Origin of the sequence: Lysobacter sp., from assembly GCF_035655815.1 — a bacterium.
Lineage (GTDB): Bacteria > Pseudomonadota > Gammaproteobacteria > Xanthomonadales > Xanthomonadaceae > Lysobacter_J.
The window spans coordinates 1-54947 of sequence record NZ_DASRTS010000023.1; the positions used below are offsets into that span (position 1 = coordinate 1).

The 54947-nt window shown below is 68.0% G+C and carries 55 protein-coding genes (1 of these 55 running past the window's edge); 34 read left to right on the forward strand and 21 right to left on the reverse strand.

Annotated elements, in window-relative coordinates; genetic code table 11:
• The 5 genes from VFE83_RS05460 to VFE83_RS05480 form a co-directional block, all read left to right on the forward strand.
• Positions 1–331, forward strand: a 331-nt coding sequence (locus VFE83_RS05460) for an SPOR domain-containing protein (RefSeq protein WP_324903877.1), incomplete at its 5' end; no start/stop codon positions are given.
• Positions 332–344: 13 nt separating this feature from the next.
• The gene (locus tag VFE83_RS05465) at positions 345–1118 is read left to right on the forward strand and encodes a CvpA family protein (RefSeq protein ID WP_324903878.1); all 774 of its coding nucleotides are present in this window, start codon (positions 345–347) and stop codon (positions 1116–1118) included.
• Positions 1119–1169: 51 nt separating this feature from the next.
• Complete coding sequence (gene purF / locus VFE83_RS05470) at positions 1170–2636, forward strand: amidophosphoribosyltransferase (protein WP_324903879.1); 1467 nt, start codon at positions 1170–1172, stop codon at positions 2634–2636.
• A gap of 1 nt (position 2637) precedes the next feature.
• Entirely contained in the window at positions 2638–2994 is a 357-nt protein-coding gene (locus VFE83_RS05475) for a ribonuclease E inhibitor RraB (protein WP_324903880.1), read from the forward strand.
• Positions 2995–2999: 5 nt separating this feature from the next.
• Positions 3000–3806 (forward strand): ferritin-like domain-containing protein, encoded by an 807-nt coding sequence (locus VFE83_RS05480; RefSeq protein WP_324903881.1) that lies wholly within the window; start codon positions 3000–3002, stop codon positions 3804–3806.
• Here the strand turns inward: VFE83_RS05480 and VFE83_RS05485 are convergent.
• Positions 3803–4387: a hypothetical protein gene (locus tag VFE83_RS05485; protein WP_324903882.1), complete on the reverse strand. Its 585-nt coding sequence runs from the start codon at positions 4385–4387 to the stop codon at positions 3803–3805. The genes VFE83_RS05480 and VFE83_RS05485 overlap by 4 nt on opposite strands.
• Positions 4388–4413: 26 nt before the next feature.
• On the reverse strand, positions 4414–5151 hold the full coding sequence (gene lpxH / locus VFE83_RS05490) for a UDP-2,3-diacylglucosamine diphosphatase (RefSeq protein ID WP_324903883.1): 738 nt from the start codon (positions 5149–5151) through the stop codon (positions 4414–4416).
• A 256-nt stretch (positions 5152–5407) separates the two neighbouring features.
• Here lpxH and gltX point away from each other — a divergent pair, with 256 nt between their 5' ends.
• The 4 genes from gltX (at position 5408) to VFE83_RS05510 (ending at position 9792) form a co-directional block, all read left to right on the forward strand.
• Positions 5408–6814, forward strand: coding sequence for a glutamate--tRNA ligase (gltX, locus tag VFE83_RS05495; RefSeq protein ID WP_324903884.1), 1407 nt, complete (start codon positions 5408–5410; stop codon positions 6812–6814).
• Positions 6815–6845: 31 nt separating this feature from the next.
• Complete coding sequence (locus tag VFE83_RS05500; RefSeq protein ID WP_324903885.1) at positions 6846–7346, forward strand: transcriptional repressor; 501 nt, start codon at positions 6846–6848, stop codon at positions 7344–7346.
• Between the two features lie 242 nt (positions 7347–7588).
• Positions 7589–8071 (forward strand): hypothetical protein, encoded by a 483-nt coding sequence (locus VFE83_RS05505; RefSeq protein ID WP_324903886.1) that lies wholly within the window; start codon positions 7589–7591, stop codon positions 8069–8071.
• A gap of 56 nt (positions 8072–8127) precedes the next feature.
• Positions 8128–9792 (forward strand): WG repeat-containing protein, encoded by a 1665-nt coding sequence (locus VFE83_RS05510; RefSeq protein ID WP_324903887.1) that lies wholly within the window; start codon positions 8128–8130, stop codon positions 9790–9792.
• 55 nt (positions 9793–9847) lie between these two features.
• On the opposite strand, the gene VFE83_RS05515 is transcribed toward VFE83_RS05510, so the two are convergent.
• From VFE83_RS05515 to VFE83_RS05525, 3 genes are all read right to left on the reverse strand, one after another.
• Positions 9848–11077 (reverse strand): MFS transporter, encoded by a 1230-nt coding sequence (locus VFE83_RS05515; RefSeq protein ID WP_324903888.1) that lies wholly within the window; start codon positions 11075–11077, stop codon positions 9848–9850.
• Positions 11074–11520, reverse strand: coding sequence for a MarR family winged helix-turn-helix transcriptional regulator (locus VFE83_RS05520; RefSeq protein WP_324903889.1), 447 nt, complete (start codon positions 11518–11520; stop codon positions 11074–11076). Before VFE83_RS05520 ends, VFE83_RS05515 begins: the two co-directional genes overlap by 4 nt.
• Positions 11521–11596: 76 nt before the next feature.
• Positions 11597–13765 (reverse strand): TonB-dependent receptor domain-containing protein, encoded by a 2169-nt coding sequence (locus VFE83_RS05525; protein WP_324903890.1) that lies wholly within the window; start codon positions 13763–13765, stop codon positions 11597–11599.
• Between the two features lie 100 nt (positions 13766–13865).
• Here VFE83_RS05525 and VFE83_RS05530 point away from each other — a divergent pair, with 100 nt between their 5' ends.
• Entirely contained in the window at positions 13866–14276 is a 411-nt protein-coding gene (locus VFE83_RS05530; RefSeq protein ID WP_414674694.1) for a MerC domain-containing protein, read from the forward strand.
• A 232-nt stretch (positions 14277–14508) separates the two neighbouring features.
• Positions 14509–14703 carry a 30S ribosomal protein THX gene (locus VFE83_RS05535; RefSeq protein WP_324903894.1) on the forward strand — a complete coding sequence of 65 codons (195 nt, stop codon included), beginning with the start codon at positions 14509–14511 and terminating at the stop codon, positions 14701–14703.
• Between the two features lie 155 nt (positions 14704–14858).
• Here the strand turns inward: VFE83_RS05535 and VFE83_RS05540 are convergent, their stop codons facing one another.
• Together VFE83_RS05540 and hutI are read right to left on the reverse strand one after the other, a co-directional pair.
• On the reverse strand, positions 14859–16070 hold the full coding sequence (locus VFE83_RS05540; protein WP_324903896.1) for a dipeptidase: 1212 nt from the start codon (positions 16068–16070) through the stop codon (positions 14859–14861).
• A gap of 49 nt (positions 16071–16119) precedes the next feature.
• The gene (gene hutI, locus VFE83_RS05545) at positions 16120–17346 is read right to left on the reverse strand and encodes an imidazolonepropionase (protein WP_324903898.1); all 1227 of its coding nucleotides are present in this window, start codon (positions 17344–17346) and stop codon (positions 16120–16122) included.
• 95 nt (positions 17347–17441) lie between these two features.
• Between hutI and VFE83_RS05550 the strand changes: the two genes are divergently transcribed.
• On the forward strand, positions 17442–18791 hold the full coding sequence (locus tag VFE83_RS05550; protein ID WP_324903900.1) for a formimidoylglutamate deiminase: 1350 nt from the start codon (positions 17442–17444) through the stop codon (positions 18789–18791).
• A 13-nt stretch (positions 18792–18804) separates the two neighbouring features.
• Here the strand turns inward: VFE83_RS05550 and VFE83_RS05555 are convergent, their stop codons facing one another.
• Both VFE83_RS05555 and VFE83_RS05560 read right to left on the reverse strand, forming a co-directional pair.
• Entirely contained in the window at positions 18805–19293 is a 489-nt protein-coding gene (locus VFE83_RS05555; RefSeq protein ID WP_324904147.1) for a methylated-DNA--[protein]-cysteine S-methyltransferase, read from the reverse strand.
• 8 nt (positions 19294–19301) lie between these two features.
• Positions 19302–20855 (reverse strand): DNA-3-methyladenine glycosylase 2 family protein, encoded by a 1554-nt coding sequence (locus VFE83_RS05560; protein WP_324903902.1) that lies wholly within the window; start codon positions 20853–20855, stop codon positions 19302–19304.
• A 3-nt stretch (positions 20856–20858) separates the two neighbouring features.
• Between VFE83_RS05560 and VFE83_RS05565 the strand changes: the two genes are divergently transcribed.
• A complete protein-coding gene (locus tag VFE83_RS05565; protein WP_324903904.1) occupies positions 20859–21359 on the forward strand; it encodes a protease inhibitor I42 family protein in 501 nt (166 codons plus the stop codon).
• Positions 21360–21433: 74 nt separating this feature from the next.
• Here the strand turns inward: VFE83_RS05565 and VFE83_RS05570 are convergent, their stop codons facing one another.
• The gene (locus tag VFE83_RS05570) at positions 21434–22696 is read right to left on the reverse strand and encodes an ectonucleotide pyrophosphatase/phosphodiesterase (protein WP_324903905.1); all 1263 of its coding nucleotides are present in this window, start codon (positions 22694–22696) and stop codon (positions 21434–21436) included.
• Positions 22697–22799: 103 nt separating this feature from the next.
• On the opposite strand from VFE83_RS05570, the gene VFE83_RS05575 reads away from it, so the two are divergent.
• The 3 genes from VFE83_RS05575 to VFE83_RS05585 all read left to right on the forward strand — a co-directional run bounded on the left by VFE83_RS05575 (position 22800) and on the right by VFE83_RS05585 (position 24267).
• Positions 22800–23345: a DUF4440 domain-containing protein gene (locus VFE83_RS05575; protein WP_324903907.1), complete on the forward strand. Its 546-nt coding sequence runs from the start codon at positions 22800–22802 to the stop codon at positions 23343–23345.
• A 98-nt stretch (positions 23346–23443) separates the two neighbouring features.
• Positions 23444–23794, forward strand: coding sequence for a hypothetical protein (locus tag VFE83_RS05580; RefSeq protein WP_324903909.1), 351 nt, complete (start codon positions 23444–23446; stop codon positions 23792–23794).
• Positions 23794–24267 (forward strand): hypothetical protein, encoded by a 474-nt coding sequence (locus VFE83_RS05585; protein ID WP_324903911.1) that lies wholly within the window; start codon positions 23794–23796, stop codon positions 24265–24267. The genes VFE83_RS05580 and VFE83_RS05585 overlap by 1 nt, the downstream gene beginning before the upstream one ends.
• A 14-nt stretch (positions 24268–24281) precedes the next feature.
• Here the strand turns inward: VFE83_RS05585 and VFE83_RS05590 are convergent, their stop codons facing one another.
• On the reverse strand, positions 24282–24869 hold the full coding sequence (locus tag VFE83_RS05590; protein WP_324903913.1) for a TetR/AcrR family transcriptional regulator: 588 nt from the start codon (positions 24867–24869) through the stop codon (positions 24282–24284).
• Between the two features lie 161 nt (positions 24870–25030).
• On the opposite strand from VFE83_RS05590, the gene hutU reads away from it, so the two are divergent.
• From hutU to VFE83_RS05620, 6 genes are all read left to right on the forward strand, one after another.
• Positions 25031–26695: a urocanate hydratase gene (hutU, locus tag VFE83_RS05595; RefSeq protein WP_324903915.1), complete on the forward strand. Its 1665-nt coding sequence runs from the start codon at positions 25031–25033 to the stop codon at positions 26693–26695.
• 136 nt (positions 26696–26831) lie between these two features.
• Positions 26832–27557 carry a hypothetical protein gene (locus VFE83_RS05600; protein ID WP_324903917.1) on the forward strand — a complete coding sequence of 242 codons (726 nt, stop codon included), beginning with the start codon at positions 26832–26834 and terminating at the stop codon, positions 27555–27557.
• 192 nt (positions 27558–27749) lie between these two features.
• Positions 27750–28910, forward strand: a complete 1161-nt coding sequence (locus VFE83_RS05605; protein WP_324903918.1) for an AAA family ATPase — start codon at positions 27750–27752, stop codon at positions 28908–28910.
• 85 nt (positions 28911–28995) lie between these two features.
• Positions 28996–30444 carry an MATE family efflux transporter gene (locus VFE83_RS05610; RefSeq protein ID WP_324903920.1) on the forward strand — a complete coding sequence of 483 codons (1449 nt, stop codon included), beginning with the start codon at positions 28996–28998 and terminating at the stop codon, positions 30442–30444.
• 37 nt (positions 30445–30481) lie between these two features.
• Positions 30482–31159 (forward strand): GNAT family N-acetyltransferase, encoded by a 678-nt coding sequence (locus VFE83_RS05615; protein ID WP_324903922.1) that lies wholly within the window; start codon positions 30482–30484, stop codon positions 31157–31159.
• Between the two features lie 613 nt (positions 31160–31772).
• A complete protein-coding gene (locus tag VFE83_RS05620) occupies positions 31773–32312 on the forward strand; it encodes a hypothetical protein (protein WP_324903924.1) in 540 nt (179 codons plus the stop codon).
• Positions 32313–32321: 9 nt separating this feature from the next.
• On the opposite strand, the gene VFE83_RS05625 is transcribed toward VFE83_RS05620, so the two are convergent.
• Complete coding sequence (locus VFE83_RS05625) at positions 32322–33134, reverse strand: helix-turn-helix transcriptional regulator (protein ID WP_324903926.1); 813 nt, start codon at positions 33132–33134, stop codon at positions 32322–32324.
• A 157-nt stretch (positions 33135–33291) separates the two neighbouring features.
• Between VFE83_RS05625 and VFE83_RS05630 the strand changes: the two genes are divergently transcribed.
• The 7 genes from VFE83_RS05630 to VFE83_RS05660 all read left to right on the forward strand — a co-directional run bounded on the left by VFE83_RS05630 (position 33292) and on the right by VFE83_RS05660 (position 41440).
• On the forward strand, positions 33292–34257 hold the full coding sequence (locus VFE83_RS05630; protein WP_324903928.1) for an alpha/beta fold hydrolase: 966 nt from the start codon (positions 33292–33294) through the stop codon (positions 34255–34257).
• A 138-nt stretch (positions 34258–34395) separates the two neighbouring features.
• Positions 34396–36048: a PQQ-dependent sugar dehydrogenase gene (locus VFE83_RS05635; RefSeq protein ID WP_324903930.1), complete on the forward strand. Its 1653-nt coding sequence runs from the start codon at positions 34396–34398 to the stop codon at positions 36046–36048.
• A 291-nt stretch (positions 36049–36339) separates the two neighbouring features.
• Positions 36340–38100: a DUF885 domain-containing protein gene (locus VFE83_RS05640; protein WP_324903932.1), complete on the forward strand. Its 1761-nt coding sequence runs from the start codon at positions 36340–36342 to the stop codon at positions 38098–38100.
• 125 nt (positions 38101–38225) lie between these two features.
• Positions 38226–38432 (forward strand): hypothetical protein, encoded by a 207-nt coding sequence (locus tag VFE83_RS05645; RefSeq protein ID WP_324903934.1) that lies wholly within the window; start codon positions 38226–38228, stop codon positions 38430–38432.
• A 131-nt stretch (positions 38433–38563) separates the two neighbouring features.
• Entirely contained in the window at positions 38564–39730 is a 1167-nt protein-coding gene (locus VFE83_RS05650) for a hypothetical protein (protein WP_324903936.1), read from the forward strand.
• A gap of 78 nt (positions 39731–39808) precedes the next feature.
• On the forward strand, positions 39809–40231 hold the full coding sequence (locus VFE83_RS05655; protein WP_324903938.1) for a GFA family protein: 423 nt from the start codon (positions 39809–39811) through the stop codon (positions 40229–40231).
• Positions 40232–40291: 60 nt separating this feature from the next.
• A complete protein-coding gene (locus tag VFE83_RS05660) occupies positions 40292–41440 on the forward strand; it encodes a hypothetical protein (protein WP_324903940.1) in 1149 nt (382 codons plus the stop codon).
• On the opposite strand, the gene VFE83_RS05665 is transcribed toward VFE83_RS05660, so the two are convergent.
• The 3 genes from VFE83_RS05665 to VFE83_RS05675 are packed head-to-tail and all read right to left on the reverse strand — an operon-like array spanning position 41437 to position 42587.
• Complete coding sequence (locus VFE83_RS05665; RefSeq protein ID WP_324903942.1) at positions 41437–41658, reverse strand: RNA-binding S4 domain-containing protein; 222 nt, start codon at positions 41656–41658, stop codon at positions 41437–41439. The two genes, VFE83_RS05660 and VFE83_RS05665, sit on opposite strands and share 4 nt — an antisense overlap.
• Before the next feature lie 24 nt (positions 41659–41682).
• Positions 41683–41997 (reverse strand): GIY-YIG nuclease family protein, encoded by a 315-nt coding sequence (locus VFE83_RS05670; RefSeq protein ID WP_324903944.1) that lies wholly within the window; start codon positions 41995–41997, stop codon positions 41683–41685.
• Positions 41994–42587 (reverse strand): hypothetical protein, encoded by a 594-nt coding sequence (locus VFE83_RS05675; protein WP_324903946.1) that lies wholly within the window; start codon positions 42585–42587, stop codon positions 41994–41996. The genes VFE83_RS05670 and VFE83_RS05675 overlap by 4 nt, the downstream gene beginning before the upstream one ends.
• 93 nt (positions 42588–42680) lie before the next feature.
• Between VFE83_RS05675 and dbpA the strand changes: the two genes are divergently transcribed.
• Entirely contained in the window at positions 42681–44084 is a 1404-nt protein-coding gene (gene dbpA, locus VFE83_RS05680) for an ATP-dependent RNA helicase DbpA (protein WP_324903949.1), read from the forward strand.
• Positions 44085–44523: 439 nt separating this feature from the next.
• Here dbpA and VFE83_RS05685 read toward each other — a convergent pair whose 3' ends face one another.
• The 4 genes from VFE83_RS05685 to VFE83_RS05700 all read right to left on the reverse strand — a co-directional run bounded on the left by VFE83_RS05685 (position 44524) and on the right by VFE83_RS05700 (position 48065).
• Complete coding sequence (locus VFE83_RS05685) at positions 44524–44919, reverse strand: DoxX family protein (protein ID WP_324903951.1); 396 nt, start codon at positions 44917–44919, stop codon at positions 44524–44526.
• Between the two features lie 69 nt (positions 44920–44988).
• Positions 44989–45750, reverse strand: coding sequence for a general secretion pathway protein GspB (locus VFE83_RS05690; protein ID WP_324903953.1), 762 nt, complete (start codon positions 45748–45750; stop codon positions 44989–44991).
• A gap of 4 nt (positions 45751–45754) precedes the next feature.
• Positions 45755–47059: an AAA family ATPase gene (locus VFE83_RS05695; RefSeq protein WP_324903955.1), complete on the reverse strand. Its 1305-nt coding sequence runs from the start codon at positions 47057–47059 to the stop codon at positions 45755–45757.
• A 64-nt stretch (positions 47060–47123) separates the two neighbouring features.
• Positions 47124–48065, reverse strand: a complete 942-nt coding sequence (locus tag VFE83_RS05700; protein WP_324903957.1) for a DMT family transporter — start codon at positions 48063–48065, stop codon at positions 47124–47126.
• A 286-nt stretch (positions 48066–48351) separates the two neighbouring features.
• Between VFE83_RS05700 and VFE83_RS05705 the strand changes: the two genes are divergently transcribed.
• Together VFE83_RS05705 and VFE83_RS05710 are read left to right on the forward strand one after the other, a co-directional pair.
• Positions 48352–50802: a TonB-dependent receptor gene (locus VFE83_RS05705; RefSeq protein WP_324903959.1), complete on the forward strand. Its 2451-nt coding sequence runs from the start codon at positions 48352–48354 to the stop codon at positions 50800–50802.
• Between the two features lie 278 nt (positions 50803–51080).
• A complete protein-coding gene (locus tag VFE83_RS05710) occupies positions 51081–51542 on the forward strand; it encodes a TfoX/Sxy family protein (RefSeq protein ID WP_324903962.1) in 462 nt (153 codons plus the stop codon).
• Positions 51543–51550: 8 nt separating this feature from the next.
• Here the strand turns inward: VFE83_RS05710 and VFE83_RS05715 are convergent, their stop codons facing one another.
• Positions 51551–52297 carry a hypothetical protein gene (locus tag VFE83_RS05715; protein ID WP_324903964.1) on the reverse strand — a complete coding sequence of 249 codons (747 nt, stop codon included), beginning with the start codon at positions 52295–52297 and terminating at the stop codon, positions 51551–51553.
• 317 nt (positions 52298–52614) lie between these two features.
• On the opposite strand from VFE83_RS05715, the gene VFE83_RS05720 reads away from it, so the two are divergent.
• Both VFE83_RS05720 and VFE83_RS05725 read left to right on the forward strand, forming a co-directional pair.
• On the forward strand, positions 52615–53205 hold the full coding sequence (locus VFE83_RS05720; protein WP_324903966.1) for a YceI family protein: 591 nt from the start codon (positions 52615–52617) through the stop codon (positions 53203–53205).
• 131 nt (positions 53206–53336) lie between these two features.
• Entirely contained in the window at positions 53337–53705 is a 369-nt protein-coding gene (locus VFE83_RS05725) for a DUF1428 domain-containing protein (RefSeq protein WP_324903968.1), read from the forward strand.
• Between the two features lie 6 nt (positions 53706–53711).
• Here the strand turns inward: VFE83_RS05725 and VFE83_RS05730 are convergent, their stop codons facing one another.
• On the reverse strand, positions 53712–54947 hold the 3' portion of the coding sequence (locus VFE83_RS05730) for an RNA polymerase sigma factor (protein WP_324903970.1). 45 nt of this gene lie beyond the right edge of the window; the window shows 1236 of its 1281 coding nt (coding positions 46–1281); the start codon falls outside the window, past its right edge — the gene reads right to left on this strand; it ends in the stop codon at positions 53712–53714.

The window sequence follows — 54947 nt, forward strand, 5'->3', positions numbered from 1 at the left end:
GGCCGAAAAGCCGGTAGAGAAACCGCCGGCCAAGCCGGCTGCCGCGCCCACCCAGGTCGCGACGCGCACCGCGCCGACCGCACCGGCGGCCTCGGGCACCGGATTCGCCGTTCAGCTGGGCGCGTTCGGCAGTGCCGCCGAGGCGGGGAAGCTGCGCGATCGTGCGCGCTCCGCCGGATTCAGCGCTTTCGTCGAACAGGTGCGGACCGACAAGGGCACGCTGAACCGCGTCCGCGTGGGGCCTGTCGCCAGCCGCAGCGAAGCCGACCAGCTCAAGGCGCAGGTGGCGGCGAAGCTCGGCGTGAGCGGCATCGTCCGGCCGCATCCGTAGGAATGCCCGCGCCATGACCGGCCTGGACTGGCTGCTGCTGACGATCGTCGCCGTATCGGCCCTGCTCGGGCTGATGCGCGGGTTCGTCGCCGTGGTGCTGTCGCTGCTGGCCTGGGCATTGGCGGGTGTGGCCGCGTACTGGTTTGGCGGCGACGCCGCCGTGATGCTGTCCGACGACAGCACGCCCAGCGCCGGCTGGCTCGCAGGAGGCTACGTGCTGAGTTTCGCCGGCGTCATGGTCGCGGTGACGGTGCTGAGCTGGCTGGTCCGGCGGGTACTGCAGTCGATCGGCCTGTCCGGTCTCGACCGCGCGCTGGGCCTGGCCTTCGGATTGCTGCGCGGCATGCTGTTCGCGTGCGTGCTGGTGCTGCTGATGGGCTTCACCTCGATGCCGCGCGAGCCGCAATGGCGCAGCTCGCAGACGATGCCGGTGTTCGAGCCGGGCGCGCGCTGGCTGCGCAGCCTGCTGCCGGCCGCGATGGCGCGGCAGGTGGATTTCGACGCGGGCGGCCCCATCTCGGATGAGGCCCTGCGCGGCCAGGAAAGCCGGCTGCAGCCCCTGATCGAGCACGGCGCGGCGGCGCAGGGTTCGGGCGAACTGCTGCGGGCACTGGGCAGTGCAAAGGACGGCGACATCGCCAAGCTCGTGTCGGGTGCGCAGGGCAAGGCACCGGAGAACCCGCATGCGCTGCCCGAGCCGGTGCACGACCCGGCCGACATCGACGCAGCGCCGGTCCGGCACGATCCGGCTGCCGTGGATGGCCCGGCGGCGCGCCGAACCCCCTAGCCACCGGGCGGTTTTCCGGTCCGTAATTTCTTTTCAGCAGGACAACGACCCATGTGCGGCATTCTCGGTATCGTCGGCCACAACGACGTCGCGGCGCAGCTCTACGACGGCCTGACGGTGCTGCAGCATCGCGGTCAGGACGCAGCCGGCATCGCCACGGCCAACGGCAGCAAGCTGCGCGTGCACAAGGGCAACGGCCTGGTCAGCGACGTCTTCGACGAGCAGTCGATGGCGCTGCTTGAAGGTCGTGTCGGCATCGCCCATTGCCGCTATCCCACCGCGGGCAGCGAAGGTTCCGATGAGGCGCAGCCGTTCTACGTGAACTCGCCGTTCGGCATCGCGCTGGCGCACAACGGCAACCTCATCAACACCGACGCGCTGCGTCGCGAGGTGTTCGAGCAGGACCGCCGCAACGTCAACACCGAGTCGGACTCGGAAGTGCTGCTCAACGTGTTCGCGCACGAGCTGGACACGCAGAAGGCACTGAATCCCGAGGCCGCGTTCCGCGCCATCGAGGGCGTCCATCGTCGTTGCGTCGGTGGTTTCGCCGTGGTCGCGACGGTGCTGGGCCTCGGCCTGGTGGCCTTCCGCGATCCCAACGGCATCCGTCCCCTGGTGCTGGGCAAGCGCACCAGCGGCGGGCAGGAGGAATATGCGGTGGCGTCCGAATCCGTCGCGCTGGACCTGCTCGGCTTCGAGCGCGTGCGCGACGTGCGCCCGGGCGAGGGCATCGTGGTCACGCCGCGCGGCGAGCTGTTCACGCGCCAGTGCGCCGAGCCGCGCGAGCACACGCCGTGCATCTTCGAATACGTGTACTTCGCGCGTCCGGACTCGATGATGGACGAGGTGTCGGTGCACAAGGCGCGCATGCGCATGGGCCAGAAGCTGGGCGAGAAGATCCTGCGCCTGCGTCCTGACCATGACATCGACACCGTCATCCCGATTCCCGACACGTCGCGCGACGCCGCGCTGGAAATCTCCAACGTGCTCGGCGTGAAGTACCGCGAGGGCTTCATCAAGAACCGCTACGTCGGCCGCACCTTCATCATGCCGGGGCAGGGCGAGCGCGCGAAGTCGGTGCGTCGCAAACTCAACCCGATCCCGCTGGAATTCCGCAACCGCGTGGTGCTGCTGGTCGACGACTCCATCGTGCGCGGCACCACGTCCAAGCAGATCGTGCAGATGGCCCGCGATGCGGGTGCTCGCAAGGTGTACCTGGCTTCCGCCGCGCCTGCGGTGCGCTTCCCCAACGTGTACGGCATCGACATGCCGTCGGCCGAGGAACTGGTCGCGCACGGCCGCACCGACGAGGAAGTGCAGAAGCTGCTCGGCTGCGACTGGCTGATCTACCAGGATCTCGCCGATCTGGAGGAGGCCGTGTCCGGCCCGAAGCACCGCATCGACCATTTCGATTCGTCGTGCTTCAACGGCGAGTACGTCACCGGCATCGAGCCCGGTTACTTCGAGCGCATCCAGCAGTTGCGCTCGGACGAGGCGAAGAAGACGCGGAGGGCGTGACATGCGCGAACTGCAGCGCGCGATGATCCCGGACGACGAGAACGGGGAAGTGCTCAAGCGCATGCTCGACGATGGCGACGACCTGTCGCTGGAGCGGCCCGTCGAGTTCTTCCATGTGTTCCCGGACGAGGCGGCCGCCACTGCGTTCGCCTCGGCGGCCGCGGAACGCCCATTCGTTTCGGTCGATGAACCGGAAGTCGACGAGGACGACGTGTGGGAAGTGTGCGTCGTGCGCATCATGGCGCCGTCGCATTCGGCCATCACCGCACTCGAGCGCGAACTGGGCGAACTGGCCGAAACGCACGGCGGTTTCGCGGACGGATGGGGCTGTTCGCCGGCGGATCGCGAAACCCACTGAACGCCATGCCGGGCTCGCTTTTCGACGCCGCGCGCGCGTGCCTGGACGCCGCTTCACCCGAAGCGAAAGTGACAGCGACCTTTGCTGCGGCGGAGGCCTTCGCGCGAGGCGACCTGTCGATCACCGACGACGCGCCGGGGCCTGTTCCCATCCGCATGCCGGGTCGCCCGGAGCGCCCGTTGCTGGTGCATCCGCGCGATCTGCCGCGACGCGGCTTCGGCAGCGTCGAAGGGCGTGCGGCCTTCATCCATGCCATCGCGCACATCGAGTTCAACGCGATCGACCTGGCGTGGGATGCCGCCTACCGCTTCCGCGGATTGCCGCGCGAGTTCTACGTCGACTGGGTCAACGTCGCGCACGACGAAGCGCGCCATTTCGTGATGCTGCGCGAAAGGCTGCGCGAGCACGGCCACGACTACGGCGACTTCGACGCGCACAACGGCCTGTGGGAAATGGCCGAAAAGACCGCCCACGACGGCCTGGCACGCATGGCGCTGGTGCCGCGCGTGCTGGAGGCGCGCGGGCTGGATGTCACGCCCGGAATGATCGTGAAGCTGCGCTCGCTGGGCGATGAGGCCACCGCGGACATCCTGGAGGTGATCCTGCGCGAGGAAGTGGCGCACGTCGCCGCGGGTTCGCGCTGGTTCCGCTGGTACTGCGAACGCGAAGGCGTCGACCCGCTGCCGCGTTTCCGCGAGTTGCTGGCCGAGTACGCGCGCGCCGTCCTGTACGGCCCGTTCAACCACGAGGCACGCAGCGCGGCAGGCTTTGGCGAGGACGAACTGGCGGCGCTGGAGCGCCTGGCCGGTTAGGGCGTTCCAGCGCTGCGATCGCCGTCTCCGCAGCCGGCGTCAGCGTCGCCGTCGTCGTGGAGCAGCACCAGGTCCACCACGTTCGGGGCCGCCGCGTAGGCGGTGTAGCCGTCCGCGTCAGTGAGGCTTTCATGGCGGTGCGGTGGTTGTGTGCAGAACACGATCGCGTAGGGGTGGTTCTGCACCGGCTCGCCAGTGTATTCGTCGACCACGCGGAACTGTTCGCCGAACGGGCCTTCGCCGACGCGCTCGCGCAGGAACCAGCCGGTCGGTGCAGCCGCGTCGAGTGCGAACACGTCGGTACGTCCTTCTGCGTCGGTGACACCCTGGTACACGTCCTTGGCATCGGTGACGAAGGGCAAGTCGACCACGGTGTTGGACAAGGCGTAGGGACGATTCTCCGCGCGCGCGCCGGTCCTGGTGTCGCGCAGCACGAAGCGGTAGCGGTAGGGGCCGCTGCCGATCACGCGCGCATTGTCGAAATCGTCGGTCTGCTCGGCCGCGTGCAGCGGGAATTCCGTTCGGGCCGGCTGCGCGGCGACAGGCGGGCGGGTTGTGCAGCCGCCCAGCGCCAGCGCCACAAGCACGAATGCGCCCGCCCGCCGGATCATGGCGCCAGCGCCCGCAGTTCGAACCCGTCCGCGTCTACGCGCAGCACCGAGCCCTGGTCGTACCAGTCGCCCAGCACGATGCGTTCCCGGGTGCGTCCGTCGACGTCGAGTTCGTGCACCGCGGGGCGATGGGTGTGTCCATGGATGATGCGATCCAGGCCGTAGCGGCTGAAGGTGCCTTCGACCGTCGCCGGCGAGACATCGGTGATGGATTCCATCATGCCCTGCTGTTTCAGGCCGCTCTGGTGCGCCTTGCTGGCGGCGCGCGCCTGTTGCGCGAACGCGGTGCGCGCCTGCAGCGGTTGCGAGAGGAACTGCGCCTGCCACCTCGGATCGCGCGTCTGTGCGCGGAACTGCTGATACGCCACATCGTCAGTGCACAGCAGGTCGCCGTGCATGATCAGCGTGGGCGTCCCGTAGAGCATCACCACCGCCGGATCGGGCAGGATGGTCATGCGCGCCCGGTTGGCGAATTCCTGGCCCAGCAGGAAATCGCGATTGCCGCGGATGAAATACACGGGCACGCCGCTGGTCTGCAGCGCGCTCAACTCGCGCGCGACGTATTCGCCGGCCTCGGACGGGTCGTCGTCGCCAACCCAGGCCTCGAACAGGTCGCCCAGGATGTACAGCGCGTCGCTGCGACGGGCCTCGGAGCGGACGAACTGGCCGAACAGCTCGGTGATCTGCGGCCGTTCGGCGTCGAGGTGGAGGTCGGAGATGAAGAGCGTGGTCATGGCGGGATTGTAGGGCGCCTCTTCGCCTTTCTCCTCCGGGGTCCGCTGTGCTCTCTCCCTTGAGGGGCTTTCCTCGCTCCTTCATGGAACTGTTCTCCCTCTTTGGAAAAGGAGGGCTGGGGAGGATTCGCTCCTGCGCCGGGGTGTAATCCCCCTCGATCCCCCTTTTCCAAAAGGGGGGAGGAAGAGCAGGGACGCGGGTGCTCACCCTGCCAACCCGGTAAAATCCCGCCTTTCACCTGCCAGCCGCCTTCCAATGACCTGCCGCACCCGCTTCGCCCCCAGTCCCACCGGCTACCTGCACATCGGCGGCGCGCGCACCGCGCTGTATTGCTGGCTGGAGGCGCGTCGTCGCGGCGGGCAGTTCATCCTGCGCATCGAGGACACCGACCGCGAGCGCAGCACGCAGGCGGCCATCGACGCGATCCTGCAGGCGATGGAATGGCTGGGCCTGGATTACGACGAAGGCCCGATCTACCAGACCCATCGTCTGGAGCGCTACCGCGCCGTCGCCGAGCAGATGGTCGCCGCGGGTACCGCGTACTACGCCTACGAGACCAAGGACGAGCTGGAAGCCATGCGCGAGAAGGCGATGGCCGCCGGCGAGAAGCCGCGCTACAACGGCGCTTATCGCGATCGCAACGAGGCGTACCGCGACGATCCGAACCGCGTCATCCGCTTCAAGAACCCGCTCGACGGCGTGGTGGCGTGGGAGGACAAGGTGAAGGGGCGCATCGAGATCGCCAACAGCGAACTCGACGACCTGGTGATCTTCCGTTCCGACGGCTATCCCACCTACAACTTCGCCGTGGTCGTCGACGACCTGGACATGGGCATCACCGACGTGGTGCGTGGCGACGACCACGTCAACAACACGCCGCGCCAGATCAACATCTATCGCGCGCTGGGCGCGCAGGTACCGCATTTCGCGCACCTTCCGATGATCCTCGATCCCGAGGGCGCCAAGCTCTCCAAGCGCACCGGCGCGGCCGACGTCATGCAGTACCGCGACATGGGCTACCTGCCGCACGCCCTGCTGAATTATCTGGTGCGCCTGGGCTGGTCGCATGGCGACCAGGAGATCTTCTCCATCGCCGAAATGACGCAGCTGTTCGACCTGAAGGACGTGAACGCCAAGGCTTCGCGCCTGGATCCGGCCAAGCTCGGCTGGTTGAACCAGCAGTACCTCAAGGGCGACGATCCGGCCGAAGTGGCCGAGCACCTGGAATGGCATCTGCAGGCGCAGGGCTACGACCTGTCGCAGGGCCCGAAACCGGCGGACATCGTCGTCGCACTGCGCGACCGCGTGCAGACGCTGAAGGAAATGGCCGAGCGTTCGGCGGTGTGGTTCCACCCGCTGACGCAGTACGACGATGCGGCGGTCGCCAAGCACCTGACTGCGGCTGCACGTGCGCCGCTCACGGATGCGCGCGAGCGCCTGGCGCAACTGCCGGAGTGGAGCGCGGATTCGGTGTCGCAGGCGCTGCACGCCACGGCGGAGGCGCTGGGCGTCGGCATGGGCAAGGTGGCGCAGCCTATGCGCGTGGCCATCACCGGCACCCAGGTCAGCCCGGACATCTCGCACACGGTCTACCTGGCCGGGCAGGCCGAAGCGCTGGCCCGCATCGACGCCGCCCTTGCAAAACTGCCGGCTGGGGCCTAAATCGGGGTAACCCGGCCACGGGAAATCCGCGATGAGCCAAGACCACGCCTGCACCGACCCCTCGCACCACGTCCACGATGGCGACGCCTTCGTGCAGGAGGTGGAGCGCGCGTGCGAACAGCGTGGCCTGCGGCTCACGCCGATCCGTGCGCACGCGCTGCGGCTGATCGCCGACGCAGGACGCCCCGTGAAGGCGTACGAGCTGCTCGACCAGATGAAGGCCACGCACGATGCCGCGGCGCCACCGACGGTGTATCGCGCGCTCGACTTTCTGCTGGAACACGGCTTCATCCACAAGCTCGCGTCGATCAACGCCTTCGTGGGCTGCCATCATCCCGGCGCGGCGCAGCACGCCGTGCCGTTCCTCATCTGCGATCGCTGCCAGTCCGCGACCGAGCTGGAAGACGAAGCGATCGTGGAGACGCTCGACCGTCGCGCTCGCGAGCTGGGCTTCACCCCGCAGGCCCAAACGCTGGAAGTGCACGGCCTATGCGCGCAATGCGCGACGGCGGAGAAGACCGCCAGATCGTGAGGCCATGAGGCCGCATCGTCGCGGCTCATCAAGTGGCCGAAAGACCTTGCGCCTTGTGAGTGCCGGAACGGGTCCATGTAGGACCTTTCCGATACCCGGCGATGGGCGCAAACCCCATCATGTGCAGTCGGCCCGCCGCGCCCCTCGGGGCTGCGTCCCAGCCCGGCCTTGGTCGTAACGCCGCGGCCGGCGTACGAATCGGGTCTCCTCCCACTCCCTGCACAAGACGAAAAAGACCGGCGATGGATCAACTGGAAACCCTGATCGACCTGCTCACCTGTGGCGACCTCGAACCGGACGAAGTGCGCGAGCGCGCCGCGAATGTCCGCAACGCGGCGGAAGACCCCAACCTGGACTGGCTGGACGAGCCCAGCGACGACGAACTGATGCAGGTGGCCGTGCAATTCCAGCTGACGGATTTCCTCGCGGAAGGCGATAAGGTCGACGAGCTTCACGAGTTCATCGCGGAAACGTTTGAGCCGCCGTTCCCCGAGTATCCGCATCCACCGGGCACGCGGGATTTCTCCCCCGACGACTACTTCCGCTGGCTGGACGACTATCTCGCCACGCGTGGCCCCGGCTACGAGTTGCTGCTCTGGGGCAACCAGTACGACGAAAACCTGTACGCCATCGTGGTGCGCCGCGCGGACACCGATCGCATCCTCGAACTCGCGGCCGGCCTATCGCTGGTGGTGGAGCGCTCCACGTCCCGTTCGATGACCTGATCCATCGGCGCCGCCTGCGTGCCGCGTCCGTCCGCCTCGATCGGAGCCCGAATTTCATGACGAACCTTCTCGCCGGCCGGCGCCTGTCCTGGGCGCTCGGCTTCATCCTAGTTGTGGCGGCCGTGATGCTGCTGCTCTGCCTTCCTTTCGCGACGTCCCGGGCGACCGGGGTCACGCGTGCGCAAACGCCGCAGGTGTTCGGCGTGTGCCTGCAGGGCGTCTGTGGCGTACTGGACTCGCACGGCAAGGTGGTGCGCGCATTCGACAGCAAGTACCGCAGCCTGTTCGCGACCGGCGAAGGCGACCTGCTGCTTGCCCGTAGCGAGCGCACCTGGAGCCTGGTGACCGCCGGTGGCGAGACGCGGCTGCCCGTGATCGGCGACCAGCTCTATCCATTGAAGAACGGCCTGTTCGCATTCTCGCGCGACGAAAAGATGGGCCTGCTGGACGCGGGCGCCAGGGAAATCCAGCCACCGCGCTTCGATATGGTCGAGCCGTTCCGCAATGGCGCGGCGCTCGCCTACTACGTCGGCGACCGGATGGGCGTGCTGGACGTGAAGGGGAATCAGGTGACCGGAGCGGTGTACAGCTACGTGGTGTCCGACGGCAACTCCCCGCGCTGGATCATGGCCCAGCGTGACCGCCCATGGCTCATCGACCTGGAGCAGCGGACGGAGCGACCGGCGGAGTTCCACACGATCCTGGACGAGGCGGACGGCATCATTCTGGTCAAAGACGGCGACCATGCCCGCGGACTGATCGACGCGAACGGCAAATGGTTGGTGGAGCCGCGATACGACTGGGTCAAGCTTCCCTCGTCGGGGCGCATCGCGTTCGACGACGACGAGTCCGACCTGTGTGGCTATCTGGACGGCGACGGCAAGGAACTCATTCCCGCGCAATTTGCCGAGTGCCAGCCCTTCGGAACTCGCGGGGCGTTTGTCGTGCCGGCCAATGCGGAGGAATACTGGCTGATCGACCGCGCGGGCAACTTGCAGGACGTCGCCTACGACAAGGTGCACGAGGCGGGACTGTTCGATCAGCGGTACGGGGGGCGGTTTCCCGACCTCGCCTCCGTCGGTCGCCTAGACCAAGACGGGCACAATGTCGTGTTCGGCTTGTTCGATCTGAAGGCCGGGCGCGAACTGCTCGCGCCGAAATACGGTGACATCGCTGCCATCGGCGCGGATCTGTTCCGCTTCTATCCGGCGAATGAGCAGTATTGGGCGTACTACCGTGGCGACACCAATCGCGCACCACCCGAGGGTCTGCTCGACCGCAGTGGCAAGGTGCTGATCGAACCCAGCGAATTTTCCGGCTTTCGGCTGGATGAGTCGGGGCGGTTCGTCCTGGCACGCAAGGAAGACCCGGACCAAGCCCGCAGGGACAGCACCGCGCTGTTCGATCTGCAGGGGCGGCAACTCGTCGCCGCCTACTGGCATGTCCTCGAGGTCGACTTGCGCCGCGGCCTGATCCTCGCCTACGACCTCCACGCTGAAGGTCGGTCCGGCAAGACCCTGCGTGCGGTCTTCGACCTGCAGGGCGAACCGCGTTTCATGGTGCGGCCCGACCTGTGTTACGCCGACGAACTGGTGGACGCCCAAGGCGTGCGGATCTGGCCGCCGAAGGGCGAGTCCGACCCGTGCCATCGCAGCATCCGGTATCCGCTTCCCGAATCGGCGCCTCGGTCAAAGGCGAGCCTGCCCGGAACTGCCGGGTGATTGCCCGGTGACATTCTGGCGAGCGGTTCACTGACCGCGGTGTCGGTTGCGACCATCACGCCATGGCCGGCTTCAGTGCCGGCCGGGCTTCGCGGATCGGCAGGTTCGCCACCGCTGCGGCGAGCGCCAGCACCATGTCGGCGTACCACATCCAGCTGAAATCGCCAAAGCGTTCCAGCACCACGCCGCCGATCCACGCGCCGAAGAAGCCGCCCAGCTGGTGCGACAGCAATGTCAGGCCGAACAGGGTGCCCAGATAGCGCGGTCCGAACAGCTTTCCGACCAGTCCCGCCGTGGGTGGCACCGTGGCCAGCCACGTCAGGCCCAGGCCTGCGGAGAAGATGAAGAACGTCAGCGGCGTGGGTGGCGAGACCAGATAGATCGCGATCATCGCCGCGCGGCTGGCGTACATCGCCGCGAGCAGGTACTTCATGCGGTAGCGCTGGCCCAGCCAGCCCGCGGCCAGGCTTCCACCGACGTTGAACAGCCCGATCAGTGCCAGCGACACGGCCGACACGCTGGCCGGCAGGCCGCATAACGCGATCTCGCCCGGCAGATGGGTCACCAGGAAGGCGATGTGCACACCGCAGGTAAAGAAGCCGACATGCAGCATCCAGTAGCTGCGGTCGCGCACCGCGACGCGCAGCTGTTCGCGCAGGGTCAGGCCCGCAGCGGCTGCGGAAGAGGCGTGTGATGTGGCCGCATCCTCCCTGCGCCGCAGCGGCCAGGCCAGCGGCAGGGTCATCAGCGCGGACACTGCCAGCGTCCACATCGCGGCGGCCCAGCCTGCGGCGCTGATCACCGCCTGGGTCAGCGGCGCGAACACGAACTGTCCGAACGAGCCGCCCGCGTTGATGACGCCGGCCGCCATCGAACGCTTCCCGGCTGGCATGTGTTGCGCGGTGGCGCCGATCAGGATCGAGAAACTGCCTGCACCGGCGCCGGCTGCGGTCAGCACGCCCAGCGTCAACAGCAGTCCCCACGACGAGGGCAGGGCGGGCGCCATCAGCAGGCCGACGGCCAGCAGGATGCCGCCGGCCACCAGCACGCGTGCCGGACCACGCTGGTCGGCAATCGCACCGAACACCGGCTGCACCGCACCCCACACGAACTGGCCGACCGCCAGCGCGAAGCTGATCTGCGCCACGCTCATGCCGGTGCTGTGGCCGATGGGTGCGACGAACAGCCCCATCGACTGGCGCACGCCCATGGTGATCATCAGCATCGCGGTGGCCGCCAGCACCAGCGGCCAGTAGCGGGTGGACGGGTGCTGGACGCTGCTCATGCTTCGGCTCCGGATTCGAGTTGCGCCATCGCGCGGTCCAACTGCGCATGTAGCGCGTCGACACGCGCGCGCCCGAGGCTCGCGTCGATGTGGTCCTGCGCCTTGCGCCACAACGGTTGCGCGCGCGCCAGCAGGCGCTTGCCGTTCGCGGTCACGTGTATGAGGCGCTGCCGGGCGTCGTCCTCGCTGCTGTGCAGTTCGATCCAGCCGGTCGCGACCAACGGCTTCAGGTCGCGGCTGAGGGTGGTGCGATCCATTCCGATCTCCCGTGCGAGTGCGCCGACGGTCTGTGGCGTGCGCGAGGCGCGGCGCAGGATCGAGTACTGGTTGAGGTTGATGTCCACCGCGGCGAGTTCGCGGTCGTAGCGCTGTGTCATCAGGCGCGCGAGCTTGCGCACGCGAAAGCAGGTGCAGACGCTGGCAGGAAGGTCGTGGTTCGGCATAAAGGTGTATATACACCTATTTGGGGAAAAAGAAAGCGCCGGCCGCACGGGCCGGCGCCGATCGGGGGGAAGGAGGTCAGAAGAAGGCGCGGACGCCGAATGCCACGCCGCGGCCGGGCAGGGGCGCCAGATCCTTCAGGAACGAGGTATGCGCGCGGGCTTCCTCGTCGAGCAGGTTGCTGCCGTCCAGGAAGATCTCCCACGCGTTGCCACCGGCGGTGTCGGCATGCCAGGCGACGTGCGCGTCGACCAGCGTGTAACCCGGCGTTTCGCTTTCGAACTCGGCCACGTCGTCCTGGCGCGCATACCGCACTGCGCCGAGCGACGCACGCCACTGGCCCAGTTCCCAACGCACTTCACCGCCCACGCGGCTCGGCGCGATGCGCGGCAGGTTGCCGCCGCGGGTCAGGTCGACGGTGTAGTCGTGCGTGTGGTCGCCGTGCGGAACGGAGAAGCTCAGCTCGCGCGTGCCACTGCCGTCGAGTTTGCCGCGCACGACGTCGCCGAACACGCGCAGGTCCCAGCGTCCGCTGTCGTTGTCGGCGAAGTTCCAGCCGAACTCCGCCTCGGCGCCGTTGAACTTCGCATCGTCCTGCGTCCACACGCGCACCGGGCCGTCGTGTTCCTCCACGCCGGTGTCGGCCAGGTAGATGAAATCGTCGTACTGCACGTGATACAGCGAGGCGCCCAGCTTGAAGGGACCGCCGTGCCAGTGCAGGCCCAGCTCGGCGCGATTGGCGGTTTCCAGGTCCAGGTCGGGCGAGCCCAGTTCGATGCTCGCGGTCGCGACGTGCAGGCCGTTGGAATACAGCTCTTCGGCGGTCGGCGCGCGCTGTGCGCGATCGAGGCCAAAGGACAGGTGGAAGGCCTCGTTGAGGTCCCACTTGAGCGCGGCCGACAGGCTGGTGGTGTCGAAGTCGCGGTCCGGACCGATCGCCACCGCGTCGTCGACGTCGATCTTGTTGCGGTCGAAACGCGCGCCGAGTTCCGTCTTCACCGGGCCGAAGGTGCGCTCGCCGATCCAGAACACGCCGGCGTCGCGGCCCTTGGACGGCGGCACGAAGGCCTCATCGCCGATCGCCTCGAAGTCACGCTGGCCCCACTGCACGCCGACCGCGCCATCCCAGCCCAGCAGCGGCTGGTGGACCAGTTCGACGCGGGCTTCGGTGCTGGTGTTGTCGAAGATCGTGCCCGTTTCCTCGCCTTCGTACTCGGTATGCGTGTATTCGGTGTGCGCGACCTTCGCGCGCAGCGACTTGAACACGCCCAGGTCGTCCAGCCCGCCGCGCACTTCATAGCGGTGCTGTTCCATCGCGATGGTGACCGGGCCTTCCTCGCCTTCCTCGGCTTCGGGCTCCTCACCCTCGTGTTCGTGATCCTCACCGTGCGCGTGGGTGTGACCGGGCACGCCGTAGCGCGTGTCGAACAGGCTGGCGCCCACGCCAAGGAAGCCGCGCTCGCCGATCCAGCTCATGCCCAGCGCGCCGGCATCGGTGCGCACGAAGCTGTTGGGCAGCGTGCCTTTCTCCGCCGGGTCGGGCGTCTCGCCTTCTTCGGCCATCAGCGCATCGCTTTCGGGATACCCGGGAATGTCGTAATCGCCGGTCTCGCGGTGCAGGCCGTCGATGTGGAAGACGAAGTTGCCCGACGACGACGTACCGTCCAGGCGGAACATGCCGGTCTTCTCGTCGTTGACCGTGTTGCCGCGCAGTTCGGCGCGGCCCTGCAGCGGTTGTTCGGTCACAGCCTCGGGAATGCGGCCGTCCACCACGTTGACGGCACCGCCGATGGCGCCGCTGCCGTAGAGCAGGGTCGCCGGGCCCTTCAGCACTTCGATCTGGTCGGCCAGGAACGGCTCGATGCTGACCGCGTGGTCGACGCTGACGGTGGAGACGTCGCCGGAACCCAGGCCGTCGCTCAGCACCTGCACGCGCGCACCGTCGAAGCCGCGGATGATCGGGCGGCCGACGCCGGGGCCGAAGTAGGACGACTGCACGCCCGGCAGCTTGCCGACGGTTTCGCCGAGCGAGTTGGCCTTCGCCTCGTCGAGTCGCTGGCCGGCCAGAACTTCGACCGGGCGGACGAGATCCTCGGCCGTGCCGACCAGCGGCGTGGCCTTCACCTCGACGCCGGCGAGGTCCTTGGGCTGGTGGCTGTCGTGGGCGGACGTCTGCTGGTCGTCTGCCTGGGCCGCGAGGGGGAGGGCGGCCGCCAGGGCCAGGACTAGGGGAAGGCGACGGAGCATGAGGCGCTTTGACATCGGTTCGGTTAAAGTGGGCGGCGGAATTGCTGCAATGTTATATTATAACGACGAGGGTGCCGCCACCCTCCCGAAAGTCATGTCCATGCCCCCCAACCGCCCCCGCCGCCTGCTCGACCGCATCGGTGCCTTCGGCTCGCTGCTGTGTGCGGTGCATTGCGCGCTGCTGCCGCTGGCGATCGCGATCCTGCCGTCACTGGGCGTGGCGAGCTGGCTGGGCGCGGAATTCGAGGAGGCGTTCGTGATCTTCGCGACCGGCCTCGGGCTGTTCAGCACGCTCTCGGGATACCGGCGCCACCACGCCCTGCAGGCGCTTTCACTGGTCCTGCCCGGACTGCTGGTCCTGTGGATCGGCGTCCTGTACCGGCCGCTGCACGAAAGCGTGATCCCCCACGCCATCGCCATGACCTTCGGCGGCACGCTGGTCGGGCTGGGCCATCTGGCGAACCTGCGCCTCAACCACGGACACGTGCACGACGCGACCTGCGTGCATTGATCCCACTGCTGCGCATTGGGATCAATCCCAGGATTTGCTTCGCAAATCCCGGGCCCCGGCTCTGTCCCCCAATCCCCGCCCTGCCGGGCGCCCCCTTACTAAGGGGGCTGTGTTCCAGGCAGGTTTGGGAGGCGGCCCGTGATAGACTGCGCGACCTCGCGCGCTATGCGACCGCGTATTCTCGTAACCCCCGCACCCCGGTGCGGATTTGACAGTTTTTCAGGAGCACACCATGGGTAAGGGCGACCGCAAGACCGCCAAGGGCAAGCGCTACAACTCCAGCTACGGCAATGCCCGCGGCAAGTCCGCCGTGACCAAGGCCGCCGGCACCGCCGCCGCGCCGGTCGCGAAGAAGGCGACCAAGACCGTGGCCAAAGCCCCGGCCGCCAAGAAGGTCGCGGTGAAGAAGGCCGCCACCAAGGAATAAGCGCTTTGCGCGTTCCAGCAAAGAGCCCCGCCTTGGCGGGGCTTTTGTTTTTTGTCTTGTGGCCGGTAGGGCTCTGCTCCCTCCCCTGCATGCAGGGGAGGGTTTAGGGAGGGGCCCTCACCCCGACCCTCTCCCATGGGAGAGGGGCCCAATACTCAGCGCTTCGCCGCCTTCTCCACCTGCGACCACACCCGCAGCAGGTTGCCGCCCAGGATCTTGCGGATGTCGGCATCGGAATGGCCGCGCTTCTGCAGGCCTTCGACCAGGTTCGGGTAGTCGGCGACCGAGCGCAGCTCCACCGGCAGGTTGCCGCTGACGCCGTCGAAGTCGGAGCCGATGCCGACGTGGTCCGCACCGATCAGTTTCACCGCGTAGTCGATCTGGTCCAGCACCGCATCGATGTGGGTGACCGGCATCGGGTGCGCGTCCTTCCATGCCTTCTCGAACGCTTCCTCCGACTTCGGCGGCTTGCCGGCCGCGACCAGCGCCACGCTCTCGCGCTTGAACGCCGCCGATGCATCGAAGTACGCCTGCAGGTCCGCGGCCGCCTTCGGATTGACGAAGCCGGCGCCGAACACCAGCTGCACCACGCCACCTTCGGCGGCCACGGCCTTGGCCAGTTCGTCGCTGATGTTGCGCTCGAACCCCGGCGTGAAGTGACGCATGCCCGAATGGCTGGCGATCACCGGCACGTCGGTGATGCGCAGCACGTCGCGTACGGAATCGTCCGACAGGTGCGACACGTCGACCATGATGCCCAGCCGGTTCATCTCGGCCACGACCTGCTCGCCGAACGGGCTCAGTCCGCCCCACTTCTTCTCCACCGCATACGACGAATCGCTGATGCGGTTGTTCGCGCTGTGGGCGAGGGTGATGTAGCGCACCCCACGCTGCTGGAAAGCCGCAAGCTGCTTGAGGTCGTCGCCGATCGGCGCGCCGTTCTCCATGCCCAGCGTCAGCAGCACGCGGCCGCCCTTGCGCAGTTTTTCCACGTCGCCCGGCGAGCGCAGCAGTGCGAACTTGTCCGGATGGCGCGCGGTCATCGCCTCGACGGCGTCGATCTGCGTGTGCGCGGTCTGCCACGCGGTGCCGGCCGCATCCTCGTCGGGCGAGGTGTAGATCGACATGAAGGCGACATCGAGTCCGCCCTGCCGCGCGCGCGGGTAGTCGAATTCCTTGCCCGGCGTTTCGAGGCCCAGGTCGTCCCAGTGCGAGAGCAGCTCGCCGGGCGCGTCGATGTGCGTGTCGACGATGATCGCGTCCTGCGCAAGCTTCCGCGCGGCTTCGCTCGCGGCCAGTGCGGGTGCAGCGGCCAGCGACAGCGCCACTCCGATGGCCAGCGCGCTGGAGACATAAGGAACTCGCATGCTTTCTCCCCTTGGTGAAAAGACGTATCGCAACGTGACGTTCGGATGCTCAGGTGACGCGATGGCCGCCCGCGTGCACCGAGTGCGCGAGGCGGCCGCCGAGCCAGTAACACAGCTCGGACGGGTGGTGAATGTTCCATTGCACGAAGTCCGCGCGTGCGCCCACGCGCAGCACGCCGCGGTCGTGCAGGCCCAGTGCGCGCGCGGCATTGACGGTCGCGCCACGCAGTGCTTCCTCCGGCGTCAGGCGGAAGTGCGTGCACGCCAGTTGCATCGCGTAGCGCAACGACTGCAGCGGCGACGTGCCGGGATTGCAGTCCGTGGCCACGGCCATCGGCACCCCGTGTTCGCGGAATGCGTCCAGCGGCGGCAGCCTGGTTTCGCGCAATACATGGAAGGCGCCGGGCAACAGCACGGCGACGGTGCCGCGCTCGGCCATGGCTTTCACGCTTTCGACGCTGGTGTGTTCGACGTGATCCGCGGACAGTCCATCGTAGGCCGCGGCCAGCGCGCCGCCGCCCAGGTCGCTGAGCTGGTCCGCGTGCAGCTTGACGGGCAGGTCGAGCGCGCGCGCCGCCTCGAACAGGCGCCGGGTCTGCCCGGGCGTGAAGCCGATGCCCTCGCAGAACGCATCCACCGCGTCGACCAGGCCTTCCACGTGCAGGCGCGGCAGCCACTCGATCACCGCGTCGATGTAGTCGTCGGGCCGACCGGCGTATTCGGGCGGCAATGCGTGCGCGGCAAGATAGGTGGTCTGCACCGAGATGCCCAGTTGCCCCAGCCGGCGCGCGACGCGCAGCATCTTGCGTTCGTTGTCGAAGTCCAGGCCATAGCCGGACTTGATCTCCACCGTCGTGACGCCGTCGGCGATCAGTGAATGCGCGCGCGGCAACGCCTGGCGGAGCAGTTCGCCTTCGTCGGCCGCACGAGTGGCGCGCACGGTCGAGAGGATGCCGCCACCGGCGCGCGCGATGTCCTCGTAGCTGGCACCCTGCAGGCGCACCTCGAACTCGCGCGCGCGGTCGCCCGCGAACACCAGGTGCGTGTGGCAGTCCACCAGCCCGGGCGTGATCCAGCCGCCGGTCTCGACGACCTCGCGGGCCAGACGTTGTGGCGCCACAGGCAGGTCGGCGCGGGCACCGACGAAGGTGAGCACTCCATCCTTCCAGGCCAGCGCCGCGTCGTGGATCTCCGCATAGCCCTGCGGGGCATCGAGGGTGGCCAGGCTGGCGCCGAGGATCAGTCCGTCCCAGGCCGGATGCGCGTTGGATGTCATGGCCCGATTCTAGCGGGCCCGAAGGCCGGTCCCGCCACCGGGTCGCACATGGCGATCACGTCGCCATGATCGGCGTTGCGGGAGACAATGCGCCGATGAAGACCCTCGATGCTGCAATGCTGTGGACTCCCGCCGGCTGGCGGGCCGATGCCGGATTCGATATCGACGACCACGGACGCATCGGCACGTTGAGGACCGCCGAGCCCACCGCCAGCGCCAGCTGGATCGTGCCGGGCATCGCGAACCTGCACTCGCATGCGTTCCAGCGTGCGATGGCGGGCATGGCCGAACGCCAGACCCATCCCGAGGACTCCTTCTGGACGTGGCGCGAGACGATGTACCGCTTCGCCGCGCGCTTCACGCCCGAGTTGCTGCAGGCCGTCGCCACGCAGCTTTACGCCGAGATGCTGGAAGCCGGCTACACCACCGTGTGCGAGTTCCATTACCTGCACCACGCGCCGGATGGGCGCCCGTACGACGATCCGGCGGCGATGTCGCGCGCGCTGGTCGCCGCGGCGCAGGAAGCGGGCATCCGCCTCACGCTGCTGCCGGTGCTGTACATGACCGGTGGGTTCGACGGCCGCGCACTGGGCGAGCGCCAGCGGCGCTTTGGCCACGACGTGGAGGCCTACCTGCGCTTGCTGGACACGCTGTGCGAGGAAGTCGGTCCCGGTCTGCACGTGGGCTGCGCGCTGCACAGCCTGCGCGCGGTTCCGCCGGACGCGATGCGGCAGGTGCTGCAGTCGCTGCCGCCGGCGATGCCGGTGCACATCCACATCGCCGAGCAGATCGGCGAGGTACAGGACTGCGTGGCGATCCGCAACGCGCGCCCGGTCGAATGGCTGTTGCACAACGCACAGGTCGACGCGCGCTGGACGCTGGTGCACGCCACGCACCTGACCGCCGACGAAGTCCGCGGGATTGCCGCCAGCGGCGCGACGGTGGCGATCTGCCCGACCACCGAAGCCAACCTCGGCGACGGCCTGTTCCCGCTGCGAGACTTCATCGGCGCCGGCGGGCAGTGGGGCGTCGGCTCGGATTCGCACATCTCGGTGTCGCCGGTGGAAGAACTGCGCTGGCTGGAATACGGGCAGCGCCTGGTCACGCGCCATCGCAACATCGCCGTACGAGCGCAGTCGCCCAGCGTCGGCGAAACGCTGCTGCACGACGTCGCACGCAGTGCGCGGCGTTCCAGCGGCCACGCGATCGGCACGTTCGCACCGGGCGAATACGCCGACGCGGTCGTGCTGGACACCGATGCGCCCGCCCTGTTTGGCCTAACCCAGGACGATGCGGTAGACCGCTGGATCTTCAGCGGCAATCGCAACCTGGTGCGCGACGTGCATGTCGGTGGCCGCCAGGTGGTTCAGGACGGACAGCACCTGCAGCGCGCCTCGATCGCGGCGCGCTATCGCGCGGCGATGGCGAAGCTGATGGCGGAGTAGCTCCGCAGGCGCGCTAGCCGAACAGGTCGGCCGCCCGCGGCAAGGCGCCTTCCATCCGCAGCAGGAATTCCTTGGTCGGCAGGCCGCCGCCGAACCCGGTGAGGCTGCCGTCGCTGCCGATCACGCGATGACAGGGCAACACGATGGGCAGCGGATTGCGGCCGTTGGCGGCACCCACCGCGCGCACCGCCGAAGGCCGGCCGACCTGGTTGGCGAGCTGCGCGTAGGTGATCGTCCGGCCGTACGGAATCGACGCCAGCGTGTGCCAGACGTCCATCTGGAACGGCGTGCCGCGCGGCGCCAGCGGCAGGTCGAACTCGTGGCGCTTGCCGGCGAAATACTCATGGAGCTGGTGCGCCGTCACGCGGATGGCGTCGCATTCGCCGGCCTGCCACTGTTCGCACTGCGCCATCGGATGACGTGGATTCTCGAATTCGATCAGGTGCAGGCCCGCGTCACTGCCGGCCAGCAGCAGCGCGCCGACCGGACTGTCGATGCTCATGTAACGGATCACGCGGTCGCCTCCCGTGAGGCGGCCGCGCGACGCGGCTTGCGTGTGCCGGGCTTCGGCGCGGATGTGGCCGCGGGCAGCGGCGTGGTGTCGCGCCACAGGTGGATCACGGCATAGCCGCGCCACGGGCTCCAGGCCTGCGCGCGCTGCGCCAGCGCCTTGGCCGAAAGCCGGGTCCCGTCGGCCGGCACCATCTTCTGCAGCACCAGGTCTTCGGCCGGGAAGGCGTCGGGATGGCCGAGCGCACGCAGCGCGATGTACTGCGCGGTCCACGGGCCGATGCCGGGCAGCGCCACCCAGCGCGCGGTGAAGTCGTCGAGCGTGCGTTCGGCGCGGAAATCCACGCGGCCGTCGAGCAGCGCCCGCGCCACGTTGCGCACCGTCTCGGCGCGCGCGCGGATCAGGCCGATCGACACCAGGTCGGCATCGACCAGGGCCTCCGGCGTCGGAAACAGATGCTCAAGGCCCGGCGCGAGCGGCTGCGGCAACTTCTGCCCGAAGCGTTGCGCCAGCCGCGACGCCAGCGTTCGCGCGGCCGCCACGCTGACCTGCTGGCCGATGATCGCGCGCACTGCGATCTCGAACCCGTCCCAGCCGCTGGGCAGGCGCAGGCCGGGGCGCTGCGCTACCAGGGGCGCCAGCCGTGGATCCACCGACAGCGCTTCGGCGACGGCATGCGGATCGGCGTCGAGGTCGAACATGCGACGCAGGCGCTGGACGATTTCCAGCAGCCGCGCGGGCGGTGCGCCGTGCAGTTCCAGGCGCAGCGCGTGTTCGCCGCCGGGCCATTCGCTCACGCGCAGCCAGCCGGGGTTTTCGATGGGGCCGATCACGCGCGCGTAGCTGTGTTCGTCCACCACTTCGACGCCCGGCAGCGCGCGCCCACGCAGGAAGTCGAGCATCGACGCGAAGTCGTACGGCGGGCGGTAACCCAGCCGCAGCGTCAGTGCCTGTGCGCCGTCCGGCGCCGTTTCGCGCTGCTTGCGCAGATCGCGCGGGGCCATGCGGTACGCGGTGCGGAACGCGTCGTTGAAACGCCGCAGACTGCCGAAACCCGAGGCCAGCGCGACCTCGGTGATGGGGAGCGTGGTTTCGGTCAGCAACTGCTTGGCGAACAGCAGACGCCGCGTCCCGTGCACGCCGATCGGTGCCACGCCGATGCGATCCACGAACAACCGCCGCAACTGGCGTTCGCCCAGGCCGACGCGCTGCGCCAGCTCGGTCAGCGGGTGATCGGCCAGCACGCCGTCGTCGATGAGTTTGAGCGCGCGCGCCACGGCCGCATCGCCGCGCCGCCAGCTGCCGTCGTCGGGCGAGAGCTCCGGACGGCAGCGCAGGCATGGGCGGAAACCTGCAGCCTCGGCCGCCGCGGCGTGACGGTAGTACAGGACCTTCTTCGCCGGCATGGCCGGACAGACCGGCCGGCAATAGATGCGAGTGCTCGGCACGGCGACGAAGAACAGCCCGTCGAAGCGTGCGTCGCGGGTCTTGCGGGCCTGTTCGCACAACTGCCACGGGGGCAGTGCGTCGGAATGGAGATGTTCGGCGGACATGCGGTGAGGCTAGCACCGGACCTCGGTCGCGACTCGCCGGATTCGGACATCAATGTGAGGCCGCCCGTGGTGCCTATACTCGCCTCGTTCAGGCGCGAGGACGGCTCGATGAACCGGTGGCTGGCATGTGTGGCGGCAATCCTGCTCTCGGCGTGCGCTTCGGCGCCAAGCGGGACGCGCGAGCGCGAGCTCACGACAGCCGATGCGAGCTCGGTCGTTCCGGTCCAGGTCGGCGACGTGCTGGTCGTCCGGCTGGCGGCCAACGTGAGCACCGGTTTTGCGTGGGCGTGGGACGAACCCGCGGCGGCCGGCGTGCTGGTGCAGGCTGGCGAGCCGGCGATGTCGGGCGTGGATGCCACGGGTGTGGGCAGCGGCGGCACTCAGACGTGGCGCTTCCGCATCGCGAAACCCGGGAACGCACAGCTTCGCTTGGAATATCGGCGGCCGTGGGAGCAGGGCACACCGCCGGCGCAGACCGTCAGCTGGCAGATCCAGGCGCGCTGATCAGCACTGTGCGGCGGCTTTCGTAGGAGCCAGCCTGCTGGCGACCCCGCGCCGCGTCGCGATCACGCGCGCTCCTACGGCACGGACACCGGACGCAGCGCCGGCAACAGCGGCGTCACGTCGCCATCGTTCGGCGCCGGCTGCACACCCAGCAATCGCGCCAGCAGCGGATACACGTCGACGTTGTCGAATGCGGGCAGGCGCGCACCGGGCACGAACGACGGCCCGCGTGCGATGAACAGCGCACGCATCGAGGGCAGGGCCGGGTCGTAGCCGTGCGAACCGCGGATCGCATCCGGCGGACGCTTCGCCAGCTTCTGCGGATACAGCGCGTCCCAGCCTTCGTGCATCTGGCAGACGATGGGAGGCACACGCGGATTGCGTCCGTAGTGCCAGCGCTCGGGCAGCTGCTCACGTCGCCAGCAGTCGTACTGGGCGTGCTTGCCCACCAGCTTCTTCGCGACCGCCGCTTCGTGGCCGGCGTTGGGCACGATGCCGATCGACTGGCCGTCGGACACCACGGTGGCTTCGGCGGGCGACACGATGTCCTCCACGCCGATCGCATGACGCGGGCCGACCTTCGCCATGCCGTGGTCGGATACGACGACCAGGTCCACGCGATCCAGCAGCCCGCGCGCGGCCAGTCCGTCGTACAGCCGGCCGATGGCCGCATCCAGCCGCGCCAGCGTGGCGCCGACCTGCGGCGAATCCGGGCCGTAGTCGTGTCCCGCGTGGTCCAGCTGCTCGAAGTACATCGTCACGATGCGGGGCCGCTGTGCCGGCGGCGCGTCCAGCCAGGCCAGTACGTCGTCGACGCGGCGTTCGGCTGGCACCGACGGGTCGAACGATTTCACCAGTTCCGGACGGATGCCGCCGATCCGCGCCAGGCTGCCGGGCCAGGACCAGCTGGCACTGCGCAGGCCGTTCTTCTCGGCCGTCACCCAGATCGGCTCGCCGCCCCACCAGCGTGCTTCGGTCACCGCCTGCAGGTCGGCGACGGCGAACTCGCCGAGCTCCTCGTCGGCCATCTTGTTGTGGATCACGCCATGCCGGTCGGGCCGCAGGCCGGTCACCAGCGTGTAGTGGTTGGGGAAGGTGAGCGAGGGGTAGGACGGATTCATCCACGCCGCGCGTGCGCCTTCCCGCGCGATGCGATCCAGATTGGGCGTGCGTTCGGCCGACAGGTAATCCGCGCGAAAGGCATCGATGGAGACCAGCACCACCGCGTCGGCCCGCATCGCGGGTGCGGCCACAGCCGGCGGCGAAATCCCTTGGGTGGTGGAACAGGCGGCGAGGGCGAAGCAGGCGGCCAGTGCCGCAGCGCGAAGGAAATGCATCGGCCGATCATAGTGGGGCGGTATTGCGGCGTGACTTTAGTCGCTGGTGCCCGCCCCCGGCCTTGCCAATAGTGGCCGCTCCCGTCCCTGTCCCGGAGCCGTCATGAACCCTCGTGCGATCGCGCTGTTGCCCGTGCTTGTCTTCGCCATGACGGGAGCCGCCGCCCAGCCGGCGCCAGCGCCGAAACAGGCGCGGATGACCGCGGCCGAATGCGAGGTTTGGGCGCGCGAGCTCAGCTTCGCCCAGTCGGTCGCAGACCACGACGCCAAGGCGTTCGCCTCGCACCTGGAAAGCGACGCGGCGTTCGGCGCCAGCCTGCCGGAGCCCACCCGCGGGCGCGATGCGATCACGAAGCGCTGGGCCGGCATCATCGAAGGCAAGCGGTTCAAGCTCGCCTGGTATCCCACCCGCACGACCATCGGCGGCGTCGGCGACATCGCCTGGTCGAGCGGGCCGTCGCTGTTTGAGGACCTGGACCCGAACGCGAAGGAGCGCTACCGCATCGGCGCGTTCCACTCGGTCTGGGACCGCGGCGGCGATGGCGTGTGGCGGGTGCTGTTCGACGATGGTGTCGACCCCAAGCCCGCGACGGAGGCGCAGGTGGCGGAGTTCCGCGCCGGGCGGCAGGCCACCTGTCCACAAGCCTGACGACCGAATGAATGCGCCCAGCCGCTCACTGCCGGTTACAGGGCGCGGGCGTATGGTGCGGGTTGCGGCAATCGCGCCGTCCCCGCCTGGTGTCCGCCATGAATCGCATGACCCGCCACCGCTTCCTCGTCGCCGCCGGCCTGTCCGTCGCACTTGGCACCGTCGCGTTCGCCGCGTCCGCGCAAGGCGTTCCCACGGCCCAGCCGCAGGCAGCCGCGCCGTCCGACGCCGTCGCCAACGACGCGCAGGCCGTGCAGAAGCAACAGCAGGACCTGCGCGCCGCCGACTGCCTGACCCAGACCGGCACGCGCATCCGCACGCGTGACCCGAAGAGCGGCAAGGTGAACTGCCAGGGACCGGGGCGCAGCTACAGTCGCGACGAACTCGACCGCACAGGTGAAGTCGACCTGGCCGATGCGCTGCGTCGCATCGATCCTTCGGTGCGCTGATGGTGGTGGTGATGCACAACCTGAGCCGCATGCGCTGGGCGACGTCCCTGACACTCATGCTGCTGGCGTCGTCGGCATTTGCGCAGTCGCGCGCGCCGACGTTGATAACACCGATCCCGCAGCCTTCGTCGCCGGTGGGCACGCAGAACAACAACGCCAAATCGCTGGATACGTTGAACCGCCAGCTCGACAGTTCGAGCCGTCGCCTGCAGGCCGACACGCTGCGCGACCAGGTGCGCCGCAACGACCAGCTGATGCAGGCCGACCGCATGCAGACCGAACGCCGCCGCGCCGCCGCCGCGACACCGGCCGAGTCGGCGCGCATCCGCCAGGAGTACGAAACACGTCGAGCGGCTAACGATGCGTGGCGCGCGGGCAAGGAGCAGCAGGCCGATCGGCTGGAGAACGAGTCGATTCCCGCGCCTCCGCCGCCGAACGAAGTGAAGGCGCCGCTGATCGAACCGCGGCGCTGAGCCGCCGCGTGGCGCTACGCCGCGCGCAGCCCGTTGATCAGACGCTGCACTGATGCGTCGTAATGCCGGCGAAACGCCGCCTCGTCCAGATTGAAGCGCCCCGCGCGGTACAACACGATCAGTCCGTGCGTGTGGGCCCATAATGTTATCGCCACGTCCCATACGTCGTCCTGCGCCAGCGCACCAGCGCGCATCGCGTCCTCCACCGCATCGGCCACCACGTTGAGCGTGGGGGAGCGCCGTGCGCGGAAATCCTCGGGGAACTTCCGCGCGTCGGTGCGCGGCGCGGAGAACGCCTGGTTGAAGAGATGCGGATGGGCCAGCGCGTAGTCCAGGTAGATTCGCTGCACCGCCATCAGTCGTTCCATCACGTCGCTGCCGCGACCGCGAGCGTCCCAGTGCCGCGCGATCGCGTCGAAGCTGTCGTCGCCGATCCGCTTGAGCAACGCCTCGCGGCCCGGAAAGTGACGGTAGATCGCCATCGGCGTGACGCCCGCCAGCGCGGCGACGCGACGCATGGTGACGCCGGCAGCGCCCTCGCGCTCGAACAGCCCGCGTGCGGCGCGCAGGATGCGGTCAGCGGTGGCAGGGCGGCGCGGCATGTGTACAGCGTATACAAACCTGCGTCCGGGATGCCAAATCCCGGCGCGAATGCCCCGCGTGCCGCATCCGGGGCTCATCGCACGAGGAGGGCGGCGCGATAATTCCGGACCACGTTCCCGTGCGCCGCCCCTGCGGCCGCCCCAGCCGACGGAGCCGTCCGATGTCCACCCGCAAAGCCCCCTCCCGCGTGATCCGCGCACCGCGCGGAAGCGAAAAGACCTGCAAGTCGTGGCTCACCGAAGCCGCGTACCGGATGATCCAGAACAACCTCGACCCCGAGGTGGCGGAAAACCCGGCCGAGCTGGTCGTCTACGGCGGCATCGGCCGCGCCGCGCGCGACTGGGAAAGCTTCGATGCGATCCTCAAGTCGCTGCGCGAACTGGACGACAGCGAAACCCTTCTGGTGCAGTCGGGCAAGCCCGTCGGCATCTTCCCCACGCACGCGGATGCACCGCGCGTGCTGCTGGCCAATTCCAACCTGGTGCCGCACTGGGCGACGTGGGAACACTTCAACGAGCTCGATAAGAAAGGCCTGATGATGTACGGCCAGATGACGGCCGGCTCGTGGATCTACATCGGCAGCCAGGGCATCGTGCAGGGTACGTACGAGACCTTCGTCGAGATGGGACGCCAGCACTACGGCGGCGACCTCAAGGGCAAGTGGATCCTCACCGCCGGCCTGGGCGGCATGGGCGGCGCGCAGCCGCTGGCCGCATCGCTGGCCGGCGCGTGCTCGCTCAACATCGAGTGCCAGCAGAGCCGCATCGACATGCGCCTGCGCACGCGCTACGTCGACGAGCAGGCGACCGACCTGGACGACGCGCTGGCGCGCATCGACAAATACACCGAGGCCGGCGAAGCCAAGTCGATAGCGCTGCTGGGCAACGCAGCGGAGATCCTGCCGGAACTCGTGCGCCGCGGCGTGCGTCCGGATGCCGTGACCGACCAGACTTCCGCGCATGATCCGGTGCACGGCTACCTGCCGATCGGCTGGACGGTGGGCCAGTGGCAGCGCATGCAGACCGAAGATCCGGGTCGCGTACGCGACGCGGCGAAGAAGTCGATGCGCGTGCACGTGGAAGCGATGCTCGCCTTCGAGGACATGGGCATCCCCGTCTTCGACTACGGCAACAACATCCGCCAGATGGCCAAGGACGAAGGCTGCCAGAACGCGTTCGACTTCCCGGGCTTCGTACCGGCGTACGTGCGCCCGCTGTTCTGCCGCGGCGTCGGCCCGTTCCGCTGGGTCGCGCTGAGCGGCGACCCCGAGGACATATACAAGACCGACGCCAAGGTGAAGGAACTGATCCCCGACGACGCGCACCTGCATCGTTGGCTCGACATGGCGAAGGAACGCATCAGCTTCCAGGGCCTGCCGGCGCGCATCTGCTGGGTCGGTCTGGGCCTGCGCCACAAGCTGGGCCTGGCCTTCAACGAGATGGTGCGCAACGGCGAACTGAAGGCGCCGGTGGTGATCGGCCGCGACCACCTGGACAGCGGCAGCGTGGCCTCGCCCAACCGCGAAACCGAGGCGATGAAGGACGGCAGCGATGCCGTGTCCGACTGGCCGCTGCTCAACGCCATGCTCAATGTCGCCGGTGGCGCGACGTGGGTGTCGCTGCACCACGGCGGCGGCGTCGGCATGGGCTATTCGCAGCATTCGGGCGTGGTGATCGTCTGCGACGGCAGCGAAGCGGCCGACCAGCGTATCGCCCGCGTGCTGTGGAACGATCCCGGCACCGGCGTCATGCGGCATGCGGACGCGGGCTACGACATCGCCAGGCAGTGCGCGAAAGAGCAGGGCCTGAAGCTGCCGATGCTGTAAGCATCGCGCGCCTGCAGTGCCAACGGCCCGGCAAGTTCCGGGCCGTTTCCGTTTACGTGCCACGCACGACTTGTGGTTTGTCCGCTTTCGTTCGAAGCCGCCGTATCAACACGGCGACTTCGACGACGGACATACGATGGCCATTCCCTTCGACACTGCCACGCGCCGCCCCGGCCTGTGGGGCACCGGCGGCACGATCTGGATCTGGGCGCTGCTGGCGCTGGCGTTCGCCGGCTTCTGGCCCGGCTACGTCAGCCACATCGGCGAGAAGGATGCGGTCACGCACCTGCACGCCGGCCTGATGCTGGCGTGGTTCGGAATGCTGTTCGTGCAGCCATGGCTGGTGCGCACGCGTCGTCTCGCACTGCACCGGCAGGTCGGCAAGCTGTCCTATGCGCTGGTGCCGGCGCTCGTGCTGACCTGCGTGTGGCTGTCGCGCATCCGCATGGCGAATGCAACGCCGGAAAGCTTCGGCTTCCAATCGTTCGTGCTCTTCCTGGGATTGGCGGCTTCGGCGATCTTCCTGCTGTCGTGGTCGCTGGCCATCGTGAACCGGCGCGACACCGCACTGCATGCCCGCTACATGGTCGGCACGACGCTGACGCTGATCGATCCGGCGCTGGCGCGGCTGCTGTTCGCCACCGTTCCGGGCGTGGGCCCGATGATTCCACTGATCAGCTTCGGCCTGCTGTTCCTCATCCTCGGCCTGCTGATCTGGCGCGACCGCGGCCGCCACGGGCAACGCGCCTTCGTCGTGCTGACCGTGATGTTCGCGGTCGAGTTCGCGCTGATGCAGTTCGTGCCGCGCAGCGAGGGGTGGCAGACGTTCGCGCGCTGGTGGGGTGGTTTGCCGGTGGGGTAAGCGTGTCGCGGACTTATCGCGTTCTCTCGTGAACGGCATGAAGCAGGTCCGTTGAGCCCGACGGTCGCGGCCCGCTCCCTGCGGACACTGCTTGTGCCAGGACGGCATCCGGGAGAGGCCCGGCAGCGGCCGCGTCGCAGGACATGCGACGCTGTCGGCGAATATTGCCTAGCCCCTCCATGGAAGGACCGCATGCTGACCACGCTGGCCGTCGCCCATTACCGCTCCCTGCGAGAGCTCGTGGTGCCGATGACCGGGCTCAACCTGGTCACCGGCGCCAACGGCAGTGGCAAGTCGAACCTGTATCGCGCGCTGCGCCTGCTGGCCGAGACCGCGCGCGGAGGAGTCATTCCCGCACTGGCACGCGAGGGCGGGCTCGCCTCGACGCTCTGGGCTGGCCCGGAACGCATCAGCGCCCGCATGCAGCGGGGCGAAGTGCCGGTGGAAGGCACCGTCCGCCAGGAGCGCGTATCGCTGCGACTGGGCTTTGCGGGCGACGAGTTCGGCTATGCGATCGACCTCGGCCTGCCAGCGCCTTCATCGTCGGTGTTCGCGCGCGATCCGGAAATCAAGCGGGAGGTCATCTGGAGCGGGCCATTCCTGCGCGGTAGCAACGTGCTCGTCGACAGGCATGGCTCCTTGGTGCGCGTGCGCGAAGGACGGGGCTGGCGCGTTGCCGCCGAGCATCTGGGCGGGTTCGAGAGCCTGTTCGATCATGTCGCCGACCCGAAGTCGGCACCGGAGGTGCTGGTGCTGCGCGAGCGCATCCGCGGCTGGCGCTTCTACGACCACTTCCGTTCCGATCACGAGGCGCCCGCGCGCCTGCCGCAGCTTGGCACGCGCACGCCGGTGCTGAGCCACGACGGACGCGATCTGGCCGCGGCCTGGCAGACCATCGTGGAGACGGGCGATGCGCCGGCACTGCAGGCGGCCGTGAGCGATGCGTTCCCCGGCGCGCGCGTGTCGATCCAGATCGATGACGGACGCTTCCTGCTGATGTTCGACCAGCAGGGCCTGCTGCGGCCGCTTTCAGCGGCCGAACTGTCCGACGGGACGTTGCGTTACCTGCTCTGGATCGCGGCGCTGCACACGCCGCGCCCGCCGGAGCTGATGGTGCTTAACGAGCCGGAGACCAGCCTGCATCCCGACCTGCTGCCGGCGCTGGCGCGGCTCATCGCGACCGCATCGCGGCGATGCCAGGTGTGGGTGGTTTCGCATGCGTCGCGGCTGATCGCGGCGCTGGAAGCCGAACCCGACTGCAATACGCTGCGACTGGAGAAACAGTTCAGCCAGACCGGCGTGATCGGGCAGGGCCTGCTGGACGTGCCGGCATGGCACTGGCCCGAGCGTTGAACACTGCTGCAGATTGTCGATTCCGGCGCGTGTCGTTCGTCGCATACAGGACGGCACGCAAGGCCATGACCCAGGAAACCCTTGAATGAGCACCCCGCAGGAACGCAATCTCGAACGCGATGACACGCCCGGCGCTTCGGCCGACGCGTCGCATTCCCTCTGGTCCGAACTGCGCGATGCCCTCCGAGGCACCAGCGCGGACTACACGAAAATCCCGCTGCGCCGGGCGGTGTTCCTGCTGGCCGTGCCGATGGTGCTGGAGCTGGTGCTGGAGTCCACCTTCGCGGTGGTCGACATCTTCTTCGTCGGCAAGCTGGGCGCATCCGCCGTCGCCACGGTGGGATTGACCGAAACCTACCTGTTCCTGCTGTACTCCATCGCGATGGGCCTGGCGATGGCGGTGACGGCGATCATCGCGCGGCGCATCGGCGAGCAGAAACGCGAGGAGGCCGCGGTCACCGCGGTGCAGGCCATCTTCATCGCGCTGCTGGCATCGCTGCCCTTCTCGGTGCTGGGCATCGTGTTCGCGCAGGACATGCTGCGGTTGATGGGCGCCGATGCCTGGAGCATCGAGCACGGCTACCGCTACACGCAGTGGATGCTGGGTGGCAACGCCGTGATCATGCTGCTGTTCGTGATCAACGCGATCTTCCGCGGCGCGGGCGATGCGGCCAGCGCGATGCGCGTGCTTTGGGTGGCCAACGGCCTGAACATCGTGCTGGACCCGATCCTCATCTTCGGCCTGGGCCCGATTCCGGCCATGGGCGTGGAGGGCGCGGCGATCGCCACCAACATCGGTCGTGGCGCGGGTGTGCTGATGCAGTTGTGGATTTTGTTCCGCGGCGGCAAGCACATCGGCGTGGCGATCTCGCAGCTGGTCTGGCGCGGCGCGCTGGTCCTCAGCATCGTGCGTACGTCGCTGGGCGGCATCGGCCAGATGATCGTCGCGATGACGTCATGGATCTTCCTGATGCGCATCCTCGCCAGCATCGGCAGCGAAGCCGTCGCCGGTGCGACCATCGCCATCCGCATCATGATGTTCACGCTGATGCCGGCCTGGGGCATGTCCAACGCGGCGGCAACGCTGGTCGGGCAGAACCTGGGCGCGCAGCAGCCCGGGCGCGCCGAAGCGTCGGTGTGGCGCATCGGCTGGTACAACATGGCGTTCACGCTGGCCGTGTCGGTGGTGTTCTTCCTGTTCCACGACCGGCTCATCGCCATCTTCACCAACGATCCGGCGGTGATCGCCGTCGGCGGCGAATGGCTGCGCATCCTGTCGTACTCGTACTTCGTGTACGGATGGTGGATGGTGGCGGTGCAGGCGTTCAACGGCGCCGGCGACACGGTCACGCCGACCAAAATCAACATCGTGTTCTTCTGGCTGATCCAGATCCCGCTGTCGTATTGGCTGGCGCTGTCGCTGGGCTGGCAGCATTCGGGCGTGTTCTGGGCGGTGTTCGTGTCCGAGACCGCGGTCGGGTTGTTCACGCTGTGGCTGTTCTCGCGCGGCCGCTGGAAGACCGTGCAGGTTTGAGGCAGGTTAGGGGCCTGTCCATGTGGAGTGCGTCGCGGTGAGTGGTCACGTCCTCGACAATCCGATCTGGGAGTCCCTTCAGAGCCGGCACCGCGACATCGCCAGGGTCCATGGCGATGTCGCGCGCTATCCCGCACAGATCGCGCCGTTCCTCGGCGTGCCGCGCGACGGCGCGGACGCACGCGATGCGCTGCCGGCGCTGCTGGAGCCGGGCGAAACCACGCTGCTGATCGGCGCCGTGCCGCAGGTGCCCGACGGCTTTGAACTGAAGAAGCTGGCGATGCTGGCGCAGATGGTCTGCCCGCGCGAAGTCGAGGTCGTCCCCGGGCCCGAGGTCATCGAACTGGGCGAGGAGCATCGCGAGGACGTGCTGGCCCTGACCGCGCTGGTTTATCCGCACTACTTCCGCCCGTACACGATGCGGCTGGGCCGCTACTTCGGCATCTACCAGGAAGGCCGGCTGGCCGCGATCATCGGCGAGCGCATGGGCATGGATCAATGGCAGGAAATCAGTGCGGTGTGCACGCATCCGGACTTCCTGGGGCGGGGTTACGCGCGCCAGTTGCTGGCGATGCTGGGCAACGACAACCTGCGTCGCGGCCGCACGCCGTTCCTGCATGTGGCGCACGAGAATGCGCGGGCGGTGGATGTGTATCTACGGGGTGGGTATGAGATTCGATGCGATGTGGGGTTCTGGTCGCTGAGGCGGTGGTAGCTAGCCTTTGCCCTTCTCTGTCTTTGGTTGCCTCTGGCTCGTCCTCGTCCTCGTGCTCTTGCTCTACCTCTACCTCTACCTCTGCTCCGCCGTCGCCTTTGGTTTGCCGCTGTCACCCCCGCTTTGCTTCTGGCTTTTGCCTTTTGGTCGTCATCCCGGCGAAAGCCGGGATCCATTCGCCGTTGCTTCTGCTCTCGTCTGACGTTGCTCTTGCTCGTCATTCCCGCGAAGGCGGGGATCCATGGACTTTTCACGCTTTACCGAGTGTCGCTGAGAAGCGGAAAGCCAAAGCTTCCGTCCGTCTAAAGCCGGCCGGGTCACTTTTCTTTGCTGACCCAAAGAAAAGTAACCCAAAGAAAGGGTCTTCCCCGACGAAGCAATCCTACGACCGGAGAAGGAGTCGGCGCCCCGCAAGTCGGCATCCGTGCCTCCTTGCTATGCGCCGCACATCCATGTGCGACGCCCTCCGGGTCTAGATGTGTGTTTGGCTGTTGAACAGCAACAGCAACAGCAACAGCAACAGCAACAGCAACAGCAACAGCAACAGCAACCCGTGTCACATCTCCGAAACAAAAATGCAGCAAAGTCACCGGACTGTCATGAGGTGGTGCCGATGAACCGTCCGTTGCTGTTCTGCGCGATCGCGCTGTCGCTGGTGTTGTCGCCGCTGGTTGCCTTCGCGCAGCAGGCCTACGTGAACATTGAGCAGCGCCTTACGCCGGAGCAGTTGCGCAGCGTCGGTCTCACTTCGGCGCAGCTGGAGCAGCTCAATCGGTTGCTGCGCGAGGCGCAGGAGAAGGAAGCCGTAGCGGCTCCAATCGTGGCGGCGGCACCGGCTGTTGCATCGGCCACGACCACAGGTAACGCGACGCCCCAGCCATCGCGCGATGCCGGTCGTGACGATCGTTCCTCGCTGGTCGGCTTCAACGACGAGCCGATCCACAGCCGGCTGAAAGGCACCATCAGCCAGTGGGAGCCGGGCACCGTGTTCGAGCTGGAGAACGGTCAGCAGTGGAAGGTGCTCAAGGGCTACATGAAGCTGCCCAAGGCGCTGGAATCGCCCGAGATCGTGGTGGTTCCCGGTGTGGCCGGGCGCTGGTTCCTGCAGGTGCATGAGGACGCGCCCAAGGCGCGCGTCTATCGCATCGACTGAGCCGGTCGCTCAGGGCGTGTCGCCGCGCGCGAGCGCGCGGCACAGTTCGCCGGTGGCGTCGTCCACCGGGAAGCAGCATTCGATGCGCAGCTCGTCCAGCGTGATGTCGCGCGGCGTGCCGAACGTGGTGATGGTCGAGAAGAAGCGCAGGCGGTGTTCGTCACGACGCAGCACCGTGGTCAGCAGCGGTGTCGGGGCGACGTCGACCTCGCGCAGGCGCCACCGAGCCGGAACGCCGGGGTAGGCCAGCACTTCGTCGAGCAATGCGCGCGCCTGCATGTCCGACGGTGCGGCCGCCACTTCGACGTGCAGGTGGCGGATCAGATCGCCCGCCACTTCCTCCCAGTTGTCCACGGCCTCGCGCAGGTCGGCGGGGTCGAAGATCTGCCGGATCATGTTGCGATGCGCGCTGGCGCGGCCGCGCATCACGAACGTGTTTACGCGCAGCGCCGCGTCGTTGGCCATCAGCACGTCCCAATGCCGGTTCAGCACGAAGGCCGGGTAAGGCTCCTGCTGCGCCAGGATGAACTCGATGGCGCGCCGCACCTGTGCCAGTTGAGGCGTGGCGAGCGCGGTCTCGGGGTAGCGCGGTGCGTAGCCTGCAGCGACCAGCATCGCGTTGCGTTCGCGCAGGGACATGTCCAGCGCATCGGCCAGGCGTGCGAGCATGTAGCGGCTGGGCTGCGACTTGCCGGTCTCCACGCAGCTGAGATGACGCGGCGACACGCCGGCCTCCAGCGCAAGATCGAGCTGACTCAGCCGCCGGGCCGCACGCCACTCGCGCAGCAGGGCGCCCAACCGGCCGTGTCTGTCCGTCGTCATCGAGTCGGGTCTGTCCACGCGGGCAGCATACGGAGCAGGGGGAGTCGATTCCATGACCTGCGAGGTCATGGGCGCATGACCTGGCGCCTCGTTGAGCCGGACCCGCCGCGGGCGAATCATCGACGCCACACGGGACGGTTCCCGCAGGAGAACGGACATGCAACGCAGGCAGTTTCTCGAGGTGACCATGGGCGCGCTGGCCCTCGGTGCGATGCCGACCCTCGCATCGGCATTCGCAGGGAGCAGCCTGACGAGCGGCGATGCCGCGGACGCTGCCGCATTCCTGAAGGAGCGGCGCTTCCTGCGCACGCGCTTCGGCCACATCGCCTACGTGGAACGCGGCAAGGGTGATGCGGCGCTGTTCCTGCACGGGTTCCCGCTCAACGGTTATCAGTGGCGCGGAGCGCTGGCACGGCTGTCGCCGTACCGGCGCTGCATCGCGCCTGACTTTCTCGGGCTGGGCTATACGGAAGTCGCCCCGGGCCAGAGCGTCGCGCCGGATGCGCAGGTCGAAATGCTGGCGGAACTGTTGGATGCGCTGTCCGTCGACCGCGTCGACCTGATTGCCAACGACAGCGGCGGACAGGCGGCGCAGTTGTTCCTGGCGAAGCATCCGCACCGCGTGCGCACGTTGCTGCTGACCAACTGCGACTCCGAGATCGAATGCCCGCCGCCCGCGTTGGCGCCCGTGATCCAGCTCGCACGCGAAGGGCAGTTCGTCGCGCAATGGCTGGCACCGTGGCTGGCGGACAAGGCACTGGCACGTTCGAAGGACGGCCTCGGCGGACAGACCTTCACGCATGCCTCCAACCCCAGCGACGAGGCCATCGACGTGTACCTCGGCCCGCTGGTGCGCAATCCAGAGCGCACGCATGCCTACGCGATGTCGCTGGACCGCAACTGGCTGGAAGGCATCGGTCCAAAGCTGAGGGCCAGCAAGGCGCCCACGCGCATCGTCTGGGGTACCGGTGACACCATCTTCACCCGCCGGGGGGCCGAGCACCTGGAGCGCAGCTTCGCGCGATCGCGCGGCATCCGTTTCGTCCAAGGCGCACGATTGTTCTTTCCGGAGGAATATCCCGACCTGATCGCCGAAGAAGCGCGACGCCTCTGGCAGGTCTGACCGACGCACGAGGGTGCGTGGTGGACGGACGGCGGTGAACTGCGCGGTTTTTCACACACCGACGCAGTTGCGTCTGTCACGCTGTGCGCCGCCCGCAGGCGAGCCGCCGGCCGCCTGCGCAGGACAAGGAGCGAGGTCATGGTGCAGTCGGGTCGACGTCTGGTTCAGGTGCTGGTGCTCGCCTTCGCGGGCATGCTCGCGGCGTGCGGGGGCGGTGGTGGCGATGACGACTCGCCCGATCCGATCCCGGGCGCGCCGACCAACCGTCCGCCGGTCTTCACCTCGCCCACGTCGGCCACGGTGCCTGAAGCCACCGCCGGCGTGTTCTACACCGCCGTCGCGACCGATCCCGATGGCAGCGCGGTGACGTACTCGCTGAGCGGCGGCGCCGACCAGGCACGCTTCCGCATCACGTCGAGCGGTGCGCTGTCGTTCTTCTCGCCACCGGACTTCGAAACGCCGGCCGATGCGAACGCCGACAACATCTACCTGGTGACCATCACCGCCAGCGACGGCAGCCAGACGACGGCGTTGAACCTCACCGTCACGGTCACGGACGTCACCGGCGCGCCATTGCGCGTGCGCCGGGTGGCCACCGGCATGGACTTCCCGCTGTTCCTGGCGCCCGTGCCCGACACCACGGGCCGCGTGTTCGTGGTCGAACGTGCCGGCCGCATCCGCATCCTCAACCCGGCGACGGGCGCGATCGCGGCCACGCCTTTCCTCGACATCGTCGGCCAGGTATCGACCGATGGCGAACGCGGCCTGCTCGGCTTCGCCACCGCGCCGGACTTCGCGACCAGCGGCCGCTTCTACGTGTTCCTGACCGTGGCCGACGGCACCATCGAGGTGCGCCGTTACCTGACGCAGACCGCGAACCGCGACATCGCCGATCCGGCCAGCAGCGACGTCATCCTTCGCGTGCCGCATCCGCGCAGCAACCACAACGGCGGCTGGATCGGGTTCGGTCCGGACGGCCTGCTGTACATCGCCATAGGTGATGGCGGCGGAACCGGCGACCCGGACAACAACGGCCAGAACACGGGCACGCTGCTGGGCAAGATCCTGCGCATCGACCCGGCGACCGACGCGTTCCCGGCCGACAACAACCGCGATTACGCCATCCCGGCGAGCAATCCGTTTGCCACCAGCGGCGGCGCGCCGGAAGTGTGGGTCTACGGACTGCGCAATCCGTTCCGCAACAGTTTCGATCCGCTCACCGGCAACCTGTACATCGGCGATGTCGGGCAGGGCGCGGTCGAGGAAATCGACCTGGTGCGTCCCGGCGACGGCGGTGCCAACTTCGGCTGGCCGATCATGGAAGGCACGCAGCCGTATCGCGGCGGCCCGACTGCGGGCCTGACGCCGCCGGTGGCCGAATACCGGCATGGCACGGGCGCACGCGAAGGCGAATCGGTGACCGGTGGCCACGTATACCGCGGTCCGCTGGAGTCGCTGCGCGGCGAGTACGTGTTCGCCGACTTCGTCAATCCGAACGTGTGGAGCATCGCGTCGTCGCGCCTACTGCCCAACGCCACCTTCCCGTCGTCGGAGTTCCGCATCCGCACGGATTTCGCGCCCAATGCGGGCACCATCGACAACGTGGTCAGCTTCGGCGTGGACACGGCGAACAACCTGTACATCGTGGATTTCGACGGCGACGTCTTCATCATCGAACCGACACCGGGCGCGCTGGCAACGACCGCATCGGTGGCCGCACCGCAGCGCATCGACGTGGACGCCGGCTCGCTACTGGGCGATTGGCTGCGCGGCTGGATGGGCGGACGGTAGGCATCGCCCGAGTGGCGAGCAACGCTCGCCTGTCGCTTGAAACCTGCCGATCCTGATCGTCATCCCCGCGAAAGCGGGGATTCGGCGCCTTCTAAGCTCGCCGCGTAGCGCGTCCGCATCGCAGCGCCGAGTCGGCGCACGCAATCTCGCATGCGTGGCAGGTGCGAAGTGCCTGCGCAGGGATGAGCATGACCGGCGAAGATCGCGGACGAAGACGCACCTCCCGGCACAGGCAAATCCCCACGCAAGCCACTACCATCGCCCGGACCTACACACGGCAGGAGCCTCGGCATGGTGCGGTTGGCAGGCGGATGGAGTGTTGCGTGTCTGGCGCTGGCGATGGGCAGTGCGCTTGCGGCGGACAAGCCCGATGCGGCGGACGCATCGAAGCAGGTCATGGCGATGGCCGACGAGATGGTCGCGCTGACGCTGGAGTTCGATCCGACGCCCGCGTACTACGACGTCCTGCCGCTCAAGCGCCATGACTATCTGCCGCGCAACTCCGCGGCCGACAACGCACGACTCGATGCGCGCGAGGATGCGCTGTGGTCGCGCCTGCAGGCCATCGATGCCGCGCAGCTGAAGGACCGCGAAGCGCGCCTGGCCTACGCGCACATGCGCGAGTTGCTGGAATCCAGCCGCGGCATGCGCGTGTGCAAGGCCGAAGGCTGGAACGTCAACCACATGTTCGGTTGGCAGACTGGCTTCACCGACCTGGCCGAGCGCCAGCTGGTGGCCACCGCGGACGAACGCAAGCAGGCGCTGGCGCGCTGGCGGATGTTGCCGGCGTACGCGGACAACGAGATCGCCAACCTGCGCGCAGGGCTCAAGGCCGGGTATTCGGCGCCCAGGCCGGTGGTGGCGCGCGTGGTCAAGCAACTCGACAGTCTGATCGCGGCCGAGCCGCGCAAGTCGCCGTTCTTCGCGCCGGCGCAGAAAGCAAACGACGAGGCGTTCGCGAAGGAGTTCGAAACGCTGGTTGCGCAGCAGATCCAGCCGGCGTTGCGCCGTTATCGCGATTTCCTGGTGACGGAATACCAGCCAGCCGCGCGCGACACCATCGCATTGTCGGCGCTGCCGGACGGCGAAGCCTGCTATCGCGCGATGCTGCGCTCGTACACGACCCTGGACCGCGCGCCGAAGGAGGTCTACGACCTGGGTCAGCGCACCGTGGCCGACAACGTGGCCCGCGTGCAGGACCTTGGCCAGAAGATGTTCGGTACGCGCGAACTGCCGGCCATCGTCAAGCGCGTCGACGAGGCGAAGGACAACCGGTTCGCGTCCGCGGACGAGCAGCTGCAGTTCTCGCGCGGCCTGCTGGAACGTGCGCGTGAACTCAGTGCGCCTTACTTCGCGAAGCTGCCCACGCAGCCGGCCGTGGTCGAGCCGCTCAAGCCGGAGCAGCGCGGCACTGGTGTGAGCTCGCATTACGAACCCGATCCCGACAACAGCAAGCCCGGCATCTACCGCATCAATCTGGATCATCCCGATGCCGACCGCCGCGGCGCCGCGGAGATCACGCTGGTGCACGAAACCTGGCCCGGTCACCACCTGCAGCTGGCGCTCGCGCGCGGCGTGGGCGAGCGGCACCCGCTCGCGGCGCTGGCGTTCAACTCGGCCTACGCGGAAGGGTGGGCGCGCTATTCGGAAGCGTTGAGCGAGGAGGCCGGGATCTACACCACGCCATACGCGCAGATCAGCCGGCGGCTGTGGCCAGCGCGCGGCATGGTGGTCGATCCGGGCATCCACGTGTACGGGTGGACGCGCCAGCAGGCGGTGGACTTCATGGCCGAGAGCGGGCGTTTCTCGCCGGAGGTGGCCGCCGACATGGTCGATCGCGTCGCCGCGCTGCCCGGCCAGCTGACCGCGTACGACAGCGGCGGCCTGGAGATCTTCGCGCTGCGTCGCGAGGCCGAGGCCGCGCTTGGCCCGCGCTTCGACCTGCGCGAGTTCCATGAGCGCGTGCTCGGCGAAGGCGTGGTGCCGCTGCGCTATCTGCGCGAGCGGGTGCAGGCGTGGATCGCCGAGCAGAACGGGGCGCAGGCGCGTTGAGCGCGTGACGCGCCAGCGACGCTGGGCCGTCCACCCGTCTACCGCCATTGCACTGGCGTGTGACGCAGGCGATCCAGGCCGTCGCTGATGCCGCTATGGCTGGCGCGTCATCACGCCGATGGCCCATGCGCGCCGCATGCACCTGTCGCGGCGCGCTGTACGGACTGTCGCCTACAGTGCCGCCCGCGCAGCAGTTTCCGCACCGAGCGCCTGTTCATGAGCTCTACCTGGCCGGGCAGACGACCTGTCCGGGATTCGGCGTGGCGACGTCGCTGTTCTCCGGCATCTTCGCCGCCGAAGCTGCTCCAGCGCAGGTGAGCGCGTTATCGTGACGCTAGGCCGCGAGTCAGCCCAACCGTCGTATCCTGCGGCGCATCCCTGCTGTATCCCTCGACTGGATCGCGCTGCCGCGCGCATTCAGTTCCAGCGTTCCCTTCCGTACCACTGGAGAGCCCTGCAACGCATGTCCTGGCGCCTGGTTCCATTGCTGCTGTGCCTGCTCTTGTCGGGCGTGCTCCTGTCGGCGTGCCAGCGGGCCGAACCGGTCACCCAGGGCATGGTGTTGGAGGAAGTCGACAGCCCGCAGGAAGGCGGCGCCATCAGCAGCGCGCCGGTGAAAGTGACGCCCAAACCGGAAGCCCCGCCGCGAATCAAGGCCACTGCGGTTCGCGATCCGGAACCGTCGAAGGCCGAACCGCGACGCGTGGACTGGTCGTCGCTGGAACTGACCGAAGGCACGGCGTCGATCAGTTGCGAACTCGATTACGCCTCGCTTGGCGACGGTGAGCCGCTGACCGCGCTGGACCGCAAGAGCGTGACCGCCGCGCTGGAGCCGTGCGCGGAAGGCGGCGTCGCCCGGCTGCGTTACAAGGGCAAGGTCACGGCGCAGTTCGGTTCGCTCGTCGAGCGCGTGACCCGCGTGGCCGACGAACTGCAGATCGCCAAGCGCGTGCTCGACATCGACTCGGCCGGTGGACAGGTCGAGGATGCGATCCAGGCGGGCGATTTCATCGCCGAATCGCGCTGGACCATCTGGGTGCGCGAAGGCGCGATCTGCCACAGCGCGTGCGTGTTCATCCTCAGCGCGGGCGACACACGGACCATCGCCGGGCGCGTGGGCATCCACCGCATCATCCGCATGAGCTCCACCGCGACCACGCGCGCCGAACTCAACGCCGAACTGCGCGTGGTCTACGAGCGCGTACGTGAGTACCTAGAGCGAAACGGCGCGGCCACGGCGGTCGCCGACCTGATGATGGCCGTGCCCAACCGCAGCCTGCGCCTGCTCACCGACGAGGAGCTGCACCTGTACGGACTGGACGGCGTGAACCCGGCGCAGGACGACCTGGACCGCCTGCGCCTGATGCGCAAGTGCGGCGAGGATTTCGTGAGCCGACGCGATTCGTTCGTCCGCGCGTTCGACAAGCGCTGCAAGGAGCCCAACACCGACGTGGACGCGCTCAACGCGTGCGGGCTGGAACTGCGCAGCGACTTCGGTTTCCCCGACGGGACCTGTCCGGCCGAAAGTCCGCTGTCGGAGTTCGACCGCGACACCGCGCTGCTGCCGCCGAAGGGACCGCAGGACCTGTCCACGCGGTCGGGTGCCCGCCAGCGCGAGAGCGACAGCTAGGCGCGCTTTCACCTGAAGCCTTCGCCCGCTGCGCTAGCCTCGCGCGGACCTGTCGCGACGACGGGCACGGAGGCGACGATGCGCACCACCTACCAGGGCAGTTGCCATTGCGGCGCGATCCGCTTCGAAGCCGACATCGACTTCGACGAAGGCATCCGCAAATGCAACTGCAGCTTCTGCTGGAAGCTGGGGTACCGGAAGTCGCTGGTGCCGTTCGACGCGCTGCGCGTGCTCTCCGACCGCGAGGAGCTGGGCGAGTACCTGCCGCAGGATTCGGCATGGCCACCGGGTCACGTGCACCACTACTTCTGCACGTACTGCGGTGCGCATCCGTTCTCGCATGGCTACCTGGAGCAGGAGATGGGCGGCGACTTCTGGGCGGTCAACGTGGCCTGCCTGGACGACGTGAGCGAGGAGACGCTTGCCGCGGCGCCGGTCATCTACGAGGACGGCCGGCGCGATCGCCAGGACCGCGCACCGGACGTCACCGCCTACCTGTGACCCGAGACGGCCGCGCCACCGCGGTCGTGCTAGGTTCGGCGCATTCCACGGAGCGGGCGGATGATCGACGAACGGTATTCGTTGATGCGCGGCGGCATGGTGTACCGCCTCATGCGTGCGGATCGGCTCGAACGCACGGAGCGGCCGCTGGCACCATGGGTCGCGCTGGCCTTGCTGATCATCGTGCTGGTACCCGTGGGCATGCTCGCCGCGCGCGATGGCACGCTCGTGGGCGGCGTGCAGGTGCCGCTGCTACGCGACTACACCGTGTGGGCCCGCTTCGTGCTGTGCATGCCGCTGCTCGTCCTGGCCGCGCCGCTTGCCGACGAGCGCCTGTGGCGCGCGCAGCGTCACCTGGGCCAGCTGGTCGAGCCGCAGGACCATGACCGCTTCATGCAGGGCCTGCAGGGCATCCGCCGCTGGCGCGATTCGGTGTGGCCGGAACTGCTCCTGTTCGCGATAGCGGTGGCGAGCGCCTTCACGGCACCGCCGCTGGACGTGTACGTCAAGGTGACCAGCTGGCGCTTCGACGGCGAGGGGTCCACTGCCGCCGGGCTCTGGCTCAACTTCGTCGGCATGCCGCTGTTCCGGTTCCTCGTGCTGCTGTGGCTGTGGCGGCAGCTGCTGTGGATCTGCCTGCTGTGGCAGTTCGCACGGGTGCGCCTGGCCCTGCACGCCGCGCATCCCGACGGATGCGCCGGACTGTCGTTCCTCGGCTTCGCGCAGGCGTCGTTCATCGTGCTGCCGCTGATGGGCGCGCTGCTGGTCACCGGCAGCCTGGCGATGGAGGTCGAGTACCTGCAGGCGACCCTGCACAGCCTGCGCTACGTGCTGCTGGGATACATCGTGCTGGGCGTGGCGATCATGGTCGCGCCGCTGCTGTTGCTGTCGCCGCGGCTGGCGGCGATCAAGCGCGCCAGCCTGCTCGCCTATGGCGCGCTGGGCACGGATTGCGCGGAACAGTTCGAGAACAAGTGGCTGGGGCGCGCACGCGGCGGCGCCGCACCGATTCTGGAAGCAGGCGACTCCTCCGCCCTGGCCGACCTGACCGGCGTGTACGCCACGGTCAACGGCATGTCGACGGTGCCGCTGCAGCGCTTCGTGCTGATCCAGTTCGCGCTGGCGGCATCGGCGCCATTGCTGCCCGTGGTGCTGTTGACCATGCCCATCGACGAACTGCTCGACAAGCTGCTGTCGTCGCTGATCTAGCCGGCCGCGACGACGCGGATCTCCACGTCCTCCACCGTCACCACCTGGCCTGCGCGGATCTTGCAGGTCTTGCGCAGCTCGACCTCGCCATCCACGGATACCGCACCGCTGGCGACGATGGCCTTGCCGGCGCCGCCGCTGTCGCACAGCCCGACCAGCTTGAGCAGCTGGTTGAGTTCGACGTGGTCGCGGTCGAGTTCGAATTCGATGTGCTGCATGGCGCGCGCTGCGGAGAAGGGCGATCAGGGTGACGCGCCGTCCGCCTCGACGCAATGACCCGCGCTTGCGCACAACGCCCGCTTCTGTGCCGGACGCAGGCGCTTGATGGCGTGCTCGGCGCGGCTGGCGGCGGCGCGGTCGGCGTGCGGGAACTGCGCCAGCAGCCGCACCGGCGGATGCGAGCGCGTGTAGCGCGCGCCCTTGCCGGCCGCGTGCTGCGCATAGCGACGCGCCACGTCGGTGGCGATGCCGGTGTACAGGCTGCCGTCGCGGCACTCCAGTACGTACACGAACCAGGCGGCAGGGGCGGTTTCGGACGGCATGGTTCCGGACGTCATTGCATGTAGTCGTACAGCCGGTAGATCCACGACAGCTCGTACACGATGGCGAACGCCACGAAGGCACGGTGGAAGCCTTCGGCGCGCACGCGTGTGGCGATCAGGCACAGCGTGATCAGCAGCACGTTGCGGATCGGATATTCGATGCCGAAGTGATGGAAATATGGCCGTCCCTTGATCAGCGTGTCGACGAAGTCGATGAGGTACAGCGCCGCCATGATGCCGAAGAACCACGGCCGCCTGGACTGGAAGTAGTCACGCCAGCCCGCGTATTCGGCCAGGTCGTCGGGAAACAGCACCGTGCACAGCACGAACAGCACGATCACGTACAGGATCAGGAACGCGTACGAGGTGAACGTCCACGGGTGAACGCGCACCAACCCGAACTCCCACCACCAGAAGTGCACCAGCAGGATGAGCATCGCGAGTGCCCAGGCCAGGTGCACGCCATAGACCCGGTCGCGCCCCGGATGCTGGACGAACTTCGCCAGTCCCTTCAGCAGCGTCGTGAGCGCCAGGCCCAGCACGATGCCCAGCACGATGCGGATGTGGATGAACAGCGGATCGGTGGCGACGGGCAGGGGATCCATGCGGGGCTCGCGCGGCCGGCTTGTTGGGCCGCAGGATAGGCCATCGGCCGGTGCATGCGGCGCAGCGCGACGCCCGACCTGCGATCATGGCGCATGAACTCCGCATCCCCCGACGCCCTGACCGCCTCCTTCGACCGCCTTCCGCTCACGTCCGCGCTGCTGCAGGGCGTGCAATCGTTGGGGTACGCGCAAATGACGCCGGTGCAGGCGCAGGCGCTTCCCGCGATCCTCGACGGGCGCGACCTGATCGCGCAGGCACCCACCGGCAGCGGCAAGACCGCCGCCTTCGGCCTGGGGCTGCTGCATCGCCTGGATCCGGGCACCGGCGCAACACAGGCGCTGGTGCTGTGCCCCACGCGCGAGCTGGCCGACCAGGTCGGCAGGCAACTGCGCCGGCTGGCGTTCGCCATGCCCAACCTGAAGCTTTCGATCCTGTGCGGCGGCATGCCGCTCGCGCCGCAGCTGGACTCGCTGGCGCAGCACGCGCCGCAGGTGGTGGTGGGCACGCCCGGACGCCTGCAGGAACTGCTGCGCAAGCGTGCGTTGGACCTGTCCTCAGTCCGCACGCTGGTGTTCGACGAAGCCGACCGCATGCTCGACATGGGCTTCGAGGAACCCATCCGCGAACTGGTGAAGGCCACGCCCGCCTCGCGTCAGGGATTGCTGTTCTCGGCGACGTTCCCGGACGGCGTGCGCGAGATCAGTCGCGCGATGCTGCGCGATCCGGTCGAAGTGACGGTCGAAGCCGGCGAACGCCACGCGGCCATCGAGCAGCGTTTCTACGAAGTCGAACCGGCAAGGAAGACGCAACTGCTGGCCGCGCTGCTGCTGCAGGAGCGGCCCGAGTCGTGCGTGGTGTTCTGCAACATGCGCCGCGATGTGGACGAGGTGGCAGGCTCGCTGGCGCACTACGGCTTCACCGCGCTCGCGCTGCACGGCGACATGGAACAGCGCGACCGCGACGAGGTGCTGGTGCGCTTCGCCAACCGCAGCTGCAACGTGCTGGTGGCCAGCGACGTCGCCGCGCGCGGCCTGGACGTGAAGGAACTGGCGCTGGTCGTCAATCACGACGTGCCCAGCGACGCGGATACCTACGTGCACCGCATCGGCCGCACGGGCCGCGCCGGCCGCGAAGGTCTTGCCATCACGCTGTGCACGCCGCGCGAGAAGAACCGCGTCGAGGCCATCGAACAGCGCCAGGGTGCACCGCTGGCGTGGTATCGCGCGACGCCGCTGACCGGCAAGCCCAACAACGTGCCAGCGGCCGCGATGACCACTCTCCGCATCGACGCCGGACGCACCGACAAGCTGCGTCCGGGCGACATCCTGGGTGCGCTGACCGGCGATGCGGGTCTGAAGGCAGATGCGGTGGGCAAGATCGATGTGTTCCCCACGCGCTCGTACGTCGCGGTCGTGCGCAGTCAGGCGGCGCAGGCGCTCGCGCGCTTGCGGGAGGGGAAGATCAAGGGAAGGAAGTTCCGGGTGAGCCGTTTGTGAGGCTTGGGGTTGGTGTCGCTTTCTCTGCTGATCGCTTAGCGGCCGGCTGCGTTTAGCTCGTCATGCCGGCTGCGTTTGAAGAGCAACATCCAAAGCTTCCGTCCGTCTAAAGCCGGCCGGGTCACTTTTCTTTGCTGACCCAAAGAAAAGTAACCAAAAGAAAGGGTCTTCCCCGACGAAGCAGTCCCAAGACTGGAGAGGGAGTCGGGGCCCCGCAAGTCGGCATCCGTGCCTCCTTGCTCAGCGCCGCACATCCATGTGCGACGCCCGCCGGGTCTAGGAATGTGGCTGGCTGTTCACAGCAACAGCAACAGCGAATCGCTCTTTGCTATTGCCGTCATCCCCGCGAAAGCGGGGATCCATCTCTGCGAAATGTCACGTCCATCGCAAGCCGGACGCGGCACGCAAGCGGCCGTCGGGTCGTGCGCGCGGCAACAATCTAGCGCTGGTTGAATGCCCACCGCCCCGGACCCAGCAGGGCGATCGCCGCTGCGGTGGCCAGGTACATCACCTGCAGTTCGATGGCCCAGCCGCCGGTTTCGTTTAGGCGGCCGATGTCGCCCTGGTGCACCAGGTACAGGGCGAACAGCATGTTGATGACGATGAGCACGCCGCCGATGCGGGCGAAGAAACCGGTGATGACCAGCAGCGGCGCGATGACCTCGCCGATGATCACGCCGTAGGCGAAGAAGCCGGGGAAGCCCTGGGCTTCGACGACGCTGACGATGCCGTCGAGGCCGCCTTCGAGCTTGGTGAGGCCGTGCAGGAAAACCAGGACGCCGAGCGCGATGCGAAGAATCAGCTTGCCGATGTCTTGCTGGGTGCTGCTGTTCATGGCGGTACCCCGGGTTGGTCGGACACGCGGATGGTCACGCCAGCGCGGGAGCCGTGCAACCGGTCCGGCTCAGCGCAGGGGCAGGGCGAGGCGCCGGCCGTGCCAGCTCAGGACCACGCCGTCGGCGACGATCTCCTCGACCACGGCCTCGCCGACCCGGTCGCCCTGGCCTACACGGGTGCCGTCGATGATCGCGAACCGCTGGGCCGGAGTCGGGCCCCACATGTGCATGCTGATCTTCAGCGCCGGCAGCTGCTCGCGTTCGGCAGGCGACAGGTCGGCCAGGCGCAGCGTGGTGCCGGAAACTGGTGGGCTGGGCGAAGGTGCAGGATCGACCGTTGGAGCCGGGGCCGCGGATACCGGGGCCGGCATCGCGGCAACCGGCGGTGCGACCGCGGCAGGCGCCGGACGGCTGGCCGGCTGCGGCTCGCTCGCCGGTGGCGCTTCCACCTGCGCGACGGGCGCTGCCGACGGTGGTTGAACGACCTTGGGGGCGGGGCGGGCTGCGGCCGTCACTTCAGGCGAGGCCAAGGGCTGCACGGCCGGCGTGACTGGCTCACTCGTGATTGCCGGTGCGATGGCTCGAGGCGGTGTCACCTCGGCCGGTGCCGCGGTGACGGGGGCCGCGACCCGCCCGGGCTGCCACCATCTCATCGCGAACGCCCCCGCAATCAGCAGCACAAGCAGCGAGCCGACCATCCACCACACCCAACTGCGTGAAGTGCCCGCAGTGGCAGGCGCGCGCGGCGGCAGCTCGGCGTGCAGGTCCGGCACCTGGCCGCGGCGGCGCTCGGCTTCGGACTTGCGCAGGGCATCGAGGATCAGCGACATCGATTCACTCCGTGCCTTCGCGTGCCGAACCGGCCAGCGGTGCGTCGTCGCGCGACGCCAGCGCCATCAGCGTGGCGGGGCCGACCAGACCGTCGTCGAGCAGGCCGTGGTCGCGCTGGAACCGGCGCACTGCCGCCTGCATCTGCTCATCGAACACGGCCGACCCGTCAACAACCGACAAGTAACCCGGCTGCAACCGCTCGCGGATCCAGTCCACCACAGGACCCGTCGAGCCGGGTTGCACCGGTGCGGCACGCAGCGCAGCGGCAAAGGTCTCCGCGTCGAGCGACGTTGTGGGCTTCGGCGCGGGGGAAGGAACCGGCGGCTCCTTCGCGGCAGCCGGCACCTTGGCCAGCGCGATGACGGGAGCCGGCGCCGGCCGCGCCTCCACCGGCGCGCGCGTCCACCACCACCAGCCTGCCGCTCCAATGCCGACCAGCAGCGCCGCGGCCACCGGCAGGACGATGGCCCAACGCGAACGTCGGCGCGGCGATGCCGACGGAAGCACCTCCGCTGCGGCGCGATCCACCCAGCGCGCGTCCAGCATCGCCACGTCGTGCGCATAGCCGGCCAGCAGGCTGCGCTCAGCGACTGCGTTGATCAATCGTGGCGCGCCACCGGAATGCAGGTGGATGCGGCGCACCGCGGACGCATCGAACGGAAACCGCTGGCCGCCCGCGATGCGGAAGCGGTGGCGCAGGTATTCACCGGTTTCGGCGGCGTCCAGCGGTGTGAGATGGAAGCGCGCGGTGATGCGCTGCGCAAGCTGGCGCATGTCCTCGCGGGCCAGCATGCGCCGCAGTTCCGGCTGCGCCAGCAGCACGATCTGCAGCAGCTTCTGCGTCGGCGTTTCCAGGTTGGTCAGCAGCCGCACCTGTTCCAGCGCTTCCACCGACAGGTTCTGCGCTTCGTCGATCACCAGCACCACGCGCAGGCCCTGCGCATAGGCATCGAGCAGGTACGCGTTGAGCGCATCGACCAGCGCCTTCGCGCTGCCGCGGCGTCCGTCGAGGTCCAGGTGCAGCTCCTCGCAAACGGTTTCCAGCAGTTCGACCGGTGTGAGCCGCGGGTTGAGCACCAGCGCCACGCGCGCGTTCTCGGGTACCTGTTCCAGCAGCAGCCGGCACAGCGTCGTCTTGCCGGTACCGACTTCGCCCGTCAGCTGCACGAACCCGCCGCCGCCGCCCTGGGTGATGCCGAACAGCAGGTGCGCCAGCGCGTCGCGATGGCGCTCGCTCAGGAACACGAAACGCGGGTCCGGCGTGATCGAGAACGGTGGCTCGCTCAGGCCGTAGTGCTCCAGGTACATGCGGTTACCGGGCGTGGGTCATCGCCCCATTATTGCCGCACCCGGCGGCAGGCTGGCGACGGGTTCATTCCGCCGCGCCCTTGGCCTCGGACGTTCCCAGCATCTCGGGCTGCTGCAGCGGGCGCGGCCTGCCCAGCAGCGGGTGAATGAACACGGCCGCCAGGATGATGACCACGCCGACGTAGAACAGCGGCGTCAGTTCGCGCTGCTCGCCCAGCAGCAGCGCGGCCAGCACGATCGCGTACACCGGCTCCAGGTTCACGGCCAATTGCTGCGCGAACGCGCTCATGTGGCGCAGCGCCACCAGCGACAGGCTGAACGGCAGCAGCGTGCACGCCATCGACAGCGCCAGCAGCAGCGCGCCGTCGTGCGCGTCCGGCAGCACCAGCAGCGGGCCGGCGAAGGCGGGGAACAGCAGCGGCATCAGCGGCGCCAGCAGGGTCAGCATCAGCACACCGGCGCCGAGTTCCAGCGCGGTCACGGTGAGCGGGTCGCCGTGCTCGACCAGGCGCTTGTTGAGCGAGCCGAACACCGCCACCAGCAGCGCCGACACCGCGCCCACCAGGATGCCCAGGCGCATGCCCGCCGGCACGCCGCCGACCACCAGCACCACGCCGGGCAGCACCATCACGCCGAGCGCCAGTTCGCGCTTGGAGAAGCGGGTGCGGGTGAGCCACGGTTCGATCATCGCCACGAACACCGTGCCCAGCGCCATGCAGGTGGCGCCCACCGACGCGTTGGACAGCTTGATGGCGCCGTAGAAGGTGAGCCAGTGCAGCGCGACCAGCGCGCCAATGCCGGCGTAGGCCAGCATCAGCCGCGGCGACATCGCACGCAGTCCGCGCCACACGCGCGGCACCAGCGCCAGCGCGGCGACCACCAGCAGCATGCGCCACCACACCAGCGGCAATGCGGGCATGGTGATCAGCTTGCCGAGGATCGCGGTGAAGCCCCACAACAGCACGCAGAAATGGATTTGCAGTTGCGCCTTGCTGGTGGAGGTCATGCGTTCGCGCGGAGAAGCCGGAAAGGAGCGGCATTGTCGCCGCTGCGGTGCCCCTTCGCCGCCTGACTTTGGTCGGGGCGAGCGCCGCGGCGAAGGTACGCCGCTGGCCGAGCGACGGTGGGTCGCCCGCCCTTGCGTCAGGGGTTCCAAGCGGGGGCCCACTCGCTGCCCCGGGGTGGGCGCTTGTTGTGGACCGCCCGTCACATTTGCCAAGTTAGGCAAAGTGAATTGCCAAATTCTTAACAATACGCTTTAGTCTGGAGGTCTCATCGCCCCGGGAGAGACCATGAGCCAGCACCGCAGCCGCCTGTTCCGTGCCGTCCACGCCGCGCTCTGGCTGGGCGGGACCCTCCTGGCCAGCCAGGCCGCGCTGGCCCAGACGGCACCGCCGGTCACCGGCGAGCCGGAAACCCCGGCCGAGGAACGCGCCGAGCAGGCCGGCCGGGCGACCACGTTGCAGACGGTGTCCGTGCTGGGTTCGCGCCGCGTGGAGCGGTCGTCCGATACCGCCTCGATGTCCCCGGTGGACGTGCTGCCGATGGCCGACGCCGCGCAGGAGGGGCCGCAGTTCGACCTCGCCCAGACGCTGCAGTACGCCTCACCCTCGTTCACCTCGACCCGCCAGACCGGCGCGGACGGCGCCGACCTGATCGACGGCGCGGCATTGCGCGGCCTGGGATCGGACCAGACGCTGGTGCTGGTCAACGGCAAGCGCCGTCATACGGTCTCGCTGGTCAACATCTACGGTGCGCGCAACCGCGGCAACACCGGCACCGATCTCAACTCGATCCCCGTGATGGCCATCGATGCTGTCGAAGTGCTGCGCGACGGTGCGGCGGCGCAGTACGGCTCGGACGCCATCGCCGGCGTCATGAACATCTCGCTCAAGCGCCGCAAGGGCTGCGAGGCCGTGGCCGGTTACGGCGAATACACCCGCGGCGACGGCGAGAACTGGCTGGCCACTGCGTACTGCGGTGCCGAACTCGCCACCGGCGGCATGTTCACCATCACCGGCGAATGGCAGGACCGCGACCGCTCCGACCGTTCCGAGCCCAAGGGCAGCCCGCGCATCATCGGCGACTCCAAGGTCGAGAACCGCACGGTGTACATCAACGGCGACTCGCCGATCGGCGAATCGGCGGAGGTGTACTTCACCGCCGGCATGCAGGACCGCGATGCCTCGTCGGCCGCGTTCGCGCGCGAGGGAATCGGCTCGGAGGACATCCCCTCGCGTAATTCCGAGGCGATGTACCCCGATGGATTCGTGCCCTTCATCGACGGCGATCTGCAGGACCGCTACGGCATCATCGGCGTGCGCGGCGACATGGCGCAGTGGCATTGGGACCTGTCGCACACCTACGGCTACAACGAGCTGCGTTACACCATCAACAATACGCTCAATGCGTCGCTGGCCAACCTCGACCTGCTCAACGGCGGCGAAGGCATCAGCCCGGCCAGCTTCGACGCGGGCGGATTCTCGTTCCAGCAGAACACCACCAACTTCGACGTGTCGCGTTACTTCGACACGGTGCTGAGCGGCCTCAACGTCGCCTTCGGCGCGGAGCAGCGCGAGGAGCGCTACCGCATCCGCCAGGGCGAGGAAGGCTCGTACCTGGACTACGACGGCGCGGGCGAGGGCGGCAATCCGGGCAGCCAGGGTTTCCCGGGCTTCCAGCCGGGCGATGTCACGGACGCCGAGCGCGACAGCTGGGCCGGCTACGTCGACGTGGAAGTCGACTTCACCGACCGCTTCATGATGGGCTTCGCCGCGCGCTACGAGGATTACAGCGACTTCGGCACCACGCTCGACGGCAAGATCGCGGCCGGCTTCCGCGCCAGCGACACGGTGCTGCTGCGCGGTTCGGTCAGCACCGGTTTCCGCGCGCCGTCGCTGCAGCAGAAGTACTTTTCCTCGACCATCACCGACTTCATCAGCGGCGAGCCGGTCGATGTGGTCATCGCCTCCAACGACAGCGAGCTCGCGCGCCTGGCCGGCGTGCCTAACCTGACCGAAGAGACCTCGCAGAGCGCGACGCTCGGCCTGACCTGGACGCCGCGCGACAACGTGTCGGTGACGCTGGACCTGTACCGCATCGACATCGACGACCGCATCGTGCTCAGCGGCGACTTCGACACCAGCGACCCGACCATCGGGCCGATCCTGGAAGCGATGGACGTGGGCCTGGCGCGCTTCTTCTTCAACGCGGTGGACACGCGCACCGAGGGTGCGGACCTCACCGTCACCTACGACTTCGACTGGGCCAACGCGCACTGGAGCACGTACCTGGGCGCCAACTACAACAAGACCGACGTGACCCAGGTGAACACGCCACCGGCACTGGTCGGTCGCGAGGACGTGCTGCTGCCCGAACGCGACGAGCTGTTCATCGAGAACGGCGCGCCGCGCAGCAAGGCGGTGCTTGGCGTGGATTACGAGCGCGGACCGTGGCAGGCCAACGTCAAGGGCATCTACTTCGGCGAACAGGAACTGGGCACCTTCTCAGGCACCGCCGCTGGCGTGCCCAACCAGCACTACGCCGCCAAGGCGTCGGCCGACGTCAGCCTGACCTACGCCTTCACCGAGAACACCAAGTTCACCGTAGGCGGCGCCAACGTGTTCGACACCTTCCCGACGCGGCAGAACCCGGACGAAACGGACAACGGCCACGTGTTCGAGAGCGTGCAGTTCGGCCTCAACGGCGCGTCCTGGTACGTGAGGCTCTGGCACCGGTTCTGATGCCGGGGCAGGGAGTGCTCCGTGGATGGCGCGGGTGTCGATGCCCGTCCATCCGTCGATCCGGCGCGTCGCGCCTACGCTCGGATCGAACGTTGGAAGGGTGGGGCTGCGGGGGCAGGGGCTGGGTGCCAGGTCGCACGCGAACTGCCGGCCTCTGGCGTGTTTTCCGTTCGTCCTGGGCGTGGTGCACGGCGGGGAGCCGGGGATGGGCGGATCCGTGCAGCCGGTGTCGTCGAAATGCCGATGTAGAGCACTCCTGATCGCGCGAAAGGTCTGCCATGACTGACGCACTCATCGCCCATCTGCACGATCTGCTCGACCCGCTCGGCCGGGTCGATACGCGGCCCATGTTCGGCGGACACGGCGTCTACGTTGACGGCGTGATCGTCGGCGTGATCATGGAGGAGGCGTTCTACCTCAAGGTCGATGCGGAAACGCAGTTGCACTTCGAGGCGGCGGGAAGCCAGCCATACGTGTACCTGGGGCAGGATCAGCCGATCACGCTCAGCTACTGGTCGGTGCCGGAGCAGGCGAGGAATCTGCCGAGGCGATGCGGCCATGGGCGGAACTGGCGCGCGCGGCGGCGATGCGGCATGGAAGGGGCAAGGGGCGATAGCGATCGGTTCGCCGTGACTGTTGCTGATGTTCTGTTTGGGCTTGGCGATTGCCCTTGCTTGAGCTCTTGCTCTTTCCTTTGCCCTTGCCTTTGGCTTTGCCCTTGTCCTTGCTCTTGCTCTTGACCTGCGACTTAAAGCGAGCCGAGCACCCGAGTCAAAGAGGGGGCGAAGAGTCGCCAACTGTTTGAGCGGAGCGAGTTTTGGCGACGACCCTCTTTGGCGAGGAGCGCAGGGGACCGCCGCGCAGCGGCGGATCGCGTCAGGAGCAAATGGTTTTGGTTACTTTTGCCGGAACAAAAGTAACCCGCTCGCTTGCGAGCGGAAGCTTTGCACTTGCTTTGCGATTGCTTCTGCTGCCGTTGTTGACTGGCGCCGTTCCTATCCCCACGGTCGCTTGCGCTCGACGCTTCGGCTTCGGCTCTGAAGCAACAGCAAAGCCACGACAGGATCACAAGCAACAGCTTCCGCTCCTGAAGGAGCGGGTTACTTTTGTCTTGGCAAAAGTAACCAAAACCGTTCGCTCCTGACACTCGCCGCCGCTGCGCGGCGGTCCCCTGCGCTCCTCGCCAAAGACGGGGCGTCGCCAAAACTCGCTGCGCTACGCTCCGCTCAAACAGTTGGCGACTCTTCGCCCCTCTTTGGCTCCGGTGCTCGGCTCGCTTTAAGTCGCAGGTCAAAGGCAAAAGTACCAGCAACAACCACGGCAACGAGAAGAGAACGGCAACAGCAACAGCAACAGCAACGACAACGACAACAGCAACAGCAATGGCAATGGCAATGGCAATGGCAACAGCAATGGCTACAGCAACAGCAACAGCAATGGCAACAGCAACAGCAACGGCTTCACGGGCTGTCATCGCGGTGAGGCGGAAATCCAAGCCTTCACGTTTCTATCGTCATCCCGGCGAATGCCGGGATCCAGGCCGACTGTCTCGCAGCCCTTCATGCCGTCATCCCAGCGAAGGCTGGGATCCATGGAACCGACGCGCAGCCCTGACGGAAGCCGTGACGCACTCCCGGCGACTCTGACGGACGGCTTGATGCGCTCGTGGTTGGATTCCCGCCTTCGCGGGAATGACAGCTGGGGCGCTCGTCACGGTGAGGATCGCCGGATGTCGATTTCGCCATGGCTGGTTCGTCGACTGAGTGAAGGCCCGGCAATGACGCCGTCGCCACCGCAGACGAGGAGCTTCCCATGTCGCATTTCCGTCCCTTCGCACGCCCCGTTCTGGCGTTTGCCCTGGCCACGCTGGCCACGGCCGCCACTGCCGCGCCCGCCGTGTACGAGATCGACCCGGCGCACACTTTCCCCAGCTTCGAGGCCGACCACATGGGCCTGTCCACCTGGCGTGGCAAGTTCAACGACAGTCGCGGCGAGATCACGCTGGACAAGGCTGCGGGCAGCGGCAGCGTGAAGGTCACGGTCGACGTGGCCAGCATCGATTTCGGCCTGGAGGCGATGAACGAAAAGGCGCGTAGCGCAGAGCTCTTCGATGCCGCCAAGTACCCACAGGCGACGTATGCCGGCACGCTGGTGGAATTCCGCAACGGTGCGCCGACGAAGGCGCGCGGCGAGTTGACGCTGCACGGCGTGACCCGGCCCGTAGAACTGCGCATCGAGCGCTTCAAGTGCATGCCGCATCCGCTCAACCAGCGCGACTGGTGCGGCGCCGATGCTTCGGCGACGTTCCGCCGCGACGAGTTCGGCATCGACGCTGGCAAGGAATACGGTTTCGACATGAACGTGACGCTGCGGATCCAGGTCGAGGCGACACGCAAGCCGTGATCCCCGCGTCCGCGCACCATGGTCTCGCCGCGAAGTGGTTGCCGACCGGCGGACTACCGTCCTTATCACCCAGCTAACGTCCCATTCCCCACCATGCGGCTTCGTGCCGCGCAAACCAAAGGAGTGAACCGATGGCTTTCTATGTCGATGGTTTCGTCCTGCCCGTGCCCCAGGACAACCTGGATGCCTACAAGAAGCTCGCACGCACCGCCAGCAAGATATGGCTGGAATACGGCGCGCTGGAGTATCACGAATGCGTCGCCGACGACGTGCAGCCCGGCAAGGTGACGTCGTTCCCGCAGGCGGTGAAGCTGAAGCCGGACGAGGTGGTGATCTTTGCGTGGATCGTCTACAAGTCGCGTCGTGACCGCGACAAGATCAACGCGCAGGTCATGAAGGATCCACGGCTGGCCGGCATGGATCCCAAGACGCTGCCGTTCGACGGCAAGCGCATGTTCTGGGGCGGCTTCAAGCCCATCATTTCGAAGGTGGCCGAGTAAGCCTGTTCAGCCGGCCGCCGCGCATTCCGCGGCGCGCTGGCGCAGAAGGACCTGTTCGCGCGCGTTGCGGGTCATCTCCGCGGCGCGCTCGAATTCCGCGCGCGCCTCATCGAAGCGGCCGAGCTTCTTCAGCAGGTCGCCGCGCACGCTGGGCAGCAGGTGGTAGCCCTTCAATGCGGGCTCGGCGGTCAGTGCATCCACCAGTGCCAGGCCCGCCGCGGGTCCGAACAGCATCGACAGCGCGACTGCCCGGTTCAGTTCGATGATGGGCGAGGGCGTCAGCTGCGCGAGGGCGCCGTACAGGCCGACGATGGCCGCCCAGTCGGTGTCTTCTGCGACGACTGCACGCGCATGGCACGCGGCGATCGCGGCCTGCAGCGTGTACGGCCCGCGCGGCGGCTGGCGCGCGGCGCCCAGTTTCTCCGCGCGTTCCAGCGCCGCCAGCCCGCGATGGATCAGCAACTGGTCCCAGCGGGCGCGGTTCTGCTCCAGCAAGAGCACCGGTTCGCCATCGGGCCCGATGCGCGCCGCTGCTCGCGAAGCCTGGATTTCCATCAACGCGACCAGTCCGTGCACTTCGGGTTCGTCCGGCATCAGCTCGGCCAGGATGCGGCCCAGCCGCAGTGCGTCGTCGCACAGGCCCGGACGCATCCAGTCGTCGCCCGCGGTGGCGGAGTAGCCCTCGTTGAAGATCAGGTAGATCACGGCCAGCACCGACGACAGGCGTTCGGCCAGCTCCGCGCCGCGCGGCACTTCGTACGGCACCTGCTTCTCGGCCAGCGTGCGCTTGGCGCGCACGATGCGCTGGGCGATGGTTGGCTCGGGCACCAGGAAAGCACGCGCGATCTCGTCCGTGCTCAACCCGCCCAGCAGGCGCAGCGTCAGCGCGACCTGTGCGTGCGTCGTCAGCACCGGATGGCAGGCAGTGAACACCAGGCGCAGCAGGTCGTCGCCGATCGGATCGTCCAGCGCGTCCAGGTGCGCGTCGCCGGCGTGTGCCTGCTCGTCCTCCAGTTCGCGTGCGATCTCTTCGTGCTTGCGCTGCTGCAGCTTGCTGCGGCGCAGCCGGTCGATGGCGCGATGCTTGGCGGTGGCCATGAGCCATGCGCCGGGCTGGTCGGGCACGCCGGAGTCGGGCCATTTCTCGAGCGCGGCGACCAGCGCGTCCTGCGCCAGTTCCTCGGCCAGCCCCACGTCGCGCACCATGCGCACCAGCGAAGCGATGAGTCGTGCGGATTCGAT

Bases quoted from the DNA above. Each gene is read 5' to 3' on its own strand.
- VFE83_RS05510 (WP_324903887.1), top strand. From the start codon at position 8,128: ATGACGAACCTTCTCGCCGGCCGGCGCCTGTCCTGGGCGCTCGGCTTC.
- VFE83_RS05695 (WP_324903955.1), bottom strand. From the start codon at position 47,059: ATGTACCTGGAGCACTACGGCCTGAGCGAGCCACCGTTCTCGATCACG.
- VFE83_RS05535 (WP_324903894.1), top strand. From the start codon at position 14,509: ATGGGTAAGGGCGACCGCAAGACCGCCAAGGGCAAGCGCTACAACTCC.
- VFE83_RS05505 (WP_324903886.1), top strand. From the start codon at position 7,589: ATGGATCAACTGGAAACCCTGATCGACCTGCTCACCTGTGGCGACCTC.
- purF (WP_324903879.1), top strand. From the start codon at position 1,170: ATGTGCGGCATTCTCGGTATCGTCGGCCACAACGACGTCGCGGCGCAG.
- VFE83_RS05530 (WP_414674694.1), top strand. From the start codon at position 13,866: ATGCCCCCCAACCGCCCCCGCCGCCTGCTCGACCGCATCGGTGCCTTC.
- lpxH (WP_324903883.1), bottom strand. From the start codon at position 5,151: ATGACCACGCTCTTCATCTCCGACCTCCACCTCGACGCCGAACGGCCG.
- VFE83_RS05590 (WP_324903913.1), bottom strand. From the start codon at position 24,869: ATGCCGCGCCGCCCTGCCACCGCTGACCGCATCCTGCGCGCCGCACGC.
- VFE83_RS05520 (WP_324903889.1), bottom strand. From the start codon at position 11,520: ATGCCGAACCACGACCTTCCTGCCAGCGTCTGCACCTGCTTTCGCGTG.
- VFE83_RS05525 (WP_324903890.1), bottom strand. From the start codon at position 13,765: ATGCTCCGTCGCCTTCCCCTAGTCCTGGCCCTGGCGGCCGCCCTCCCC.
- VFE83_RS05540 (WP_324903896.1), bottom strand. From the start codon at position 16,070: ATGCGAGTTCCTTATGTCTCCAGCGCGCTGGCCATCGGAGTGGCGCTG.
- VFE83_RS05555 (WP_324904147.1), bottom strand. From the start codon at position 19,293: ATGAGCATCGACAGTCCGGTCGGCGCGCTGCTGCTGGCCGGCAGTGAC.
- VFE83_RS05500 (WP_324903885.1), top strand. From the start codon at position 6,846: ATGAGCCAAGACCACGCCTGCACCGACCCCTCGCACCACGTCCACGAT.
- VFE83_RS05655 (WP_324903938.1), top strand. From the start codon at position 39,809: ATGCGCACCACCTACCAGGGCAGTTGCCATTGCGGCGCGATCCGCTTC.
- VFE83_RS05605 (WP_324903918.1), top strand. From the start codon at position 27,750: ATGCTGACCACGCTGGCCGTCGCCCATTACCGCTCCCTGCGAGAGCTC.
- VFE83_RS05560 (WP_324903902.1), bottom strand. From the start codon at position 20,855: ATGTCCGCCGAACATCTCCATTCCGACGCACTGCCCCCGTGGCAGTTG.
- VFE83_RS05690 (WP_324903953.1), bottom strand. From the start codon at position 45,750: ATGTCGCTGATCCTCGATGCCCTGCGCAAGTCCGAAGCCGAGCGCCGC.
- VFE83_RS05610 (WP_324903920.1), top strand. From the start codon at position 28,996: ATGAGCACCCCGCAGGAACGCAATCTCGAACGCGATGACACGCCCGGC.
- VFE83_RS05480 (WP_324903881.1), top strand. From the start codon at position 3,000: ATGCCGGGCTCGCTTTTCGACGCCGCGCGCGCGTGCCTGGACGCCGCT.
- VFE83_RS05630 (WP_324903928.1), top strand. From the start codon at position 33,292: ATGCAACGCAGGCAGTTTCTCGAGGTGACCATGGGCGCGCTGGCCCTC.
- hutU (WP_324903915.1), top strand. From the start codon at position 25,031: ATGTCCACCCGCAAAGCCCCCTCCCGCGTGATCCGCGCACCGCGCGGA.
- hutI (WP_324903898.1), bottom strand. From the start codon at position 17,346: ATGACATCCAACGCGCATCCGGCCTGGGACGGACTGATCCTCGGCGCC.
- VFE83_RS05515 (WP_324903888.1), bottom strand. From the start codon at position 11,077: ATGAGCAGCGTCCAGCACCCGTCCACCCGCTACTGGCCGCTGGTGCTG.
- VFE83_RS05710 (WP_324903962.1), top strand. From the start codon at position 51,081: ATGACTGACGCACTCATCGCCCATCTGCACGATCTGCTCGACCCGCTC.
- VFE83_RS05550 (WP_324903900.1), top strand. From the start codon at position 17,442: ATGAAGACCCTCGATGCTGCAATGCTGTGGACTCCCGCCGGCTGGCGG.
- VFE83_RS05465 (WP_324903878.1), top strand. From the start codon at position 345: ATGACCGGCCTGGACTGGCTGCTGCTGACGATCGTCGCCGTATCGGCC.
- VFE83_RS05600 (WP_324903917.1), top strand. From the start codon at position 26,832: ATGGCCATTCCCTTCGACACTGCCACGCGCCGCCCCGGCCTGTGGGGC.
- VFE83_RS05705 (WP_324903959.1), top strand. From the start codon at position 48,352: ATGAGCCAGCACCGCAGCCGCCTGTTCCGTGCCGTCCACGCCGCGCTC.
- VFE83_RS05640 (WP_324903932.1), top strand. From the start codon at position 36,340: ATGGTGCGGTTGGCAGGCGGATGGAGTGTTGCGTGTCTGGCGCTGGCG.
- VFE83_RS05585 (WP_324903911.1), top strand. From the start codon at position 23,794: ATGGTGGTGGTGATGCACAACCTGAGCCGCATGCGCTGGGCGACGTCC.
- VFE83_RS05675 (WP_324903946.1), bottom strand. From the start codon at position 42,587: ATGGATCCCCTGCCCGTCGCCACCGATCCGCTGTTCATCCACATCCGC.
- VFE83_RS05665 (WP_324903942.1), bottom strand. From the start codon at position 41,658: ATGCAGCACATCGAATTCGAACTCGACCGCGACCACGTCGAACTCAAC.
- VFE83_RS05475 (WP_324903880.1), top strand. From the start codon at position 2,638: ATGCGCGAACTGCAGCGCGCGATGATCCCGGACGACGAGAACGGGGAA.
- VFE83_RS05580 (WP_324903909.1), top strand. From the start codon at position 23,444: ATGAATCGCATGACCCGCCACCGCTTCCTCGTCGCCGCCGGCCTGTCC.
- VFE83_RS05660 (WP_324903940.1), top strand. From the start codon at position 40,292: ATGATCGACGAACGGTATTCGTTGATGCGCGGCGGCATGGTGTACCGC.
- gltX (WP_324903884.1), top strand. From the start codon at position 5,408: ATGACCTGCCGCACCCGCTTCGCCCCCAGTCCCACCGGCTACCTGCAC.
- VFE83_RS05670 (WP_324903944.1), bottom strand. From the start codon at position 41,997: ATGACGTCCGGAACCATGCCGTCCGAAACCGCCCCTGCCGCCTGGTTC.
- VFE83_RS05685 (WP_324903951.1), bottom strand. From the start codon at position 44,919: ATGAACAGCAGCACCCAGCAAGACATCGGCAAGCTGATTCTTCGCATC.
- VFE83_RS05620 (WP_324903924.1), top strand. From the start codon at position 31,773: ATGAACCGTCCGTTGCTGTTCTGCGCGATCGCGCTGTCGCTGGTGTTG.
- dbpA (WP_324903949.1), top strand. From the start codon at position 42,681: ATGAACTCCGCATCCCCCGACGCCCTGACCGCCTCCTTCGACCGCCTT.
- VFE83_RS05635 (WP_324903930.1), top strand. From the start codon at position 34,396: ATGGTGCAGTCGGGTCGACGTCTGGTTCAGGTGCTGGTGCTCGCCTTC.
- VFE83_RS05650 (WP_324903936.1), top strand. From the start codon at position 38,564: ATGTCCTGGCGCCTGGTTCCATTGCTGCTGTGCCTGCTCTTGTCGGGC.
- VFE83_RS05645 (WP_324903934.1), top strand. From the start codon at position 38,226: ATGCGCGCCGCATGCACCTGTCGCGGCGCGCTGTACGGACTGTCGCCT.
- VFE83_RS05700 (WP_324903957.1), bottom strand. From the start codon at position 48,065: ATGACCTCCACCAGCAAGGCGCAACTGCAAATCCATTTCTGCGTGCTG.
- VFE83_RS05575 (WP_324903907.1), top strand. From the start codon at position 22,800: ATGAACCCTCGTGCGATCGCGCTGTTGCCCGTGCTTGTCTTCGCCATG.
- VFE83_RS05625 (WP_324903926.1), bottom strand. From the start codon at position 33,134: ATGACGACGGACAGACACGGCCGGTTGGGCGCCCTGCTGCGCGAGTGG.
- VFE83_RS05570 (WP_324903905.1), bottom strand. From the start codon at position 22,696: ATGCATTTCCTTCGCGCTGCGGCACTGGCCGCCTGCTTCGCCCTCGCC.
- VFE83_RS05720 (WP_324903966.1), top strand. From the start codon at position 52,615: ATGTCGCATTTCCGTCCCTTCGCACGCCCCGTTCTGGCGTTTGCCCTG.
- VFE83_RS05725 (WP_324903968.1), top strand. From the start codon at position 53,337: ATGGCTTTCTATGTCGATGGTTTCGTCCTGCCCGTGCCCCAGGACAAC.